The organism is Vannielia litorea, assembly GCF_900142295.1.
GTDB lineage: Bacteria > Pseudomonadota > Alphaproteobacteria > Rhodobacterales > Rhodobacteraceae > Vannielia > Vannielia litorea.
Window position 1 is genome coordinate 2718902 of sequence record NZ_FSRL01000001.1, and the last position, 54190, is coordinate 2773091.

The 54190-nt window shown below is 68.3% G+C and carries 55 protein-coding genes, 1 tRNA gene and 2 riboswitches (2 of these 58 cut by a window edge); of the genes, 28 read left to right on the forward strand and 28 right to left on the reverse strand.

Annotation, left to right across the window (positions count from 1 at the left end):
• From BUR94_RS13260 to BUR94_RS13280, 5 genes are all read left to right on the forward strand, one after another.
• A protein-coding gene (locus BUR94_RS13260) for a F0F1 ATP synthase subunit gamma (RefSeq protein WP_074256680.1) crosses the window boundary here: on the forward strand, positions 1–536 show its 3' portion. Its footprint begins 346 nt before the window's first position; 536 of the gene's 882 nt are visible here — the last part of the coding sequence; its start codon lies beyond the left edge, outside the window; it ends in the stop codon at positions 534–536.
• Positions 537–555: 19 nt separating this feature from the next.
• The gene (atpD, locus tag BUR94_RS13265; protein ID WP_074256681.1) at positions 556–1980 is read left to right on the forward strand and encodes a F0F1 ATP synthase subunit beta; all 1425 of its coding nucleotides are present in this window, start codon (positions 556–558) and stop codon (positions 1978–1980) included.
• Positions 1981–2079: 99 nt separating this feature from the next.
• A complete protein-coding gene (locus tag BUR94_RS13270; RefSeq protein ID WP_074256682.1) occupies positions 2080–2496 on the forward strand; it encodes a F0F1 ATP synthase subunit epsilon in 417 nt (138 codons plus the stop codon).
• Positions 2497–2628: 132 nt separating this feature from the next.
• Positions 2629–2979, forward strand: coding sequence for an H-type lectin domain-containing protein (locus BUR94_RS13275; protein WP_074256683.1), 351 nt, complete (start codon positions 2629–2631; stop codon positions 2977–2979).
• A 93-nt stretch (positions 2980–3072) separates the two neighbouring features.
• Positions 3073–4269 carry an MFS transporter gene (locus tag BUR94_RS13280; protein ID WP_074256684.1) on the forward strand — a complete coding sequence of 399 codons (1197 nt, stop codon included), beginning with the start codon at positions 3073–3075 and terminating at the stop codon, positions 4267–4269.
• Between the two features lie 12 nt (positions 4270–4281).
• On the opposite strand, the gene BUR94_RS13285 is transcribed toward BUR94_RS13280, so the two are convergent.
• Positions 4282–4629: a hypothetical protein gene (locus BUR94_RS13285; RefSeq protein ID WP_074256685.1), complete on the reverse strand. Its 348-nt coding sequence runs from the start codon at positions 4627–4629 to the stop codon at positions 4282–4284.
• Between the two features lie 226 nt (positions 4630–4855).
• A complete protein-coding gene (locus BUR94_RS13290) occupies positions 4856–5878 on the reverse strand; it encodes a ribose-phosphate pyrophosphokinase (RefSeq protein ID WP_074256686.1) in 1023 nt (340 codons plus the stop codon).
• A gap of 95 nt (positions 5879–5973) precedes the next feature.
• Here BUR94_RS13290 and BUR94_RS13295 point away from each other — a divergent pair, with 95 nt between their 5' ends.
• Together BUR94_RS13295 and BUR94_RS13300 are read left to right on the forward strand one after the other, a co-directional pair.
• Complete coding sequence (locus BUR94_RS13295) at positions 5974–6567, forward strand: 2-hydroxychromene-2-carboxylate isomerase (RefSeq protein ID WP_074256687.1); 594 nt, start codon at positions 5974–5976, stop codon at positions 6565–6567.
• 89 nt (positions 6568–6656) lie between these two features.
• On the forward strand, positions 6657–7919 hold the full coding sequence (locus BUR94_RS13300) for a SulP family inorganic anion transporter (protein WP_074256688.1): 1263 nt from the start codon (positions 6657–6659) through the stop codon (positions 7917–7919).
• A gap of 60 nt (positions 7920–7979) precedes the next feature.
• On the opposite strand, the gene BUR94_RS13305 is transcribed toward BUR94_RS13300, so the two are convergent.
• From BUR94_RS13305 to BUR94_RS13315, 3 genes are all read right to left on the reverse strand, one after another.
• On the reverse strand, positions 7980–9443 hold the full coding sequence (locus BUR94_RS13305; RefSeq protein ID WP_074256689.1) for an ABC transporter substrate-binding protein: 1464 nt from the start codon (positions 9441–9443) through the stop codon (positions 7980–7982).
• 66 nt (positions 9444–9509) lie between these two features.
• Positions 9510–10796: an acetylornithine deacetylase/succinyl-diaminopimelate desuccinylase family protein gene (locus BUR94_RS13310; RefSeq protein WP_074256690.1), complete on the reverse strand. Its 1287-nt coding sequence runs from the start codon at positions 10794–10796 to the stop codon at positions 9510–9512.
• A gap of 46 nt (positions 10797–10842) precedes the next feature.
• Entirely contained in the window at positions 10843–12528 is a 1686-nt protein-coding gene (locus tag BUR94_RS13315) for a BCCT family transporter (protein ID WP_084193031.1), read from the reverse strand.
• A gap of 189 nt (positions 12529–12717) precedes the next feature.
• Here BUR94_RS13315 and BUR94_RS13320 point away from each other — a divergent pair, with 189 nt between their 5' ends.
• The 8 genes from BUR94_RS13320 (at position 12718) to BUR94_RS13355 (ending at position 21101) form a co-directional block, all read left to right on the forward strand.
• Positions 12718–13794, forward strand: a complete 1077-nt coding sequence (locus tag BUR94_RS13320) for a coiled-coil domain-containing protein (protein ID WP_074256691.1) — start codon at positions 12718–12720, stop codon at positions 13792–13794.
• Positions 13795–13851: 57 nt separating this feature from the next.
• Positions 13852–14982, forward strand: a complete 1131-nt coding sequence (locus BUR94_RS13325; RefSeq protein WP_074256692.1) for a hypothetical protein — start codon at positions 13852–13854, stop codon at positions 14980–14982.
• Positions 14983–15049: 67 nt separating this feature from the next.
• Entirely contained in the window at positions 15050–16993 is a 1944-nt protein-coding gene (locus BUR94_RS13330; protein WP_074256693.1) for an ATP-binding protein, read from the forward strand.
• Positions 16994–17773 (forward strand): HNH endonuclease, encoded by a 780-nt coding sequence (locus BUR94_RS13335; protein ID WP_074256694.1) that lies wholly within the window; start codon positions 16994–16996, stop codon positions 17771–17773.
• Positions 17770–19134, forward strand: a complete 1365-nt coding sequence (locus BUR94_RS13340) for a DUF6638 family protein (protein ID WP_074256695.1) — start codon at positions 17770–17772, stop codon at positions 19132–19134. Before BUR94_RS13335 ends, BUR94_RS13340 begins: the two co-directional genes overlap by 4 nt.
• Before the next feature lie 3 nt (positions 19135–19137).
• Positions 19138–19413 (forward strand): hypothetical protein, encoded by a 276-nt coding sequence (locus tag BUR94_RS13345; RefSeq protein ID WP_074256696.1) that lies wholly within the window; start codon positions 19138–19140, stop codon positions 19411–19413.
• 8 nt (positions 19414–19421) lie between these two features.
• On the forward strand, positions 19422–20111 hold the full coding sequence (locus BUR94_RS13350; protein WP_074256697.1) for a DUF1523 family protein: 690 nt from the start codon (positions 19422–19424) through the stop codon (positions 20109–20111).
• A gap of 114 nt (positions 20112–20225) precedes the next feature.
• Positions 20226–21101 carry an SHOCT domain-containing protein gene (locus BUR94_RS13355; RefSeq protein WP_074256698.1) on the forward strand — a complete coding sequence of 292 codons (876 nt, stop codon included), beginning with the start codon at positions 20226–20228 and terminating at the stop codon, positions 21099–21101.
• 73 nt (positions 21102–21174) lie between these two features.
• Here BUR94_RS13355 and BUR94_RS13360 read toward each other — a convergent pair whose 3' ends face one another.
• The 6 genes from BUR94_RS13360 to BUR94_RS13385 all read right to left on the reverse strand — a co-directional run bounded on the left by BUR94_RS13360 (position 21175) and on the right by BUR94_RS13385 (position 27547).
• Positions 21175–21642, reverse strand: coding sequence for an Hsp20 family protein (locus tag BUR94_RS13360; RefSeq protein ID WP_074256699.1), 468 nt, complete (start codon positions 21640–21642; stop codon positions 21175–21177).
• A 186-nt stretch (positions 21643–21828) separates the two neighbouring features.
• Positions 21829–22662 (reverse strand): trypsin-like serine peptidase, encoded by an 834-nt coding sequence (locus BUR94_RS13365; RefSeq protein WP_074256700.1) that lies wholly within the window; start codon positions 22660–22662, stop codon positions 21829–21831.
• Positions 22659–23483, reverse strand: a complete 825-nt coding sequence (locus BUR94_RS13370) for a trypsin-like serine peptidase (RefSeq protein ID WP_084193032.1) — start codon at positions 23481–23483, stop codon at positions 22659–22661. The genes BUR94_RS13365 and BUR94_RS13370 overlap by 4 nt, the downstream gene beginning before the upstream one ends.
• A gap of 100 nt (positions 23484–23583) precedes the next feature.
• On the reverse strand, positions 23584–24945 hold the full coding sequence (gene glcF / locus BUR94_RS13375; RefSeq protein ID WP_074256701.1) for a glycolate oxidase subunit GlcF: 1362 nt from the start codon (positions 24943–24945) through the stop codon (positions 23584–23586).
• Positions 24942–26045: an FAD-binding protein gene (locus tag BUR94_RS13380; RefSeq protein WP_074257728.1), complete on the reverse strand. Its 1104-nt coding sequence runs from the start codon at positions 26043–26045 to the stop codon at positions 24942–24944. Before BUR94_RS13380 ends, glcF begins: the two co-directional genes overlap by 4 nt.
• Positions 26046–26101: 56 nt before the next feature.
• Positions 26102–27547, reverse strand: a complete 1446-nt coding sequence (locus BUR94_RS13385) for an FAD-linked oxidase C-terminal domain-containing protein (RefSeq protein ID WP_074256702.1) — start codon at positions 27545–27547, stop codon at positions 26102–26104.
• A gap of 90 nt (positions 27548–27637) precedes the next feature.
• Between BUR94_RS13385 and BUR94_RS13390 the strand changes: the two genes are divergently transcribed.
• Complete coding sequence (locus tag BUR94_RS13390) at positions 27638–28336, forward strand: DUF599 domain-containing protein (protein WP_074256703.1); 699 nt, start codon at positions 27638–27640, stop codon at positions 28334–28336.
• A 45-nt stretch (positions 28337–28381) separates the two neighbouring features.
• Complete coding sequence (locus BUR94_RS13395; RefSeq protein ID WP_074256704.1) at positions 28382–28726, forward strand: hypothetical protein; 345 nt, start codon at positions 28382–28384, stop codon at positions 28724–28726.
• 26 nt (positions 28727–28752) lie between these two features.
• Here BUR94_RS13395 and BUR94_RS13400 read toward each other — a convergent pair whose 3' ends face one another.
• Positions 28753–29094 carry a cupin domain-containing protein gene (locus tag BUR94_RS13400; protein ID WP_074256705.1) on the reverse strand — a complete coding sequence of 114 codons (342 nt, stop codon included), beginning with the start codon at positions 29092–29094 and terminating at the stop codon, positions 28753–28755.
• A 221-nt stretch (positions 29095–29315) separates the two neighbouring features.
• Here BUR94_RS13400 and BUR94_RS13405 point away from each other — a divergent pair, with 221 nt between their 5' ends.
• The gene (locus BUR94_RS13405) at positions 29316–29522 is read left to right on the forward strand and encodes a cold-shock protein (protein ID WP_074256706.1); all 207 of its coding nucleotides are present in this window, start codon (positions 29316–29318) and stop codon (positions 29520–29522) included.
• A gap of 58 nt (positions 29523–29580) precedes the next feature.
• Here the strand turns inward: BUR94_RS13405 and BUR94_RS13410 are convergent, their stop codons facing one another.
• The gene (locus tag BUR94_RS13410; protein WP_074256707.1) at positions 29581–30192 is read right to left on the reverse strand and encodes an SOS response-associated peptidase; all 612 of its coding nucleotides are present in this window, start codon (positions 30190–30192) and stop codon (positions 29581–29583) included.
• Positions 30193–30195: 3 nt separating this feature from the next.
• Complete coding sequence (locus tag BUR94_RS13415) at positions 30196–32025, reverse strand: ABC transporter ATP-binding protein (protein ID WP_074256708.1); 1830 nt, start codon at positions 32023–32025, stop codon at positions 30196–30198.
• A 158-nt stretch (positions 32026–32183) separates the two neighbouring features.
• Between BUR94_RS13415 and puuE the strand changes: the two genes are divergently transcribed.
• Positions 32184–33605 carry an allantoinase PuuE gene (gene puuE / locus BUR94_RS13420; RefSeq protein WP_074256709.1) on the forward strand — a complete coding sequence of 474 codons (1422 nt, stop codon included), beginning with the start codon at positions 32184–32186 and terminating at the stop codon, positions 33603–33605.
• Positions 33606–33698: 93 nt separating this feature from the next.
• Here the strand turns inward: puuE and BUR94_RS13425 are convergent, their stop codons facing one another.
• The 6 genes from BUR94_RS13425 to gcvT form a co-directional block, all read right to left on the reverse strand.
• The gene (locus BUR94_RS13425; protein ID WP_074256710.1) at positions 33699–33956 is read right to left on the reverse strand and encodes a hypothetical protein; all 258 of its coding nucleotides are present in this window, start codon (positions 33954–33956) and stop codon (positions 33699–33701) included.
• Positions 33957–34081: 125 nt separating this feature from the next.
• Positions 34082–34157: transfer RNA gene (locus BUR94_RS13430), tRNA-Ala, on the reverse strand.
• A gap of 35 nt (positions 34158–34192) precedes the next feature.
• Positions 34193–34633 (reverse strand): thioredoxin TrxC, encoded by a 441-nt coding sequence (trxC, locus tag BUR94_RS13435; protein ID WP_074256711.1) that lies wholly within the window; start codon positions 34631–34633, stop codon positions 34193–34195.
• Between the two features lie 310 nt (positions 34634–34943).
• Positions 34944–37778, reverse strand: a complete 2835-nt coding sequence (gcvP, locus tag BUR94_RS13440) for an aminomethyl-transferring glycine dehydrogenase (RefSeq protein ID WP_074256712.1) — start codon at positions 37776–37778, stop codon at positions 34944–34946.
• Positions 37779–37877: 99 nt separating this feature from the next.
• The gene (gcvH, locus tag BUR94_RS13445; protein ID WP_074256713.1) at positions 37878–38237 is read right to left on the reverse strand and encodes a glycine cleavage system protein GcvH; all 360 of its coding nucleotides are present in this window, start codon (positions 38235–38237) and stop codon (positions 37878–37880) included.
• Between the two features lie 17 nt (positions 38238–38254).
• Positions 38255–39358 (reverse strand): glycine cleavage system aminomethyltransferase GcvT, encoded by a 1104-nt coding sequence (gene gcvT, locus BUR94_RS13450; RefSeq protein WP_074256714.1) that lies wholly within the window; start codon positions 39356–39358, stop codon positions 38255–38257.
• A gap of 57 nt (positions 39359–39415) precedes the next feature.
• Positions 39416–39475: riboswitch (glycine riboswitch) on the reverse strand.
• Positions 39476–39479: 4 nt separating this feature from the next.
• A riboswitch (glycine riboswitch) is annotated at positions 39480–39570 on the reverse strand.
• A 62-nt stretch (positions 39571–39632) separates the two neighbouring features.
• Here gcvT and BUR94_RS13455 point away from each other — a divergent pair.
• Positions 39633–40208 (forward strand): gamma-glutamylcyclotransferase family protein, encoded by a 576-nt coding sequence (locus tag BUR94_RS13455; protein WP_074256715.1) that lies wholly within the window; start codon positions 39633–39635, stop codon positions 40206–40208.
• Here BUR94_RS13455 and BUR94_RS13460 read toward each other — a convergent pair.
• The 4 genes from BUR94_RS13460 to BUR94_RS13475 all read right to left on the reverse strand — a co-directional run bounded on the left by BUR94_RS13460 (position 40198) and on the right by BUR94_RS13475 (position 44385).
• The gene (locus tag BUR94_RS13460) at positions 40198–40641 is read right to left on the reverse strand and encodes a pyridoxamine 5'-phosphate oxidase family protein (RefSeq protein WP_074256716.1); all 444 of its coding nucleotides are present in this window, start codon (positions 40639–40641) and stop codon (positions 40198–40200) included. The two genes, BUR94_RS13455 and BUR94_RS13460, sit on opposite strands and share 11 nt — an antisense overlap.
• A 262-nt stretch (positions 40642–40903) precedes the next feature.
• On the reverse strand, positions 40904–42223 hold the full coding sequence (gene gltX, locus BUR94_RS13465) for a glutamate--tRNA ligase (RefSeq protein WP_074256717.1): 1320 nt from the start codon (positions 42221–42223) through the stop codon (positions 40904–40906).
• 58 nt (positions 42224–42281) lie between these two features.
• A complete protein-coding gene (locus BUR94_RS13470; RefSeq protein ID WP_074256718.1) occupies positions 42282–42707 on the reverse strand; it encodes a DUF1801 domain-containing protein in 426 nt (141 codons plus the stop codon).
• Between the two features lie 1297 nt (positions 42708–44004).
• Positions 44005–44385 carry a VOC family protein gene (locus BUR94_RS13475; RefSeq protein ID WP_074256719.1) on the reverse strand — a complete coding sequence of 127 codons (381 nt, stop codon included), beginning with the start codon at positions 44383–44385 and terminating at the stop codon, positions 44005–44007.
• Positions 44386–44458: 73 nt separating this feature from the next.
• Here BUR94_RS13475 and soxR point away from each other — a divergent pair, with 73 nt between their 5' ends.
• The 3 genes from soxR (at position 44459) to BUR94_RS13490 (ending at position 46216) form a co-directional block, all read left to right on the forward strand.
• Positions 44459–44953, forward strand: a complete 495-nt coding sequence (gene soxR, locus BUR94_RS13480; protein WP_074256720.1) for a redox-sensitive transcriptional activator SoxR — start codon at positions 44459–44461, stop codon at positions 44951–44953.
• A 129-nt stretch (positions 44954–45082) separates the two neighbouring features.
• Complete coding sequence (locus tag BUR94_RS13485; protein WP_074257729.1) at positions 45083–45526, forward strand: MaoC family dehydratase; 444 nt, start codon at positions 45083–45085, stop codon at positions 45524–45526.
• A 183-nt stretch (positions 45527–45709) separates the two neighbouring features.
• Positions 45710–46216, forward strand: a complete 507-nt coding sequence (locus BUR94_RS13490; protein ID WP_074256721.1) for a hypothetical protein — start codon at positions 45710–45712, stop codon at positions 46214–46216.
• Here the strand turns inward: BUR94_RS13490 and BUR94_RS20740 are convergent.
• Positions 46209–46367: a hypothetical protein gene (locus BUR94_RS20740; protein WP_175570476.1), complete on the reverse strand. Its 159-nt coding sequence runs from the start codon at positions 46365–46367 to the stop codon at positions 46209–46211. The genes BUR94_RS13490 and BUR94_RS20740 overlap by 8 nt on opposite strands.
• On the opposite strand from BUR94_RS20740, the gene BUR94_RS13495 reads away from it, so the two are divergent.
• The 3 genes from BUR94_RS13495 to BUR94_RS13505 are packed head-to-tail and all read left to right on the forward strand — an operon-like array spanning position 46366 to position 48788.
• The gene (locus BUR94_RS13495; RefSeq protein ID WP_074256722.1) at positions 46366–47301 is read left to right on the forward strand and encodes a bifunctional riboflavin kinase/FAD synthetase; all 936 of its coding nucleotides are present in this window, start codon (positions 46366–46368) and stop codon (positions 47299–47301) included. The two genes, BUR94_RS20740 and BUR94_RS13495, sit on opposite strands and share 2 nt — an antisense overlap.
• The gene (locus tag BUR94_RS13500) at positions 47298–47741 is read left to right on the forward strand and encodes a YcgN family cysteine cluster protein (RefSeq protein WP_074256723.1); all 444 of its coding nucleotides are present in this window, start codon (positions 47298–47300) and stop codon (positions 47739–47741) included. Before BUR94_RS13495 ends, BUR94_RS13500 begins: the two co-directional genes overlap by 4 nt.
• Entirely contained in the window at positions 47742–48788 is a 1047-nt protein-coding gene (locus BUR94_RS13505) for a threonine aldolase family protein (RefSeq protein ID WP_074256724.1), read from the forward strand.
• Positions 48789–48902: 114 nt separating this feature from the next.
• On the opposite strand, the gene BUR94_RS13510 is transcribed toward BUR94_RS13505, so the two are convergent.
• Positions 48903–50336, reverse strand: a complete 1434-nt coding sequence (locus BUR94_RS13510) for an MORN repeat-containing protein (protein ID WP_074256725.1) — start codon at positions 50334–50336, stop codon at positions 48903–48905.
• Positions 50337–50501: 165 nt separating this feature from the next.
• Here BUR94_RS13510 and BUR94_RS13515 point away from each other — a divergent pair, with 165 nt between their 5' ends.
• Together BUR94_RS13515 and BUR94_RS13520 are read left to right on the forward strand one after the other, a co-directional pair.
• Positions 50502–52160 (forward strand): NAD+ synthase, encoded by a 1659-nt coding sequence (locus BUR94_RS13515; protein ID WP_074256726.1) that lies wholly within the window; start codon positions 50502–50504, stop codon positions 52158–52160.
• A 16-nt stretch (positions 52161–52176) separates the two neighbouring features.
• Positions 52177–53115, forward strand: a complete 939-nt coding sequence (locus tag BUR94_RS13520; RefSeq protein WP_074256727.1) for a 1-phosphofructokinase family hexose kinase — start codon at positions 52177–52179, stop codon at positions 53113–53115.
• Positions 53116–53222: 107 nt separating this feature from the next.
• Here BUR94_RS13520 and BUR94_RS13525 read toward each other — a convergent pair whose 3' ends face one another.
• Both BUR94_RS13525 and BUR94_RS13530 read right to left on the reverse strand, forming a co-directional pair.
• Positions 53223–53993, reverse strand: coding sequence for an SseB family protein (locus BUR94_RS13525; protein WP_074256728.1), 771 nt, complete (start codon positions 53991–53993; stop codon positions 53223–53225).
• Positions 53990–54190, reverse strand: the end of a protein-coding gene (locus tag BUR94_RS13530; protein ID WP_074256729.1) for a uracil-DNA glycosylase family protein. Its footprint extends 387 nt past the window's final position; only the last 201 of its 588 coding nucleotides appear in the window; its start codon lies beyond the right edge, outside the window — the gene reads right to left on this strand; the stop codon is at positions 53990–53992. The genes BUR94_RS13525 and BUR94_RS13530 overlap by 4 nt, the downstream gene beginning before the upstream one ends.

Sequence of the window (54190 nt, forward strand, 5' to 3'; positions counted from 1 at the left end):
TGAAGATCCTCACCGTCGGCAAGAAGGGCCGCGAGCAGCTGAAGCGCGACCTCGCCAAGCACTTCGTCGGCCATATCGACATGAGTGGCGTGAAGAACCTCGGCTATGCCGACGCGCAGGGCGTCGCCCGTGACGTGCTCTCGCGCTTCGATGCCGGCGAGTTCGACGTGGCGACGATTTTCTTTGCCGAGTTCCAGAGCGTGATCAGCCAGATCCCCACGGCCAAGCAGATCATCCCCGCCGATTTCGAGGCGACGGAAGAGGCTGCCGCCGAGGCGAGCACGGTCTATGACTACGAGCCGGAAGAGGAGGCGATCCTCGCCGACCTGCTGCCGCGCGCCGTGGCCACGCAGATCTTTTCGGCTCTGCTGGAAAACGGCGCCTCGGAACAGGGCGCCCGGATGAGCGCCATGGACAACGCAACGCGCAACGCGGGCGACATGATCGACAAGCTGACGATCCAGTACAACCGCAGCCGTCAGGCCGTGATCACCAACGAGCTGATCGAGATTATTTCGGGCGCCGAGGCGCTCTGACGAGAGGGAAACGACGACAATGGCAAATGCAAAAGGCAAAGTGACCCAGGTCATCGGCGCCGTCGTGGACGTGCAGTTCGACGACGCCCTGCCGGCAATTCTGAACGCGCTGACCACCGAGAACAACGGCAAGAAGCTGGTGCTCGAAGTGGCGCAGCACCTCGGCGAGAACACCGTGCGCACCATCGCCATGGACGCGACCGAAGGTCTGGTTCGTGGCCAGGCGGTGGAAGACACCGGCGACGCGATCCAGGTGCCGGTGGGCAACGCCACCCTGGGCCGGATCCTCAACGTGATCGGCGAGCCGGTCGACGAGAAGGGCCCGGTGAACGCCACCGAGACCCGCGCCATCCACCAGCCCGCGCCCGAGTTCGACGAGCAGTCGACCGAGTCCGAAGTGCTCGTGACCGGCATCAAGGTGATCGACCTGCTGGCCCCCTACGCCAAGGGCGGCAAGATCGGCCTCTTCGGCGGCGCCGGCGTGGGCAAGACCGTGCTCATCATGGAGCTGATCAACAACATCGCCAAGGTGCACTCGGGCTACTCCGTGTTCGCCGGCGTGGGCGAGCGGACCCGTGAGGGCAACGACCTCTACCACGAGATGATCGAATCCAACGTCATCAAGCCCGACAACCTCGAAGAGTCCCAGGTGGCTCTGGTTTACGGCCAGATGAACGAGCCTCCGGGAGCCCGTGCCCGCGTGGCCCTGACCGGCCTGACCCTGGCCGAGCAGTTCCGCGACCAGTCGGGCACCGACGTGCTCTTCTTCGTCGACAACATCTTCCGCTTCACCCAGGCGGGTTCCGAGGTGTCGGCGCTTCTGGGCCGTATCCCCTCCGCCGTGGGCTACCAGCCGACGCTCGCGACCGACATGGGCGCGATGCAGGAGCGGATCACCTCGACCAAGCAGGGCTCGATCACCTCGATCCAGGCCGTCTACGTGCCTGCGGACGACCTGACCGACCCGGCCCCGGCCACGACCTTCGCCCACCTCGACGCCACCACCGTGCTGAGCCGCGCGATCTCCGAGCTGGGCATCTACCCGGCCGTGGACCCGCTCGACTCCTCCTCGCGCCTGATGGACCCGGCGGTTCTGGGCGAGGAGCACTACAAGGTGGCCCGCGACGTGCAGGGGATCCTGCAGCGCTACAAGTCGCTCCAGGACATCATCGCCATTCTCGGCATGGACGAACTCTCCGAAGAGGACAAGCTGACCGTGGCCCGCGCCCGGAAGATCCAGCGTTTCCTCTCCCAGCCGTTCGACGTGGCCAAGGTGTTCACCGGTTCCGACGGCGTTCAGGTGCCGCTGGAAGACACCATCTCCTCCTTCAAGGCGGTTGTGGCCGGCGAGTACGACCACCTGCCCGAGGGCGCCTTCTACATGGTGGGCGGCATCGAAGAGGTGAAGGCCAAGGCCCAGAAGATGGCTGCCGAAGCCGCTTGATCTTGACCGCCTCCCACCCCGCCTCCCCTCCCCTCACCACGACTGGTGAACCGGACGGAAGGCGGGGCGGGAGGTTGGCGCTAAAATAGGGAGCCTGAAATGGCCGATACCATGCAATTCGATCTGGTTTCGCCCGAGCGTCGGCTCGCGTCGCTGGCCGTGCGCGAAGTTCAGATCCCCGGTGCCGAAGGCGACCTGACTGCCATGCCGCAGCACAGCCCGATGATCACCACCCTGCGCCCCGGTCTGCTGACCGTGAAGGCGGAGGACGGCTCGGAGCAGAAATACGCCGTGATCGGCGGTTTTGCCGAGATCACCGCCGAGGGCACCACCGTTCTGGCCGAACACGCCGTGCCGGCCGAGGAAATGACCGCCGAGGCGCTCGAGGAGTTTCTCACCGACGCGGCTGCCGCGCGGGACAACGCCACGCCGGAAGACCTGGACGCGCTGGCCAAGACCGCGGCCGACATCGCCGCGCTCGGCAACGAGCTTGGCCTCTCGGTGCGCAGCGCCTGACCTGACCGGGCGAAACACCGGAATTCAGAAGGCCCTGTCGAGAAATCGACGGGGCCTATTAGGTTTCGGTTCCAATTTTCGCCCAAATCTTTTTTTATCGACGGACCAGGGAAACGGGTTTTGACGAACTGAATGAAGAGATTGCGCAATCACCTGGTCGGGGTCGATGAGGGCTCCGTCGTCCTGTTCTCGGATTTCGAGGACGGCGGCGAGATGTGGACCGGCACCGGCCCGCGCCAGTCGCGCCGGGCGATCAGCTTCAGCGAAGGCTTTCGCACGGCTCCCACGGTGGTGGTCAATCTCAGCATGTGGGACATGGACCAGAAGACCAACCAGCGCGCCGACATCTCCGCCGAGGAGATCACCGAGGAGGGGTTCGAGATTGTCTTCCGGACCTGGGGCGACACGCGGGTGGCCCGCGTGCGGGCGAGCTGGATGGCGATCGGCGAATTGCGCCACGAGGACGACTGGGACTTGTATTGAGGCGGCGGGGGGCGGTGCAAGGGCACGCCCTTCCGCGAGGCTCTCGCAGAAATTTCTCTTGCCCGAGCCGCGCGGCACGCGCCAAAAGCCCGCATGTTCCGCAACAACGGCCCCCTCTTCTTCATCCTCGCCACCCTGATGCTCGACGCGATCGGGATCGGGATCGTGTTTCCGATCATGCCCGACCTGATGGCGCGGGTAGGCGCGGGCAACGTGGGCGAGGGCTCGCTCTGGGCCGGCGTGCTGATGGCGGCCTATGCCGGGGCGCAGTTTGTCTGCGGGCCGGTGGTTGGCTCGGTCTCCGACGCCTGGGGGCGCCGGCCGGTGCTGCTGGTGGCCCTGGCCTGCCTCGTGCTCGACTACGTGCTGATGGCGCTGGCCGATACCTTCTGGCTGCTGCTGATCGGGCGTACGCTGGCGGGCGTGGCGGGGGCGACCTACATCACCGCGACCGCCTATATCTCCGACATCACGCCGAGGGAGCAACGCGCGGCCCGGTTCGGGCTGATCGGCGCGGCCTTCGGCGTGGGCTTCGTTCTGGGGCCGGCGCTGGGAGGCGTGGTGGCGGGCTGGCACGTGACGGCCCCGTTCTGGGTGGCGGCGGCGCTGGCGGCGGCCAACCTCGCGCTCGGGCTCTTCGTGCTGCCGGAATCGCTGGCCCCCGAGAACCGCAGGCCCTTCGGCGCACGCGATATCAACCCCTTCGCCAGCTTCCGGCGGGCCTTTGCCCTGCCCGGCCTGGCTCTGCCGCTGATCTGCCTCGCGCTCTTCGAGTTCGCCAACATGGTCTACCCGGTGCTCTGGGCCTTCTGGGGCAAGGCGGCGCTGGGGTGGAGCACGCTGGCCATCGGGCTCTCGCTCTCGGCCTACGGGGTGATGATGGCGCTGGCCCAGGCGGTGGTGATGCCGCAGCTCGTCGCACGGCTCGGGGAGCGGCGCGTGGTGATCATGGGCCTCGCCGTCTCGGCCTTTTCGATGGTGGTGTTCGGCTTTGCCACGACGACCTGGGTGGTGATGCTGGTGATGCCGTTCTCGGCGCTCTCCGACATCGTGCCCCCGACCCTCACCGCGCTGGTCGCCAACAGTGCGGGAGAGGACGAGCAGGGCATGGTGCAGGGGGTGATCGCGGCGCTGGCCTCGCTGGCCGCCGTGCTCGCGCCGCTGATGTTCACGCCGCTGTTCCGGGCCTTCGCGGCGCAGGGCGCCCCGGTCTACTGGCCGGGCGCGCCCTTCGTGCTGGGCGCGCTGCTGGTGGCGGCGATCCTGCCAATGGTGGTACGGCGGGCGTGAGCGACCCGGGCGTCAGGGCGCAACGAGGGCGCCGAGGCCGATGATCGTGGTCATGATGGCGATGAACACGACCCAGTGGAGCAGCGTCGACCTGCCCTGACGGGCGGGAGCCGCTGTTTTTCGGGCGCAGAGCGGGCAGATCGACTCTGAAGCCGGGATCGGGGCGGCGCAGAGGCGGCAGGCGGCGTCGGGGAGGAGCGGTTCACTGCGGGCGGGCGGGCGCGGCGGCGCTGGCACATCCCTGGGCTGCGGTGGTGTATAGGGCTCGCGCGCCCGCTTTGCGCGGAGCCGGGCGATACCCTTGAAGATCACCAGCAGGGCGCCGACGAGCGGCAACAGGCTGGCAACTTGTCCTGGCATGTCAATGTCCTGTCCGGAGGCCGAGGCCTTGCGGGGGGCTCACAGACACGGCGCAGCGGCACGAGACCATGCGCGCCGGGATCTGCGATTGCCTGACCTGCAGGACCAGCGGGCCTCTCTCACTTGCCGCGGGAGGCTTTTCCTCCCGCGCAGGAGAGAGATCGGGTGGGTCAGGCCGGCGTTCAAGGGCGCGGGGTGCGCGGGGCGAAGATTTGTTCGGCACCGCTCAGACGTCGGTGCCGTAGAAGCCTTCGTAGATTGGAACCAGCGTGTTGTGGTCGAAGAGCGAGGACACGCTGGTGCCCGACCAGATGTTGAGGATCGCCTGGGCGAACATCGGCGCGGTCGGCACGATGCGGATGTTCTTGCAGGCCTTCACGGCGGCGGTGGGCTCGATGGAGTCGGTGATCACCAGGCTCTTCATCACCGAATTGGTGATCCGTTCCACGGCCGGGCCGGAGAGCACGCCGTGGGAAATGTAGCTGTGGACCTCGGTCGCGCCGTTCTCCACCAGCACCTCGGCGGCCTTGCACAGCGTTCCCGCCGTATCGCAGATGTCGTCGACGATGATGCAGACCTTGCCCTTCACATCGCCGATCACGGTCATCTCGGCCACTTCGCCGGGTTTCTCGCGGCGCTTGTCGACGATGGCGAGGGGCGCGCCGATCCGCTGGGCGAGCTCGCGGGCGCGGGCCACGCCGCCGACGTCGGGCGAGACCACCATCAGGTCTGAGAGCTTGTCCTTCATGTGGTGCTGGATATCGAGCGCGAAGATCGGGGAGGCATAGAGGTTGTCGACCGGAATGTCGAAAAAGCCCTGGATCTGGGCGGCGTGGAGATCCATCGTCAGCACCCGCTCGATGCCGGCTTCGGCGACCAGGTTGGCGACCAGCTTGGCGCTGATCGGCGTGCGGGCCTTGGTCCGGCGATCCTGCCGGGCATAGCCGAAGTAGGGGATCACGGCGGTGGTGCGGGCGGCCGAGGAGCGCTTGAGCGCGTCGGCCATGATGAGCAGCTCCATCAGGTTGTCGTTCGCCGGATTGGAGGTGGGCTGGATGATGAACATGTCCTCGCCGCGGACGTTCTCGTAGACTTCGACGAAGATTTCCTGGTCGTTGAACCGCTCGACCCGGGCATCGACCAGCCCCACGGTCATGCCGCGGTGCATCGACATGCGCCGGCAGATCGCCTTGGCCAGCGGCAGGTTGGCATTGCCGGACATCAGTTTCGGTTCGGTCGGATTGGGCATCGCGTGTCCCCTCGCGCGTGGCAGAATCGTAACGTTGACACCCCATAGCACCGGCCTACCGTCAGGGCCAGAAAGCCGCGCGCAGGGAGGTGCAAATGCCGCATATCGACTACTTTTTCTCCACCATATCGCCGTTCACCTACCTCGCGGGCACGCGGCTGGAGTACATTGCCAACCGCGCGGGAGCGACGATCGCCTACAAGCCGGTGGATATCATGGCGCTCTTCGCCCGCACCGGCGGCACGCCGCCCGGCGAGCGGCACGAGAACCGCAAGGCCTACCGGATGCAGGAGCTGAAGCGGGCGGCGGCGAAGACCGGGCTGAAGATGAACTTCCAGCCTGCGCATTTTCCGACCAACGCGGCGCCATCGAGCTACGCGCTGATCGCCGCGCAGGCCGAGGGCGGCGGCAACCTGGGGGACCTGGCGCATGGGCTGCTGCGTGCGGTCTGGGCCGAGGAGAAGGACATCGCGCAGGACGAGGTGATCAAGGCATGCCTCGAGGCGGCCGGCTTTGACCCCGGCATCGCCGACAGGGGGCTGCTCGCGGGCGCGGAGACCTATGGCCGCAACCTCGACGAGGCGGTGGAGCGGGGGGCCTTCGGCGCGCCGTTCTACATCACCGACGACGACGAGCGGTTCTGGGGGCATGACCGGCTGAACGACCTGGCCGACCATCTGGGGGTTTGAGGCGCGACCACGGCCGCGCTTGACCCTCACGTCACCGCAGGGCAACTGTGGGGGTGACCGCAGCGCGGCGGGAGAGTTCGGCGCCGGGCATGAAACCCAAGATACTGACAACGCTCAAGACCTATGACCGCGAGACCCTGCTGGCCGACGTGCTGGCGGGGATCACGGTGGCCATGGTGGCCTTGCCGCTCAGCCTGGCCATTGCGATTGCCTCCGGGGCCGATCCGGCCAGCGGGCTGGTGACGGCGATCGTTGGCGGCTTCCTGATCTCGGCGCTGGGCGGCAGCCGGGTGCAGATCGGCGGGCCGACCGGCGCCTTCATCGTGGTGGTCTTCGGGGTGATCGCGGAGCACGGCTACGGCGGGCTGGTGCTGGCCACGCTGATGGCGGGTTTCATCCTCGTGGCGGCGGCGCTCCTGAAGGCCGGGCGGCTGATCCGGCTGGTGCCGGAGCCTGTCATCAACGGCTTCACCATCGGGATCGCGGTGATCATCGCCACCAGCCAGCTGGCCGATCTGGCGGGGCTGGGCGCTAAGGCGATGCCCGCCGAGTTCATCGGCAAGCTGGAGGCGCTCTGGGCGGCGCGTGGCAGCGTGAACGGCGCGGCGCTGGCCATCGGGCTCGGGACGGCGGTGCTGATCGTGGCGCTGCGCCGGGCCTTTCCGCGCTTTCCGGGGCTGATCGTGGCGGTGGCGCTCACCTCGGCCGTGGTGGCGCTGGGCGGGCTGGAGGTGGACACCATCGCCAGCCGCTTCGGTGCCCTGCCCCGCACCCTGCCCCTGCCCGCCCTGCCCGAGATCAGCCTCGCCCGGATGGCCGAGCTCTTGCCCTCGGCGCTGGTGATCGCCTTTCTTGCCGGGGTCGAGTCGCTGCTCTCGGCGATGGTCGCCGACCGGATGATCGAAGGGCAGCACCGCCCCAATGCCGAGTTGATGGCGCAGGGCGCGGCCAATATCGGCGCGGCCTTCTTTGCCGGGCTGCCGGCCACCGGCGCCATTGCCCGCACCGCCACCAACATTCGCGCCGGGGGCAAGACGCCCGTCGCGGGGATCGTCCATGCGCTGACGATTCTCGTGGTGATGCTGGTCGCCGCGCCGCTGGCGGGCTACCTCGCCATGCCCGCCCTCGCCGCGCTGCTGGTTCTCACCGCCTGGAACATGAGCGAGCCGCATCGTTGGGCGCTCTACCTGCGTCAGCGGCGATCGGATCTGTTTCTGCTCGGGCTCACCCTGGCGCTGACAGTGCTGACCGACCTGACCGTGGCCATCGCCGTGGGGGTCGGGGTTGGCCTTGCGCTGCGGCTCAAGCGGCGCGACGTGCCGCCCGCCGACTGGCAGCCGCCGGAGCGTTGAGCCCGCAAAAAAGGACGCGGAGGCCGGCCCCCGCGCCCTGTTCGTTGCGCCTGAGGCGGATCACTGGGTCCAGCGCACGCCGGTCAGGTCGTTGGCCTGGGTCGGCGCGTTCTCCCACAGGCCCTCGATCTTTGCGTTGGCCACGCCGGTCTTGGGCAGCTGGAAGAGGTAGCCGTTGACGAAATCGCCCGCGATCTTTTCCTGCGCGGATTTCAGGATCTCGGAGCGCGCATCGGGGCCGGTGGTGCCTTCGAGCAGGGTCATCATGCTTTTGAAGTCCGGGTCGGCATACTGGAAGTAGTAGTCGTCGCGGGCATAGATGTTGATGTCGAGCGGCTCGGTGTGGCTGACGATGGTGAGGTCGAAATCGCGGCCCTTGAACACCTGTTCGAGCCACTGGGCCCATTCCATGTTGGTGATCTCGGTCTCGATGCCCACGTCGCGCAGCTGGGCGGCGATGATCTCGCCGCCGCGGCGGGCGTAGGCGGGCGGCGGCAGGGCGAGGCGGAGCGTGAGGTCTGACACGCCGGCTTCGGCCAGAAGGGCCCTGGACCGCTCCGGGTCGAACTCCGACAGGCCGGTGAGGTCGACGTAATCGGGGTTGTGCGGGGCGAAGTGGGTGCCGATGGGCGTGCCATAGCCGTTCATCGCGCCGTCGATCAGGTCTTGCCGGTTGATCGCATGGGCGATGGCCTCGCGGACCTTGACGTTGTCGAGCGGCGGCTCGGCGTTGTTCATGGCCAGGATCGTCTCGCCCTCGGTGGAGCCGATGATGACCTTGAACTGCGGGTTGCCCTCGAACTGCGGCAGGGTCTCCTGCGCGGGGAAGTTGGGGAAGGCATCGACATCGCCGGCCATCATCGCGGCGAAGGCGGCGTTGGGATCGGTGATGAACTTGAAGGTCGCCGTGGCCAGTGCCGGGGCCTCGCCCCAATAGGCCTCGTTGCGGGTGAGGGTCACGCGGTCGCCCTGCACCCATTCGGTGAAGGTGAAGGGGCCGGTGCCCACGGGCTTGGTGGCAAGATCGGCCACGCTCTCCTCGCCCACCATCACCGCATCGCCCCAGGCCATCTTGAACGGGAAGGCGCCATCGGCCTGGCCGAGCGTGACCTTGACGGTGGTCGGGTTCACCGCCTCGACGCTCTCGATGCCGGCGAAGAGGGCCTTCTGGGCGTTGGTGCTGTCTTCCGCGCGGGCACGGTTGAGCGAGAACACCACGTCATCGGCGTTGAAATCGGTGCCGTCGTGAAACGTGACGCCCTCGCGCAGGGTGAAGGTGTAGCTGGTGCCATCCTCCGAGACCTCCCAGGAGGCAGCCAGAGCGGGCAGGATCGAGCCGTCGGCGGCAAAGCGGGTGAGGCCCTCGAAGACGTTGGCATAGACCACCTCGTCGATGGCTGCCGCCGCGCCGCCGGTCGGGTCGAGGTTTGGCGGCTCGAGCACCATCCCGAGGGTGATGCTGTCTTGCGCCAGCGCGGGGCCTGCAAGGAGCGTGGCGGCGAGAAGGGTTGCGCGAAGGGTCATGGGGCTGGGACCTCCCTGAGTGGTTTGGCTCAGGTTAACGGCACCCCGCGCGGCTGCATAGGCGTTTCAGCGGGCGAGCAGCTCGGCGAGCACCAGAGCCATGACGGTGGCGCTGTCGACCATGTCCTGCACGCCGACCCATTCGTCGGGCTGGTGCGCGAGGTCGAGGATGCCGGGGCCGTAGGCGATGCAGTTGGAGAGCTTGCCGATGCGGTCGATGTGCTTCTGGTCGTAGGTGCCGGGGCTGACGACGTAATCGGGCTGGCGGGCCAGCACCTTTTCGATCGCGGCGGCCGTGGTGCGGACGATGGGGGCATCCTGGGGCGCCATGGTAGGCTGCACCTCGAAGAGGTCGCGCACCTCGTAGGTGAAGGAGGGCCGCAGCGCCTTGACCTTTTCCAGCAGCGCGGTGACCTCGCCCTTCACCTCGGCCAGTTCCTCCTCGATGAGGAAGCGCCGGTCGATCACGATGCGGCAGCTGTCGGGCACGCAGGGCGCGGGCAGGCCGGTGTAGTCGTCGGGGTGGTCGGCCTCGCCGCCGTGGATGGAGTTGATGTTGAGGGTCGATTGCTTGGCCCCCTCGGGCACCACCGGCATCCCGGTGCGCTTGGTGGCCAGCAGCGGGAAGAGCGTGGCCTCCATCTCGGCCAGCACGGCGCCCATATGCCGCACGGCGCTGTCGCCCAAAAAGGGCATGGAGCCATGGGCGATGCGGCCGTAGGTCTCGATCTCGGCCCACCAGACCCCGCGGTGGCCAAGGCAGATGCGATCCTTGTTCAGTGGCTCGGGGATGATGACGTGCTGCACGCGCTCGGGCGAGAACCAGCCGCGTTCGGCCAGGTAGGCGACGCCGCCGTAGCCGCCGGACTCCTCGTCGGCGGTGGCGGAGATCTCGACCGCGCCGGAGAAGTCGGGGCAGATCTCGAGAAAGGCCTCGGTGGCGATGATGGAAGCGGCCAGCCCGCCCTTCATGTCGCAGGCGCCGCGGCCATAGAGCCTGCCGTCCTTCACCTCGCCGCCGAAGGGATCGACTGTCCAGCCGCGGCCCACCTCGACCACGTCGTGATGGGAGTTGAAATGCACGCATTCCCCGGCCCGTGCGCCCTCGCGGCGGGCGATGACGTTCCAGCGGGGATACTCGGTGCTGTCGGCGGGCGCACCCTCGGCACGGATCATCTCGACCGCAAAGCCCTGCTTGCCCAAGCGCTCGGCGAGGTAGGCGCAGATCGCCCGGTAGTGCTGGCCCGGCGGGTTGAGCGTGGGGATCTGCACGAGGTCGCGGCAGAGCGCCACCAGCTCGCCCTCGCGGGCGCGGATGGCATCGGTGAGGCGGGCGTCGAGATCGGGCGGCATGGCGGCAGGTTAGGCAGATCGGCCTGCCGCCACAACGCCTGATCGGTCACTCTGCCGGTGCGGAGCGGTCCGGCGTGCGCCCGGCGGTACTGCGGGCGTCGAGCTGCACGTCATCGTCGGAATGAAACGCCTCCAGCTCGGGCCGTTTGCCGATGGTGATATGGTCGATGTCCTCCTCGGCGAAGCCCCGGATTAGCGAGGGGATCATCATGCAGACCAGCACGAAGATCGGCAGGCCGACCACGGTGATGACCTGTTGCAGCGCGGTGAGACCCGCCTCTCCGGCGAGGATGATCAGCATGGCGGCCACCAGCCCCTCGGCGGCGCCCCAGAACACCCGCTGGCCAACCGGGCCAGGAGTGGGCTTGCCGGTGCAGAGCATGTCGACCACCAGCGAGGCGCTATCCGACGAGGTGGCGAAGAAGATCGCCACGATCACCACGGCAAAGCCCTGGATGAACTCGGTGAAGGGGAAGTGCTCGAAGAAGGCGAACATGGCCAGCGGCACGCTCTCGGCCACCGCCGCGCTGATCTGGCCGGCTGCCTCGCCCATCGAGGCGCGGGCGGCGAGACCCAGCCCGTCGAACTCCATCGCCTGCCAGCCGAAAATGGAAAACCAGACGAGGGTGAAGAGCGACGGTGCGAGCAGCACGCCGAAGACGAACTCGCGGATGGTGCGGCCGCGCGAGATGCGCGCCACGAAGAGCCCGATGAAGGGCGACCATGTGACCGTCCAGGCCCAGTAGAACACCGTCCAGCTGCCCTGCCAGCCCCAGGGCGGGTTGTCGGGGTTCTCGTTGGCGAGCATGTCGTTCCAGAACATCAGGTGCGGCAGGTTCTCGAGGTAGAGGCCGAAGGTCTCGACCACGCCGCGCAGCAGGAAGAGGGTGGAGCCGAAGACCAGCACGAAGATCATCAGCGCCACGGCCATGCCGATGTTGATGTTCGACAGCACCTTCACCCCCTTGTCGAGGCCGACGACGATGGAGCCGATGGCGACGAGGGTGAGCACGGCCAGGATCATCACCTGCACGCCCGGTCCGGTGCCCGAGCCGGTGAGCGCATCGAGCCCTGCGGCGATCTGGCTGGAGCCGAGGCCCAGCGAGACGGCGACGCCGAAGAGCGTGCCGAGGATCGAGGCGATGTCGATCGCCTTGCCGACGGGGCCGTGGATGCCCTCGCGCAGCAGCGGGTAGAACACGGAGCTCACCCGCACCGGCAGCTCGTAGCGGTTGATGAAATAGGCAAACGCCAGGCCCGGCAGCGCGAAGATCGCCCAGGTGTGCAGGCCGAGGTGATAGATCGCGATGGAGATCGCATCCTGCGCGGCCTCCTCGCTGTGCGGTGCGACGCCGGGCAGCGGCGGGTTGGCGAAATGGGAGATCGGCTCGGCCACGCCCCAGAACATCAGCACCGTGCCGATGCCCCCGGCAAAGAGCATCGTGAACCAGCTGAGGTTGGTGTATTCGGGCCGCGAGCCCTTTGGCCCGAGGCGGATGTGCCCGTGCCGCGAGCAGGCGGCCCAGATCAGGAAGCCCAGCCAGACGTTGACGCCGAGGATGAAGAACCAGCCCAGGTTGGTAACGATCCAGGCGCGCCCGGCGGCGAAGGCATCGCCGATGGATTCGGGCGCGATGACCAGCGCGAGGACGAAGAGCAGGGTCAGCCCCGCGGAGATGAAGAAGATGGTCGGGTCGGTGCGCAGGCCAAGGCGGCTGGCGAGCTGGTGCAAGGAATTGTCCCCCGTTCGTGTTCACATGTCATGCAACCAACGGAAGAGCGGCGGTCAGGTTCCGATCCCGGCCCTCGGCGGGCCTTGGCAAAGGCCTCGGAATGAACGCATTTGACAGGTGACGTTCCTTAACAAAACGCGCTAAAACCCCCACATAAGCTCCAGCATCAGATGATTTGAGGACGCGAGATGGCCGATTTTGACGCGATGATAGAGAAATCCCAGGCCCAGGTGGCCGAGACCCAGGGCAAGATCCGGGAGCTTTCGAGCCGGATCGAGAATGCCCGCCAGAAAATGGCCGAGGGGCAGGACATCCAGATCGACATCGAGAACGCCACGCTGGAGGACGTTCACCAGCACACCGAGTTGATGAATGCCAACATCGCCGAGCTGATCATGGGCCTCGACGACGTGACCGCCGGATTCTCGGAAGACTTCAGCGAGATGCGCGACAAGACCGGCTGGGAGAGCTTTGTGGGCATCTTCTCGAAGGGCAAATCCGAGAGCCTTCGTCAGGAGCGCATCCGCACCGCCAACATCGACGACAAGCTGCAGGACCTGATCGGCAAGTCCGACATCATCGTGAAGCTGCTGGAGAACCAGCTGAACATCCTCAACGGCGAGAAGGTGAAGGTGGAGGCCAACCTCTCGTCGACGCTCGACGAGCGCGAGGCCACGGTGGGTGAGCTGGAGGCGCTGCGCGCCGAGATCACCGCGATGGACCCCAGGATCATCGAGCTGGAGAACAAGATCAGCGTCGAGCAGGACGCCGCCGCCCGCACCAAGCTGGAGACCGAGCTGGCCGAGCTGAACGCCCGCTACAACGAGAAGGTGCAGGAGGAGCAGGTGAAGCTGGCCAAGAGCCAGACCCTCGAGCGCTACATCGAGAAGGGCAAGACCTGGGTGGACAGCCTGCAGAACCAGGCCGCGACCCAGATGGTGCTGATCAACAAGCTGCAGACCGACACCAAGCAGCGGGTGGTGCTCTACGATGCGCTGACCAAGTCGCTGAAGACCGCCCAGCAGCAGGACGTGGCCCACCGGATCAACGAGATCGGGGTGAAGACCGACCAGGAGGCCCAGGCCGCCATGGCGGGCATCGGCGCGGCCACCAACCAGCGGATGGCCGACATGATGGAGGCCCACGAGGATCACATGGTCTTTGCCCGCAAGGTGCTGGAGCAGAAGGCCAAGGCCGACGAACGCTTCGCCCGCCGCTTCGAGAAGATCGTCGAGAAGCACGACAAGAACATCTACGGGGCGTAAGCCCTTGCCACCCTCCCCAGGGGGGGTGGTGGGTTTCACCCACCCTGCGGGGATGGCATGACCGACACCAAGAAGGCTCTCACCGCCGACCACGCGCAGCTGACCGACGAATATGCGGCGCGGCGGTACTTCTCGAAATTCGAGGCGATCACCGGGCATCTGGCCAAGGTGGCGGCGGCGATGGAGGTGGAGGGCAGCCTCAGCCGCACCGAGGTCACTATCCTCGGGCGCTACATCGGCGCGCTGGCCAATGCCTTTGCGGCCCTCGGCAACAAGTACCTGCTCACTGGCCGCGACGGCACGCCGGTGGGCAAGCTCGACTTCGACCGGCACGAGAGCGGCTTTCCGGTGTTCCAGGAAATGCTGACGATGGCGGTGGACGCCCAGCAGGCCGAGCGTCACCTGCGCAACATGCCGGACGCCGCCACGCTCAAGGACGACATGATCCGCCAGATCGTCGGCGAGCTGACGATCCCGACCAAGCTGCAATACGCCATGGCCCAGCGGCTCTACTACGAGGCGCTGGCGGGGGGCGATATCTTTTGGGCGCGCAACGACCCCGAGGCGCTGTGGCAGCGCAGCGAAGGCGAACGGCGGGTGTTTCTGATCCACTGGGCGATCTTCGACAGCCAGACCAACCTGCCGGTGATCTACCTGATGGACTGCGAGGACTCGGGCCGGGTGAGCCTGCCCAAGGACGAGCGCCGCTGGCCCGCCGCGCAGTCGCATCTGATGGCGCAGAGCTTTTCGGGGCTGAAGCTGCTGACCATCGCGCAGGGCTTCGACGAGGATTTTGCCGACCTCCACCCCAAGCGCATCCGGCGGTTTCACGTGGGGCCGATGTATTCGTCTGCCTACACGGTGCAATCGGGGCCGATCTGCGAGGTGCTGCGCGAGGCGAAGGCGCCGCAGGGGCAGGACTGGGCGCTGGCCTGGACCGAGGAGGAGCTGGTGAGCGAGCGGGTGCGCAGTGAGAAGGCGGGGTGGTTCTCGAGCGTGGAGCGCGAGGTCTTCACGCTGGACCCGTTCTCGGGGCGGGGTGTGGACACCGGGGCGACCCGGCAGGAGCGCGCCATCATCATGCCCGAGCGCCCCTACCAGGTGCTGGCCGAGAAAAACCCGCCGGGGTTTACCGGCGTGCGCAAGTTCGTGGTCAGCCCCGGCGGGCGGGTGTTTGGCTACAGATAGTTTTTGGGCCTCCGGCGGGAGAATTTCCTGCAAGAAGATGGGGCGGGTTTCGGGAAGGATTTGAGCGATGAGCCTTTCAGCCAACGAGATGGAGCTTCGGGAAGAGGCGATCCGGGCGCATTACGAGGCCGCGGCGGGGATGCTGCAGGGGATCGACCACACGCCACGGATCGCGAAGCCCAAGGAGGGCGCGGCGGCACCGGCGGCGGAGCGCTCGCCCGGGATCGGCACGCGGCGGCGGTTTCGCTCCACGACGCCGGGGCTGGTGACCGCCAGCACGGCGCGGCCCGAGGGGGTGCGGCTGGCCGACCGCATCGAGACGGCGGACGATGGCGACCCGCTGGTGTCGCCCACCCAGGCCACGGTGCTGCACGGGCTGCGGCGGGCGATTGCCATCGCGCTGGCGACCGGCGAGGCGTTCTCGGAGGCGACCGGGCTGGTGGAGCTGAAGAAGGAGAACCTGGAGGGCCGGCTGCCCGAGGCGCGCAAGGCGGAGTTCGGCGAGCTGCTGGCAGCCGAGGCGCTGGCGGTGATGTACTCCTTCGGGAACGCGACGAGCTTTCTGCTGGCCCCCTCGGCGACGGAGGCCAGCGTGGAGATCGGGGCGGTGGAGGAGGTGCTGACCGACAACGCGCCGCTGGCGCTGCACGGGTGCCTCTGGGAGCTGGACCAGGAGCTTGCGGTCTTTGCCACCGAGGAGGGCAAGCTGGTGGCCACGGTGATGGCCTATGCCGAGCAGCTGATGGAGAAGGTCGCCCTGCGCGGCCAGACCGCCCCGCGCGTGGGGGCCTTTACCGGCGCGAGATACCGCGTGGAGGCCGACGACCTGACGATCGCGGGCTTCACCCCGGCGCGCAAGGCCAAGGGCAGCACGCTGGTGATGCAGTTCAAGAAGCCCAACGAGGTGGTCGGCAACCATATCGCCAAGTACCAGTCGATGCGGCTGGCGAAGATGATCATGGCCTATGACTTCGACCGCAAGCTGAACCCGTTTGTCGAGCTGGGCGGTTTCATCTTCACCTTCATGGGCGACGGCGCGCCGGGCACCGGCAAGACGACCCTGATCCAGATGATGGCCGGGCTGGTGAGCGAGTATTGCGGCAACGCGGGCTACCCCTTCCGCTACCAGAACTTCGGCATCGACAATATCGACAGCTACCAGGGCAAGTCCGGGCAGAACGCGAAGGCCTTCATCAACAACGTGCTGGACCCCTCGGTGATCGGGTTCGGCACGGTGGACGATATCGACCAGATCGCGGGCAAGCGCGGCGACCGGCAGAGTAGCGCGGGCCAGCAGGAGGTGACGGCGGTGCTGATGGAGGCTTTCGCCGGGGCCAACACGGTTGTGCGCGGCAATTGCACCTTCGGCATGTTCTCGAACTACCCCGAGAACGTGGACGATGCCTTGCGGCAGCGGGCCGGGGCGCGGTTTCTGGTGGACGGGCCGCAGACGCGGGATGACTACATTGATATCCTGTATCTGCTGATGGGCAAGAACCACGACTTGCCGCTGGGCGAGCACGAGGCCTATGCCGCGCAGGAGATCAAGAAGGCGGTGGCGGCGAGTTTCGAGGGGCATTCCAAGCCCCATGAGGAGGGTCTGCTGGTGGTTTACGAGAAGGTGCGCGGGCAGATCGGCGAGCTGGACACCATCGCCAAGGTGGGGACCTACCTGAAGGCGATCCAGGAGGCGGACGAGCGCTTCACCGGCCGGGCGATCAAGAACATCACCGACGCGGTGAAGGTCCGCGCGATGGACTTCGAGCTGCCCGACGAGTGGATGGAGGAGCCGGAGCTGTTCCTGTTCAAGCCCTATGACGAGAAGCTGGGGATGGTCCGCGAGCTGCGCCAGCCGATCACCATGGAGATGGTGATCCAGGAGGTGAATAGATACGCGGATTCCGAGTTCCGGTATGCCGACAAGAGTGACGAGGTGGCCATCGAGGGGATGGTGCGCGACTTCGGGCGGCAGGAGGAGGCGAAGCGGCGGTATTTGGAGGGGAAGGGATAGATGGCAAAGCAGAACCGCAAGCAGTTCATTCTAGAGAATAATGCGACCTGCAAGAACTGGAATTGGAGTTGGAGCTTCGTTAATCACGACGCCAAGATTGTCATTTTCGGCGCATGGGATGTGGCCACACGCGGAACATCGAAAATTATTCTAAACGAAGATTGGGTAGTCAACAAAGCGACCCAGCGAAAAAACAATGGATACCCGGAGGCGCTTGAATACATCCGACTAGTCGAACAAGCGGGCTACCGACTTCAGACTTTTCCGATGACTCATTCCCTCGTCGACCCCAAGGTGCCGGACGGGCACGCAAAGATAAGAGATTTTGAACCCGTTCTAAGCGATGCGCAACTTACAAAGGACGGAAAATACTGGCTCGCACTACCGCTCGATGGCAACATTGTTTTCTCTGATGAGATTGGTGAGGCGGAGACGGACGCGCAGATTTTCAGCGAGGGAAAGCAAGTTCTGATAACGGTCAGTGCTACTGAGAGATCAGCCAAAGCCAGGGCAGAGTGCTTGAAGCTGAAGGGTTACGACTGTTCGGTTTGCGAGATTAATTTTGGCAGGCACTTCGGGGAAATAGGAGTTGGATTTATCCATGTCCACCACCTGAATCAAATCTCCGAAAAAAAGGGCGAGTATCAGATCAAGCCCCTAGATGACCTTGTGCCCGTATGCCCCAACTGCCACGCCATGCTGCACAGGAAGACGCCCCCTTACTCCGTTGAACAGATGAAGGCCATTATTTCTGCCGCGCGAAAAGAGAATAAGCAATGAAACGCCTCATCTCCCGCGGCCTGATGTTCGGCAACCTGATCGAGGTTGCCTCGCCTGCGCTGATCGACCGCTACAACCGCGCGCTCCACAAGCTCACCGGCAAGCGCACCGAATTGCCGGACTTCCACGTCGATATCTCCGGCTTCTCCCCCGAGATCGCCTTCGAGTTCGATGACCTGCTCTATCTCAACCCCAACGGGGTGAACCGGCAGTTCATCCTGCTGACCACGGCGCAGAAGACCGCGCCGCTGCTGAACGCCAAGTTTTCCATGAGCCGCGGCATCCTGCGGCAATTCATCGAGGAGAACGAGGCGCAGCTTTTTGCGCTGACCTCCCGCGATGCCGTGCTGGGCGAGCTCGACAACACCGTCTTCGAGCTGAGCGAGCCGTCGCGGCTCTATGACATCCGCAAGATCACCGTGCGGGCCGATACGACCTCGGGCCATATCGAGCAGGCGCAGGACCTGGCCGAGAAGATCGCCACCTTCAAGAGCAAGCCCGACGCCTGGTGGGATGACGTGCTGATCGCCGAGATGATCAGCCTCGCCAAGGAAACCGGCGATGTGACCCGCAACCCGGTGACCTTCAAGGCGCCGTCGTTCACCCAGGGCAACTTCTGGACGGCGCATTTTGGGGGCTTGTACATCTTTCGAGATGTCGAGCACCCGGCGAGCATTGCCTGCGGGCCGAAGGGGCCGCTGGGCAAGCTGCCCACGCCCTACCTCTTCGATCTGGACGACCGGGCCGGGATTGCCAAGTTCCTGGAGCTGAACAATCTCGTCGAGCCGATCGTGAAGGCCAAAGGCACCGATGCGACGGCGATCCTGAAGCAGAAGATGGATTTCATCCTGGTCGACGTGGCCGCCACCCTGGGGCGCGACGTGCCCTCGCGCTCGCGGGGCGACCTGCGCAAGCTGGCGCAGACCCTGGGCAGCGCCCTGCCCCCGGAGTTTCACGCGCTCAACGAGCTGGTGCGCTGGGCCGAGCAGGGCGGCGCCTGGCCGAAGATCACCTCGAGCCACCCGGCCTATTTTTACACCCTGCGCGCCACCAACCACCCCGACCGCGACCTGATCAACCAGCTGCTCGCCGAGCTCTCCACGCTCGACGTGCGGCAGCTCTTCATCTGCCACAAGGAGCTGTTCTACGCCCTTTACCGGGGCTGGCCGGACGGCAAGAAGGAGTTCGTGGCCGATTTTCTGGCCCGCGAATACGCGGTGGACAAGGAGGGGGCACGGGCGGCACTCTTCGGAACCGGGGAAGAGGCGATGGAAGAACCGGCCGCCCCGCCCGACCCGAAGCCGCGCGTTTCCGACGAACGCATCCGGGTCGTCGGGCCCTGGGGCGCGGTCAGGAGGTAAGGCATGGGTTTGATACGGCTGGTCGTGGTGGGGTTCATCGTTCTGACGGTGATCTACCTCTGCATCTCGATCTACTCGCGCTCGGTCCGGCGGGAGAAGCTGGAGAACCGCTGGGCCGAGGATCACCCCGACGGGGGTGACCCCGCCGCCCGGACTGCCTATATCGAGCAGGGGATGACCCAGTATCACAGCGGGCTGCGCAAGAAGCTGATCCTGCTGGTCTATGTCATCCCGGTGATCGCCGTCGGCGTGATCCTCTACCTGACCAACGCCAACTGAGGGGCGACATGCGGATTTTGTGGCGAGCGATCAAATGGGCCTTCATCACCATGGTCGCGCTGATCTTCTTTTATGTGCTGCCCCAGCATGACGTGGTGCGGATCACCGGGACGGAGGTGATCCGGCAGGATTTTTCGAGCTTCAACCGGCTGTTCTACGCGCAGGCGGACTCGGGGGCCAATGAGTTGCCGACGCGCGACGTGCGGTTCATCCAGACGGTGAAGCAGAAGTCGTTCTTGCTGGGGTTCGTCCCGCGCGACAGCTACGGTGTGATGGTGTACCGCAACGAGGACTCGGGCTGGATCTGGCCGCCCTACTTCAAGTTCGACAGCTCGGACCTGCAGGCCGATGCGGCGGAGTACATCTCGACCACGGCGGCGCCCCAGTGGGTGCTGATCACCCATTACGGCTGGCGCAACCGGTTTTTCTCGATCTATCCGAACGCGATCGCGATCCGCCCGATCGACGGGCCGGAGCATTACTCGATCCCCTGGTTCAACATCTCCTTCTTCGTGCTGCTGGGGATCGGGCTGCTCTTCATCCGCGCCATGTGGCGGCAGTTCCGCGAGCGGGCGCTGGACCCGACTTTGGACGCGGCAGAGGACCGGTGGGACCGGGTGGAGGCCGCGGCCAACGAGAAGAAGGCCGGATGGCGGCGGTGGCTGGGCACCTGGAAAAGCAAGCCGCCGCGGTATTGAGGGCCTGAGCCGGCCCGACCGCGGCGCTGCCCGCCCTATGCGGTGGCGAGCCACGGCCGGACGTGGTAAGCCGCTGGCAAGACCCCACGCATCCCAGACAGATGGAGCCCCGCCATGGCCCGCCTCACGCCCGAGGGCAAAGAGCTTGTTGCCGAGATTGCCCAGCGCCATGGCGTTACGACCGGGGCGGTCGAGCATCTGTTGATGGCGCTGGCGGCCGGGCATGGCACGCAGGCGCAGTTCAACCATCCCGACCTTGGCGGGATGGGGCAATGGTCGATGGGCGGGATGACCATGGTGGGGGACATGTTCAACAACGCGCTGAAGGCGCGGGTGGATGCGCTCTGCTCGGAGCTGTCGCAGGCCATGGCGGAGCGGCAGGTGCTGGCGCACGAGCCGCGTCCGGCCAGCCATCAGAGCCAGTCGCAGGGCAGCGGCACGAGCCTCTTCGTGGCCGGCTCGGGGTTTGACGGCAGCTGGTGGCCGGAAGACCTGGGCGCGCCCTCCTCGACCGGGGCGCAGAACGACATGCGCTATGCGGTGTTTCCCGCCACGCGGCGGCTGGCGATCAGCGTGGCCGGGCGGGTGGAGGTGTTTGATACCGCAGACCACCACATCGGCGGCGTCTCGCAACAGCAGAGCGGCGACCAGTCGCTGACCTTCACCAGCCAGCACGGGCTGGTCAAGATCGCCGATCTGAAGAGGGTTGCGACGGAAGAGCCGGGGGAGGCCCCGGTGGCCGAGGACGCCGGAACGACCGAAGATGCCAAGGGGGACGCGCCTGAGCCCCCCGCCATGGCAGCGCCCCCCATGCCAAGCGCCACCAGCACGCCTGCAGCTGCGCCCGCCCCCGCCGCGGCCGGGGCCGCCAGCCCTTCGGCGGATGAGATCATCTCGCTGATCCGCAAGCTGGCGGAGTTGAGAGAGGGCGGCATCCTGACCGATGCCGAGTTCGAGGCAAAGAAGGCGGAGCTGCTCGGGCGGCTCTAGGCAGGGGCTTCGGCACGGCAAAGGGCGCGCAGGTCTCCCCGCGCGCCCCTCTCTTCTCACTGAAACCGGAGGCTTACGCCTCGACGGTCTCTTTCTTCGCCTCGATGGACTTGGTCTTGCCACCGGCGATCTCGATCCGGCGGGGCTTCAGGGCCTCGGGGATCTCGCGCACCAGGTCGATGTGCAGCATTCCATCGGCATGGGTGGCACCCGTCACCTTGACGTGGTCAGCCAGGGTGAAGCGGCGCTCGAAGGCACGGGTGGCGATGCCACGGTGCAGGTAGGTCTTGCCCTCGTCGCTCTCGTTCTTGCTGGCGGAAACGATCAGCGCGCCCTCTTTCACCTCGACCGAAAGCTCGGAATCGGTGAAGCCCGCCACGGCGATCGAGATGCGGTAGTCGTTCTCGTCCACCTTCTCGATGTTGTAGGGCGGGTAGGTCGGCTGGGCGACATCATTGGTGAAGACGCGGTCCATCAGGTCGGCGAAACGATCGAAGCCGACGGTGGCGCGGTAGAGGGGGGAAAGGTCGTAGTTACGCATGGGTATCCTCCATTGAGCGATATATCTAGCGTTGTCAGTCACATGCGCCTTCCCGAGGGGACAGGCGCGGGGTCTTGCGCGGGCCCGTTTGGCGCCCGTGCAGAGATAATGTGGGGGTGGGTCCGGCGGGTTTCAAGAGCGTCGTGAGGCTGTGGTGGCGCCTCGAAGGGAAGGCGCGCGGCGCGTTCAGGGCTGCACGAATTTCGGCCCGTTGCCCGGCTTCACGAAGCGTGCGCCGGTGGAGGAGGACGCCCCCACGACCAGCCGCTTGGCCGCGCCGTTCACCTGCGGAAACACCCCGCGCCCGGCCCGCAGGTCGGCCCGGAGCTGGCGCACAGCGGGCTCCACCCGCATGCCGAGGGAGAGCACCTTGCCATCTTCCCGCGCGCCCTTGGATATGATCGAGACGATCTCGGGCCGCCCCGCCGACAGGTCGAAGACCGGCGCACCGGAGGAGCCGAAGGTCACGTCGCAGGAGAAGGCCAGCGCGCCAAGGCGTTCGCCCAGAACGCCGCAGGCGCGTTGCAGCGAGAGCGCCTCTTCGCGGCCCTGCCCGTAGGAGGCGACGGCCACGCTCTCGCCGGCCCTGACCCGGCCGGAGATCCCGTAGGGCTCGGCATTGGCGGCGGCGATCGGCCGGTCGAGCTGGATCAGCGCCACATCGGCCATGAGCTGGCCGATCACGTCGTCGCTGACCGGGTCGTAGCCGGGCATCACCACGGCGCGGACGCCCTGGCGGGAGGCGATGTCGAGCCCGTCCCGGTAGCCGGCGCGGAAGGTGATGGCGCGGGGGTCGAGCCGGTTGCCGGCGCGGTCGAAGAGGCAATGGGCGGCGGTCAGCACGAGATCGGTGGAGATGAGCGCACCGGAGCAGAAGGAGCCGCGGCCAAGGTCGAGCCGCCCCACGGCCTCCCAGCCCAGCCCCTCGGAGCGGAGCGTCAGCCGGCGCAGGGCGCTGTCGGCCAGCGCGGGGGTGGCGAGGGCCAGCGCGAGGGCGGCAAGAAGGGCGCGGCGGATCATGGCTTCACGAAGCGCGCGCCGATCTCGCGCCGCTCCTCGCCCTGGGTGCCGCCCAGAAAGCGGACCGAACCACCCCGGTTGAGCACGTCGCTGCCGCTCGCGATCTGCTCCATGAGCACGGGCAGCACGGGGGCCAGCTCGGTGCCCAGCGCCACCGGGCGGCCCTCCATCGTGGCCTTGGCGGAGATCACCGAGGTCACCTGCGGCCCCTTGGCCCCGATGAGGAAGACCGGTGCCCCGGAGGAGCCAAAATCCACCGAGCAGGTGAACATCACCACGCCGCCGCGCCGGTTCATCACCTCGCAGCCGCTCTCGTAGGAGGGCGCCTCGGCGCGGTCCTGGGCGTAGCTGACCACGCCCACGCGGTCGCCCTGGCGGGGGGCATCGGCGGTTTCGAAGGGGGTGACGCGGATGGTGCGGATCGGGCGGTCGAGCTGGAGCAGGGCCACGTCGAAGGCGACCCGGTCGAGCTGGTCGCGCCCGCGATAGACGTAGTCGGGGTGGGAGACGGCCCGGCGGACGCCGCGGTAGGCCTCGGCCCGGCCTTCGCGCCAGCCGGCGCGAAACTCGACCTCGCCGATCTCGATCGGCTCGCCGCTCTGGGTGTGGTAGAGGCAATGGGCCGCCGTCAGCACGAGGTCGGGCGCGATCAGTGCCCCGGTGCAGAAGCTCTTGCGCCCCATCTCGAGCCGCCCCACGGCCTCCCATCCGCGCCCCTGGTCACTGGTGGAGAGCCGGGTGAGCCCGGTGTCCTGCGCCTGAAGCGGCAAGGCGACGAGGGCGAGCGCCCCGGCGAGAACGGAAAGGATGGATTGGCGCATGACGGTCCCGTACTGATCTTGCAGAGCGGAATAACCGCGCGGTGGGGCGATTTTGTGGCAAGCCCCGCGCCGCGCCCGCAAGCGTTGCAGGAAAGCACCGTCAGATGACATGCCCTGCCAGCGCGGGCGGCTTCGGCCCGCCGGTGGCCCAGTCGAGCAGCTCGACGATATGGACGATGGGCGTGGCCGTGCCCGAGCCGATCTGCATCATGCAGCCGATGTTGCCGGCGGCGATGATGTCTGGGGCCTTTGCCTCGAGCGTGCGCACCTTGCGGGCCTTCAGCTGGCCCGAGATCTCGGGCTGCATCAGGTTGTAGGTGCCCGCCGAGCCGCAGCAGAGGTGGCTGTCGGCCGGCTCCACAACCTCGAAGCCCGCCGCCTTCAGCAGCGCCTTGGGATGGTCCTTGATCTTCTGGCCGTGCTGGAGCGAGCAGGCGGCGTGATAGGCCACGCGGATCGGGCCGGTGCCCTCGGGGGCGGCGGCTGCGGCGTCGGTGCCGGCGATCTCGGACTTGGCGAGGTTGCGGGCCTCCACCGGTGCCTCCTTCATCAGATCGGCCAGCACCTCGCTCACATCCCTGGCGATCCCGGCCACCCGCGCGGCCTGATCGGCCAGATCGGTCTGGCGGAACATGTGGCCGTAGTCCTTGACCGTGGTGCCGCAGCCGGAGGTGTTGATGACGATGGCATCGAGCCCCGCGCCCTCCATCTCCGCCACCCAGGCGCGGATGTTGCGGGCCGCCGTGCCATGGGCCTCGGCCTCGCGGCCCATGTGGTGGGTGAGCGCGCCGCAGCAGCCCGCGCCTTCGGCCACCACCACCTCGCAGCCGAGCCGGGTGAGCAGGCGGATGGTGGCATCGTTGATGTCGGTGTTCAGCGCCTTCTGGGCGCAGCCTGTCATCAGCGCGACCCGCTTGCGACGGGGGACCGTGGGCGCAAAGCTCTGCGGGTCGTCGTTGCGGCTGACCGGGGGGATGTGACGGGGCGCCATCTCGAGCATGGCGCGGAGGCGGGCCGAGGGGATCAGCCCGCGGACCGGACGGCCGATCTTGGCGCCGAGCAGCGCCAGGCGGAACCGCCCCGGATAGGGCAGGATGCGGGCGAGGATCCAGCGCAGGGCGCGGTCCGGCAGGGGGCGTTTGTAATTCTGCTCGATGTAGGTGCGGGCGTGGTCGACGAGGTGCATGTAATGCACGCCCGAGGGGCAGGTCGTCATGCAGGCGAGGCAACTCAGGCAGCGGTCGATGTGCTTGACGGTGCGGGCATCCGGCACCCGCTCGTTCTCGAGCATGTCCTTGATCAGGTAGATCCGGCCGCGCGGGCTGTCGAGCTCGTCGCCCAGCACCTGGTAGGTGGGGCAGGTCGCCGTGCAGAAGCCGCAGTGGACGCAGGCCCGCAGGATCTCGTTGGCCCGCGCCGTGCCCGGATCGGCCAGTTGCGCGTCGGTGAATTCGGTTTTCATACCATCAGCCCCGGATTGAGGATGCCCTTCGGGTCGAACCTGGCCCGCAGGCCGGCGGTGAGCGCGGCCAGCGCGGGCGGCTCGGGGTGAAACCGGGGGATGCCGCCGCCCTGCCCCCGCACCCGCGTGGCGTGGCCGTCGAAGGCGCCCAGTTCCGCACGCAGGTCGGTGCCGGGCGCCACGGCGGCCCAGACCAGCGCGCCGCCCCAGTCGAGCAGCACCTTGGCCCTTTCGGGCAGGCGCGCGACGAGGCCGGGCGCGTCGGAGGGCTTGCAGTGCAGCCGCCACACGTCCTCCGCCCCGCCGGCAAAGCGCGCGACATCGCGGAACCAGGGCCAGTCGTGGCACTCGCTCACCGCGGTTTCCACCGCGCCGAAACGGCCCAGCGCCTCCTTGAGCCGCCCGAGGCGGTAGTCCACCGACCCCGCCATGCCCTCGATGCGGAGCTGGGTGGAGGGCTGGTCATTGGCCGAGAGGTCGGTGTGGCAGGCGGCGGTGATCTCCCAGGGCGTTCCCAGGGCGGCGCTCATCGCCGCCACCGCAGAGGCCACCGGGAGCCCCTCGATCGAGAGCACCCCGGCCACCTCGGGCTTCGGCAGTACCTTGAGCGAGACCTCGGTGAGCACCCCCAGGGTGCCGTGGCTGCCCGCCATCAGCTTGACCAGGTCGTAGCCCGTGACGTTTTTCATCACCCGCCCACCGTTCTGCACCACGCGGCCCGCGCCATCGACGAAGCGCACGCCAAGGAGGAAATCCCGCGCCGCGCCCACCGACACCCGGCGCGGCCCGCTGGCATTGCTGGCCACCACGCCGCCGATCGTGCTCTCTCCCTCGGTGCCCAGCAGTTCGCGCATGTCGGGCACCTCGAAGGCCAGCCGCTGGCCCTCTGCCGCAAGCGCCGCCTCGATCTCGGCCAGGGGTGTGCCGGCCTGGGCCACCAGGGTCAGCGCGCCCGGCTCGTAGAGCGTGATGCCCCGGCCCGCGTAGCGCAGCGGCTCGCCCTCGGCCACCACGCCGCGGGTGCCGCCGCCGCGCACCGAAACCGGCTCCGCCGCCGCTGCCAGCGCCTCGGCCAGTTCCGTCTCGCCGGAAGGCTCCATGATGCTCACCCTGTTCATTGTCTTGCTCTAGATGCTCAATTCCAACCGCGACACGCTCACGCCGCCCGATCCGGCGCGCGCCGCCGCCCGGCGGAAACCGCGAGCGGAAAGACCTTGGCCGGGTTCAGGATCCAGCCCGGGTCGAACACGTCCTTCACGTCCATCTGGGCGGCGAGGTCGGGGGCGCGGTATTGCACCTCCATCAGGTCGCGCTTTTCGATGCCCACCCCGTGCTCGCCGGTCAGGCATCCGCCGACCTCGACGCAGAGCTTGAGGATCTCGGCGCCCAGCGCCTCGCAGAGCTCCAGGTCGCCGGGCTTGTTGGCATCGAAGAGGATCAGCGGGTGCATGTTGCCGTCACCGGCATGGAAGACATTGGCGACCTCCAGCCCGTATTCGGCACTCATCTCGCCGATGCGGCGCAGCACGCGGGGCAGCTCGCTCACCGGGATCGTGCCGTCGAGGCACATGTAATCGTTGATCTGGCCCATCGCGCCGAAGGCCGACTTGCGGCCAAGCCAGATGCGGGCGCTCTCCTCGGCGGAGCCGCTCTGGCGCACCTCCACCGGGTTCAGCTCATCTGCGATGCCGCAGATCAGGCCGAGCTGGTGGTCGATTTCGGGCTCGGAGCCCTCCACCTCGACGATCAGCAGCGCCTCGCAGTCGGGGTAGCCCGCCCCGGCAAAGGCCTCGGTGGCGCGGATGCAGGGCCTGTCCATGAACTCGATGGCCACGGGCAGCACGCCGGCCTTGATGATGTTGGTCACGCATTGGCCGGCGACCTCGGAGCTGTCGAAGCCGATCAGCACCGGCCGGGCGCCCTCGGGCTTGGGCAGGATGCGCAGCCAGGCCTCGGTGACCACGCCGAGCTGACCCTCGGAGCCGCAGATGAGGCCGAGCAGATCGAGGCCGGGGGCGTCCATCCAGGGGCCGCCGACGCGGGTGATGGTGCCATCGGCCAGAACCATCGTGACGCCCAGCAGGTTGTTTGTGGTCACGCCATACTTGAGGCAATGCGCGCCGCCGGAGTTCATGGCGATGTTGCCGGCGATGGCGCAGGCGAGCTGCGACGAGGGGTCGGGGGCGTAGAAAAAGCCGTCGGCCTCCACCGCGCCGGTGACGGAGAGGTTGGTGCGCCCGGTCTGCACGTGCACGTAGCGGTCGGGGTAGTTGCTCTCGAGCACCTCGGCCATGCGGGCCACGCCGAGGATCACGCAATCGGCCGTGGGCAGCGCCCCGCCCGCGAGCGAGGTGCCCGCGCCGCGCGGCACCACCGGCACGCCCTGCTCGTGGCAGACCTTCAGCGCGGCGGCGACCTCCTCGGTCGAGGAGGGCAGCACCACGGCGAGCGGCGGGCATTTGTAGGCGGTCAGCGCGTCGCACTCGTAGGCGCGGACCTCCTCGGGCGCGTCGATCACCCCGCCGGGCAGCACGGCGCGGAGCCGCTCCACGATCCGGGCCTTGCGGGCGAGGATCTGCGGGTCTGGCTTGGGCATTTCCATGGCGGCGGCACCTCCCGTGCTGAATTGGTCAGAAAATATAACCAATTTTGCCATCTGGCAACCGCCGTGGGCGCGACATAGGGTCCGGCCATGGATCTGATGCCGCTTCTCGTCTCCTTCACCGCCGCCGACGCGGTTGCCGTGGCGCTCGTCATCGTGCTCTGGGCCCTGATCGGCTGGGTCGTCGAGCACCCGCCTGCGGGCAAGCCCTCGGTCTCGGTGCTGATGGCCGACTACCGCCGCGACTGGCTACGCGAGCATGTCACCCGGCAGCCGCGCATCTTTGACGCCACGATTCTCGGCAACCTGCGGCAGGGCACCACCTTCTTTGCCTCGGCCTGCATGCTCTCGATCGGCGGCGGGCTGGCCGTGATCGGCAACCCCGAGCAGCTGACGATGCTCGCCGAGGACCTCCAGCTCGGCACCACGACAACGCTGGCCTTCGAGGTGAAGATCGTGCTGATCCTGTTCTTCGTCGCCAATGCCTTCCTCAAGTTTGTCTGGGCGCACCGGCTCTTCGGCTATTCCTCTGTTGTCATGGGCGCGATTCCCAACGACGTGGCCGACCCCACCACCTACCCGCGCGCCGCCAAGGCCGCCGAGATCAACATCACCGCTGCCAAGAGCTTCAACCGGGGGATGCGGTCGATCTACTTCGCGCTGGGCGCGATCGGCTGGCTGGTGGGGGCCTGGGGGCTGATGCTGGGCGCGGTGGTGAGTGCCGCGGTGATCTGGCGGCGGGAGTTCTGGAGCCACTCGCGCGCGGTTCTGATGCAGCCCGATGTCTGACGGGCTTGTGACCCGGCGCAACGCGATTTCGTGCAACTGTGCGCCATGCGCCGGATGATCCTCTGCCTCTTCGCCCTGCCTGCCGCCGCCGACCCGGCGGTGGTCGACTCCGTCGACGCACAGGCTTCGGGCGGGGCATGGCGGTTTGACGTGACGCTGAGCCATGCCGACACGGGCTGGCAGGATTACGCCGACGGCTGGCGGGTGGTGGATGCCGACGGTCATGTGCTCGGCACACGGGAGTTGCTGCACCCGCATGTGAACGAGCAGCCCTTTACCCGGAGCCTGACTGGCGTGGAGATCCCCGAGGGCACCGAGCGGGTCTGGATCGAGACCAGCACCCGGCCCGAAGGCTGGGATGACGGGCGTTTCGAGGTAGAGCTGCCCTGAGGCGGGCGGCGCAGCCCGCCCTGTCATCACAGGCGGATGACGTAATCCTTGCGGGTGGTTTCGAGCACCTCCCAGGTGCCGGTAAACCCCGGCCGCAGAACGAAACTGTCGCCCGGCCTCACCTCGACCGCCGCCCCGCCCTCCTCGGTGATGACCGATCGGCCCGAGAGGATGCGGCAGTATTCCCATTCCTCATAGGAGATGCGCCACTTGCCGGGCGTGGCCTCCCAGATGCCCGCATAAAGACCGTCGCGCTCCTCGATGTTCCAGCTGCGGAATCGAGGCGCGCCGGCCAGCAGCTTGCCGGGGTCGGGCGCGCCCTCCTCCGGCTCGATCCCCTCGGTGCCGATGCGAACCAGCAGATCCATCTCGCTCTCCCTCCATGTTCCGTCGCAGCCTAGCCCCGAATTCTGCGGCGGCACAGCGCTGCGTTCACAGGGATTTTTCTTGTTTTTGTCCGCGCCTGAGGATAAATGCAGCGTGCTACCTTCTACTCGACCCACTGTCTCCTTACGGCCAGTTTCGATCTAGACGCTCTGGCCAGGCCGCCGCATCTCCGCGGGCGGCAGCTAAATTGGAGACTACACAGATGCCCAAAGGCACCGTGAAATGGTTCAACGCCACCAAAGGTTTCGGCTTTATCGCTCCTGATGAGGGCGGCAAGGACGTGTTCGTTCACATCAGCGCCGTCGAGCGCGCAGGCCTCACCGGCCTGAAGGACGACCAGAAGGTCAGCTTCGACCTCGAGTCGGGCCGTGACGGCCGCCAGAGCGCGAGCAACCTCGTTCTGCTCTGAGCCTCAGGCTTTTCGGAAGATACGGAAAGGGCGCCTCTCGGGGCGCCCTTTCTGCATCTCAGGGGCCGGTCCAGTCGACCCCTTCGGCCTTGACCACCTCGAGCCTGCCGTCGGGCCAGGGATGGCAGAGGCTGCGGGCGTCGGCGATGTTGCCACTGCACCATGTCGACCACTCGTACGGGGCGAGAATCACCCCCATGCGGTGATGGATCGGCCCGACATCGCCATTGGGCGCGCAGGTGACGGTGGCGACCTGGGCAAGCTCGGCCCCGCCCGGTGCCTTCCAGACATCCCAGATGGCGGCAAAGCCGAGCAGGCTGCCGTCGCCGGGCGCGATTCGCCAGGGCTGCTTGCGGCGGGCCTGCCCTGTCCACTCATACCATCCGTCGCAGGGCACCACGCCGCGCCGGGTGTTCTCGAAGGCCGACTTGGTGAAGAGGGTCTCGAAGCGGGCGTTGACGATGGTTTCCATCACCGGACGCCCCCGCGCGTTGACCCGCCCCACCGGGATCAGGCCCCAGCGCATCATCCGCAGCGCCGCGCCGTCCCAGACAACGATCTGCTGGCCGGGGGCGATATTGGCGCGAGGCCCCTGCCCCTGCGGCATTGCCGCGCCGAAGGCAGCCGACACGTCGCTCGCCGGGCGGGTGAGAAACAACCGCCCCGGCATCGCTCACTCCAGCGGTTTCAGAACGTAGTGCCCCGGTCCGACTTCATCGTAAACGGAGGGCGCGGGCTGGTGCCCGACGGGAAAGACCGGCGAGGGGATGGGCTTGAAGTTGAGGTCGCGCTCGCTCTTGCGCTGGCGCGGATCGGCCACCGGCACCGCCTTCATCAGGTCGCGGGTGTAGGGATGCCGAGGGTCTTCGAAGATGGCGGCGCGGGGGCCGATCTCGACGATCCGGCCGAGATACATCACGCCCACCTGGTGGCTCACCCGCTCGACCACCGCCATGTCGTGGCTGATGAAGAGCAGCGAGATGCCCAGCTCGGCCTGAAGCTCGATCAGCAGGTTGAGCACCTGCGCCTGGATCGACACGTCGAGCGCCGAAACCGCCTCGTCGGCAATGATGAGCTTGGGGTTGAGCGCCAGGGCGCGGGCGATGGCGACGCGCTGGCGCTGGCCGCCCGACATCTCGTGCGGGAAGCGACGCAGAAAGCTGCGGGGCAGCTCGACCCGGTCGAAGAGCGCGGCAACACGGTCCTGCACCTCGGAGCCCTTGGCCAGTCCGTAATTGTGAATCGGCTCGGCCACCTGATCCATCAGCCGCATCTGCGGATTGAGACTGGCGAAGGGGTCCTGGAATACCATCTGCATGTCGGCCCGCGCCCGGCGCAGCTCGCGCTGGCTCATGGCGATCACGTCCTTGCCACCCAGGCGCACCTCGCCCGATTGCGGCTCGACCAGCCGCAGGATGGAACGCCCGCAGGAGGACTTGCCGCAGCCGGATTCGCCCACAAGCGAAAGGGTTTCGGAGGTCTTCAGATCGAAGGACACATCCTCGACGGCGTGCACCCAGGCCTGGGTGCGGCGCAACAGCCCGCCCTTGACCGGGAAGCGGGTGGTGAGGTGTTTCACCTCCAGCAGCAGCTTGCGGTCGGCGGCGGGCACCACCGGGTGGGCCTCGATCTCGCGGCCGAGGATCTTGAGCGGCTCGGGCTCGCTCTTGCCCTGCATCTCGCCCAGCTTGGGCACTGCGGAAAGAAGCGCCTGGGTGTAGGGGTGCTGGGGGGCCTCGAAGATCTGCTCGACCGGCCCTTCCTCCACCTTGTTGCCCTTCAGCATGACCACCACGCGGTCGGCCACCTGGGCGACCACGGCCATGTCATGGGTGATGAAGAGCACCGCCGCGCCGGTCTCGCGCTTGAGCCGGTCGATGAGGGCGAGGATCTCGGCCTGGATGGTCACGTCGAGCGCGGTGGTGGGCTCGTCGGCGATCAGCAGGCGCGGCTCGCAGGCCAGCGCCATGGCGATCACCACCCGCTGCCGCATGCCGCCCGAGAGCTCGTGCGGGTACTGCTTGAGCCGCCGCTCGGGCTCGGGGATGCGCACGCGCTTCAGAAGCTCGAGCGCCTGGGCCGCGGCGGCCTTCCGGCTCATGTTCTTGTGCACGCGCAGCCCCTCGGTGAGCTGGCGTTCGATGGTGAACACCGGGTTCAGCGCACTCATCGGCTCCTGGAAGATCATCGCGATCTCGTTGCCGCGGATGTCGCGCATCAGCTTGTTCTCGGCCTCGGAGACATCGAGCGTGTCGCCCGACTCGCGGCGGAACCTGAGGTCGCCGTTGGCGATGCGGCCGCCGCCGAACTCGACGAGGCGCATGAGGCTGAGCGAGGAGATCGACTTGCCCGAGCCGCTCTCGCCCACCACGCAAAGGGTTTCACCCGGGTTGATGTGGAAGGACACGTCCTCCACCCCCACCACGAGCCCGTCGTTGGTGTCGAATTCCACCCGCAGGTGGCTCACGTCCACCAGCGGCGCCTTGTCGGTTTCGTCGAGCATGCTGTGTCCCCTGTTTGGGGCAAGTCTATGCCATGGTGCGCAATTCTCAATGCCCTGCGCGCGCGCCGTGGCGGCAGACGCTTGCCAATCGCCGGAGGGGGGTAAAAACTTGGGCGGAGCGGCTGCGCGATTGGGCCGGAAACGAATTGGAGAGCCAGATGGACCGTTACGACCGTGACATGCGAGGCTACGGGCCGCGCCCGCCGAATGCCGCATGGCCCAATGGTGCGAAGATCGCGGTGCAGTTCGTGCTGAACTACGAGGAAGGCGGCGAGAACAACATCCTGCATGGCGACAAGGCCTCTGAAGCCTTTCTGAGCGACGTGATCGGCGCCGTGCCCTGGCCCAACCAGCGGCATTGGAACATCGAATCGATGTATGAATACGGCGCCCGTGCGGGGTTCTGGCGGCTGCACCGGCTGTTCACGGCGATGAAGATCCCGCTCACCGTCTATGGCGTGGCCACCGCGCTTGCCCGCTCGCCCGACCAGGTGGCAGCGATGCGCGAGGCGCGCTGGGAAATCGCCAGCCACGGCTACAAGTGGATTGATTACAAGGACTTCTACGAATCCGAAGAGAAGGAGCACCTGGAAAAGGCGATTGCCCTGCACCGCGAGGTGGTGGGCACGCGGCCGCGCGGGCTCTACGTGGGGCGGTGCTCGGAGAACACCGTGCAGATTGCCACGGAGATGGGCGGTTTTGCCTATCTGTCAGACAGTTACGCCGACGATCTGCCCTACTGGATCCATATCAGCGGCAAGGACCAGCTGATCATTCCCTACACGCTGGAGGCCAATGACATGCGATTCACCACCGCTTCGGGCTTTGGCGACGGGCAGGAATTTCTGAACTACCTGAAAGACAGTTTCGACGTGCTCTATGCCGAGGGTGCGGCGGGTGCGCCGAAGATGATGAACATCGGGTTGCACTGCCGTCTCGTTGGCCGTCCGGGACGGCTGATGGCCCTGAAACGCTTCATCGACCACGCGATGGCCAAGGAGGGCGTGTGGTTTGCCCGCCGGATCGACATTGCCCGGCACTGGAGCATGACCCATCCGCCGAAGCGCCTCTCGGCGCGCCCGAGCCAGATGGACCTGACCACCTTCACCAACCGGTTTGGGAAGATTTTTGAACATTCCCAATGGGTTGCCGAGCGCGCCCACAAGCTCGAGCTTGGCCCGGCCCATGACACGCCGGAGGGTATCCACAACGCGATGGCCCGCGTGTTCCGACGCGCGAGCGAGGAAGAGCGGCTTGGCGTGCTGCGCGCGCATCCCGATCTGGGCGACGCGATCACCAAGGCCGAGAGGCTCACCGCCGACTCGATGTCGGAGCAGCAGGGGGCCGGGCTGACCGCGCTGACCGACGAGGAGCGCCGCGAGTTGACCGACCTGAACGCGCGCTACGTGGCGAAGAACGGCTTTCCTTTCATCATCGCGGTGAAGGACCATGACAAGGCCGGGATCATCCGCAAGTTCCATGAACGAATGAATAACTCCAAGGCCGAGGAGATGGCGGAGGCCTGCTACCAGGTCGAGCGGATCGCCCTGCACCGGCTCTACGGCATGGACTGGAGCTGAGCCCGCCCCGCCGCAAGATGCTGCAATACAAGCACAAACGGCCGGGCGCGGTGCTGCCACACCGGCCCGGCCGGACCCGCGCGGGCCTGCGCCTCAGAGTCGCGTGGGGCAGCCCTTCCTGGCGTTCGGCTGGCCGATGTGGTGCGGGTTCAGGATGAGATACCACTTCACCGGCTCGCCCGGGGCCTGGGCCCGGGAGTAGGAGCAGCCGGCGGGCGTGGTGTACCACTGGCCCTGGTAGCCGGCCGGGGGCCGCGGGTTGGACCTGGACTTGCCGAAGGCCGAGGCGCTGCCCGAGAAGGCCAGGGCGGCGGCGAGGGCGATGGCGGAGATTGTGGCGAGTTTCTGCATCAGGCGGCTCCCGAGACTGGTGTTGAACTGCCGTCGGGTATGCAGGCCGCAGGGCGCGGGGACCGGGCGGGAATACGGCCAAACCGGGCCGTTTGCCCATGATTTTAAGAGATTTCAGGAGGTTTTGGTGGAGCCGATCGGGATCGAACCGACGACCTCGTCATTGCGAACGACGCGCTCTCCCAACTGAGCTACGGCCCCACTGGCGGCGTATTTGGAGGAGCCCGCCGGAACTGTCAAGCCGGGGCGTTCTGGCGGGCGAAGGCGATGATATCGGCGGCCGGGCGCGCGCCGGCGAGGCGGCTCACCTCGCGGCCCTTGTCGAAGAGGAGCAGCGCCGGGATGCCGCGGATCGCGTAGGCGGTCGAGGCCTCGGGGAAATCCTGGGTGTTCACCTTGGCCAGCCGGACCGCGCCGGAGAGCGCCTGGGCGGCTTTCTCGAACTCTGGCGCCATCATCCGGCAGGGGCCGCACCAGGGCGCCCAGAAATCGACCAGCAAGGGCAATGTGTCTGTTTTCACGGACTTTTTCAGGGCCGCCGGATCAAGCTCGAAGGGCTTCGGCGGCACCAGCCTGGCACCGCAGGTGCCGCATTTGGGGCCGTCGGAAAGGCGGGCGGCGGGCAGGCGGTTGCCGGCGGTGCAGGAGGGGCAGATCAGGGTATGCGTGCTGGGCATGGCGGGGCCTCTGGTCATATTCGTCAGGATGAATATATGGGCCGCGGCGGACCGTTCAAGGCCTGCGCACGGTCCGGCAAGACTTGGCCGTTAACCCTGAAAATCAGGGATACACAACCAATGCACAACCCATGCACAACCCGTATGCATGTCTTTTGACATGGGCTGCAGTAATCAATGGACCGCGCGCTGCCCACCGGGCGGGCGTCGTCCTCGGGCCTGACCCGAGGACCTCGCGGCGGGAGATCCTCGGGACGGGCCCGAGGATCCCGGTCTGTGATGCGGCCCAGGTGGTGGGCAGATTGCTCCCCTACTCGGCGGCCTCGGCGTAGCTTTCGACCGGCGGGCAGGTGCAGATCAGGTTGCGGTCGCCGGCCACGTTGTCGACCCGGCCCACCGGGGGCCAGTACTTGTCGACCCGGAAGCTGCCCGGCGGGAAGCAGCCCTGCTCGCGCGGATAGGACCGCTCCCACTCGGCGACGAGGTCGTTCACCGTGTGGGGGGCGTGGCGCAGCGGGTTGTCGTCGGCGGGCATCTCGCCCTTCTCCACCGCCGCGATCTCCTCGCGGATGGCCAGCATGGCGGTGATGAAGCGGTCAAGCTCGGCCTTAGTCTCGGACTCGGTGGGCTCAACCATCAGCGTGCCCGCGACCGGCCAGCTCATGGTGGGCGCGTGGAAGCCGTTGTCGATCAGGCGCTTGGCGATGTCTTCCACCGTGACGCCCGCTTCGGCGAAGGGGCGGGTGTCGAGGATGCACTCGTGGGCGACGCGGGCGTTGCGACCCTTGAACAGCACATCGTAGGCGCCCGAGAGCCGGGCGGCGATGTAGTTGGCCGAGAGGATCGCCACCTTGGTGGCCTGGGTCAGCCCTGCCCCGCCCATCAGCAGGCAGTAGGCGTAGCTGATCGGCAAGATCGAGGCGGAGCCGAAGGGCGCGGCGGAGACAGGGCCGGTGGTGCCGCCGGTCTCGGGATGGCCGGGGAGGAAGGGCGCGAGGTGCGCCTTGACCCCGATCGGCCCCATGCCGGGGCCGCCGCCGCCGTGGGGGATGCAGAAGGTCTTGTGCAGGTTCAGGTGCGACACGTCGGAGCCGATCTCGCCGGGCTTCACCAGCCCGACCATTGCGTTGAGGTTGGCCCCGTCGAGATAGACCTGCCCGCCGTGCTTGTGGGTGATGTCGCAGACCTCGCGCACGGTGTCTTCGAAGACGCCGTGGGTGGAGGGATAGGTGATCATCACTGCGGCCAGCTTGTCGCCCGCCGCCTCGGCCTTGGCGGTGAAATCCTCGAGGTCGATGTCGCCGTTCTCGGCGGATTTGACGACCACCACCTTCATCCCCGCCATCTGGGCGGAGGCCGGGTTGGTGCCGTGGGCGGAGGTGGGGATGAGGCAGATGTCGCGGTCCTCGCCATTGGCCTCGTGGTAGGCGGCGATGGTCAGCAGGCCGGCGTATTCGCCCTGGGCGCCGGAGTTGGGCTGGAGCGACATGGCATCGTAGCCGGTGATCTTGCAGAGCCGCTCGGAGAGGGACTCGAGCATCTCGGTGTAGCCCGCCGCCTGCTCCTTGGGGGCGAAGGGGTGCATGGCGGCGAAGGCGGGCCAGCTGATCGGGTCCATTTCCACGGCGGCGTTGAGCTTCATTGTGCAGGAGCCGAGCGGGATCATCGCGCGGTCGAGCGCGAGGTCACGGTCGGCCAGGCGGCGCATGTAGCGCATCATCTCGGCTTCGGCCCGGTTCATCTGGAAGACCGGGTGGGTGAGGTAGTCGGATGTGCGGAGCAGCTCTTCGGGCAGCGCGGGTGTGCCGCCCTTTGCGGTTTCGCTGATGCCGAAGGCGCGCCAGACGCCCTCGATGGTCTCGGGGACCACGGTTTCGTCAGTGCTGATCCCGATGCGGCCCTCGGGCAGCTTGCGCAGGTTGATGCCCTCGGTCTCGGCGGCGCGCAGGATCGCGCCCTGCAGCGGGCCGGCCTCGACGGTGATGGTGTCGAAGGGGTTTTCGGGCGTGACGGTGAAGCCCGCCTCTCGCAGGCCCGAGGCGATTTCGGCGCAGCTCAGGTGCACCCGCTCGGCGATGGCGCGCAGGCCCTTCGGCCCGTGGAACACCGCGTAGAAGCTGGCCATGACGGCGAGCAGGGCCTGGGCGGTGCAGACGTTGGAGGTGGCCTTCTCGCGGCGGATGTGCTGCTCGCGGGTTTGCAGCGACAGGCGGTAGGCCATGTTGCCGCGGGCATCGACCGAGACGCCGACGATGCGGCCGGGCATCTGCCGCTTGAAGGCGTCGCGGCAGGACATGAAGGCGGCATGGGGGCCGCCGTAGCCGAGGGGCACGCCGAAGCGCTGGGCGGAGCCCACGGCGATGTCGGCGCCCATCTCGCCGGGGGATTTGAGCAGGGTCAGGCCGAGCAGGTCGGCGGCGATGACGGAGACGGCCTTGGCCTCGGCCAGGGCGGCGCAGTCGGCGGAGAAGTCGCGCAGCTCGCCGTGGGTGCCCGGATACTGGAAGAGGGCGCCGAAGACCTCCGCGGGCTTCAGGTCGTCGGGGGCGCCGACGATCACCTCGATATCCAGCGGGCGGGCGCGGGTTTGCACCACGGCAATGGTTTGCGGGTGGCAGTTTTCGTCGACGAAGAAGGCCTGCGCCTTGGACTTGGCGACGCGCTGGGCCATCACCATCGCCTCCGCCGCGGCGGTGCCCTCGTCGAGCAGGGAGGCGTTGGCGACCTCGAGACCGGTCAGGTCGGTGACCATGGTCTGGAAATTCAGCAGCGCCTCGAGCCGGCCCTGCGCGATTTCGGGCTGGTAGGGCGTGTAGGCGGTGTACCAGGCGGGGTTTTCGAGGATGTTCCGCTGGATCGCGGGCGGCGTGATGGTGCCGTAGTAGCCCTGGCCGATGAGGTTGGTCATCACCCGGTTCTTGGCCGCGATCCGGCGCATCTTTACCAGCAGGTCGCCCTCGGTCATCGGCGCCCAGGGGAGCGGATCGGACTGGCGCAGGCGCTTGGGCACGGTCTGGCCGATCAGCTCGTCGAGGGAGGAAACCCCCAGCACTTCCAGCATCTCGGCCATCTCCTCGGGCGAAGGCCCGATGTGCCGGCGGTTGGCAAAGTCGTAGGGGTCGTAGGCGGTGGGGGTGAAGGGCATGGGGGCCTCTTGGTCAGGGGGCGGCTCGTCGGGGGCTTCTGCCCCCGCCTCGCTGATGCGGTGAGGACCGTCGGGGCCGGCGCGCGGCCCCTCGGGCGATCAGGAAATCATCTCCTGGTAGGCGTCCTCGTCCATGTAGTCGTCGTATTCGCCCATGTCCTCGGGCTTGATCTTGAAGAACCAGGCGTCGCCCATCGGGTCTTCGTTGACCAGGGCGGGGTTCTTGACCAGCGCCTCGTTGATCTCGACGATCTCGCCGTCGAGCGGCGCGACGATGTCGGAGGCGGCCTTGACGCTCTCGATCACCACCACCTCGTCGCCCTTGGAGACCTGCGCCTCCACTTCGGGGAGTTCGATGAACACCACGTCGCCCAGCTGGGTGGCGGCGTGTTCGGTGATGCCGACAACGATGAGATCGTCTTCGGGGCGGAGCCATTCGTGGTCTTCGGTGTATTTCATCGGGGTCGTCCTGTTGGTCAGCGTTTGTAGGTGGAAGGTTGGAAGGGCATGGGCGCCGTGACAAGAGGCAGCCGCTTGCCGCGCAGTTCGGCGGTGATCCGGGTGCCGGGTTCTGCCAGTTCGGCGGGCACATAGCCCATGGCGACGGGCCGTTGCAGCGAGGGGGCGAAGGCGCCGGAGGTGATGGCGCCGACCGGCTCTGCCGCCTCGTCGGAGGCGAAGAGCGGCACGCCCTCGCGCATCGGCGCGCGGCCCTCGGGCAAGAGGCCCACGCGCAGGCGGGCGGGGCCGTTTGCCAGCTGTTCCTCGATCACCGCGGCACCGGGGTAGCCGCCGGCGCGGAGCCCGCCGGCACGGCGGGCCTTGGACAGGGCGAAGGTGAGGTTGGCCTCCACGGGGGTGGTGGTGGCGTCGATGTCATGGCCGTGGAGCGGCAACCCGGCCTCGAGCCGGAGCGAATCGCGGGCCCCGAGGCCGATCGGTTCGCAATCCGCGTGGGCCAGCGCCCTGCGCGCGAAATCCTCGGCATGGCGGGCGGGCACCGAGACCTCGAAACCGTCTTCGCCGGTGTAGCCGGAGCGGGAGATCCAGAGATCGCCGAAGGTTGATTCGACCTGGGCCACGTCCATGAACCGGGGCGGCACGGCCTCGATCACGCTCGACAGCACCGCCTCGGCGGCGGGGCCCTGCAGGGCGATCAGGGCGCGGTCCTCGACGGGCTCGATGGCAAGGCCCGCGCGCCGCATCAGGGCGATGTCGGCCTCGGCATTGGCGGCGTTGACCACGATCAGCCAGCGGTCGCCGTAGTTGGCCACCATCAGGTCGTCGAGGATGCCGCCCGCATCGTTGGTGAACAGCGCATAGCGCTGACGGCCGGGCTTGAGGCCGACGAGATCGACCGGCACGAGGGCTTCGAGCGCCTCGGCCGCGCCCTCGCCCCGGAGCAGCACCTGCCCCATGTGCGACACGTCGAAGAGGCCGCAGGCGGCGCGGGTGTGGAGGTGCTCCTTCATGACGCCGGGGGCGAATTGCACCGGCATCTCCCAACCGGCGAAGGGCACCATCTTGCCGCCCAGCTCCTTGTTCAGCGCGTAGAGCGGCGTGCGTTTCAGATCGGTCAATGTTGTCCCCTTCAGACACAGTTCTGCCCGACCCGCTGGCCGAACCTTCCGTGCCCCCTCTGTCCTTTCGCCTGAGATCGCTATCCCTTCGGCGGGCCTTTCGGCCTCTCTCCAGAGTCCTTGTCGCCGTCCGGTCCTTGGGCCTGAGAGTTTACCGGGGCGGTTGCTCCTTCGGCACCGGCGCGGGGCCGGATTCTCCTCGGACGGGTCCAGACATGGTTAGCGCGGGTCGCCCGGCTGGACAAGATGGCTTGAGAGCGACAGGTTGCCGGGCATGAACGACGCCTATTTTTTTGGCTATGGAAGCCTCGTGAACCGCCAGACGCATCTTCATGCGCCGAATTTTCCGGCGCGGCTGAAGGGCTGGCGGCGGGTCTGGAAGAGCACGGTGCTGCGCGAGGTGGCCTTTCTGAGCGCCGAGCCCTGGGAGGGCGCGGTGATGGAAGGGCTGGTGGCCCATGTGCCCGGCGGCGACTGGGCGGCGCTGGACCTGCGCGAGCGGGCCTACGGGCGGCACGATGTTTCGGCGCTCTGCGAGCACGAGGCGGGGCCGGTGCGGGTGGAGGTTTATGCCGTGGCGCCCGAGCATGCGGCAGGGCCGGACGTGGCCCATCCGGTGCTGCTCAGCTACGTGGATACCGTGGTGCAGGGCTTTGCCGAGGTCTTCGGCGCGGCGGGGGCGCTGCGGTTCTTCGAGACAACGGCGGGATGGCCGCCGGAGGTGGTGGACGACCGCGCGGCGCCGGCCTACCCGCGGGCAACGCCGGTGAGCGCGGAGGAGCGGGACTTCGTGGATGCCGGGCTGCGCCGGCTGGGGGTGGAGCAGGTCGCCGCCTCCGTCAGGGCGTGACAACGCCGTTCTCTTCGCCATCCCAGTAGTGGATGTGCTCGGCGTCGACACGGATGAGCAGCAGGCCGGGCGTGTCGATGCCCTGTTTGAACCAGTATTCGAGGCCCGGCACCCAGTGTTCTTCGAGCGCGGCGCGATCATTGGTGAGCGTGGCGCGGCCCTGAACGTGGACCATCGCGCCCGGCTTGCCGACCAGCCCGAGCACACCGCCGGTGCCCTGAAAGGCGAGGCCGACGCGCGGATCGGCGCGGATGTGGCGAGTCTTGCGCGTGTCGTCGAGGCTGTAGAACCAGCTCTCGCCGCGATACTCAACGTCACCGTTCGAGCTCATCGGTCGGGCGGCGATGCGGCCGTCTTCGGCGAGGGTTTCCATCATGCAGAAGTCGATCTTCGCCATCAGTTCGGCGATCTCGGGCAGGGTCTTGGTGGCCATTTCGGGGTTCCTCGGGGCGCGGGATGCGCCGGTTGAGGGAGGAACGCGCGACGGGGGCGAAGGGTGCCGCGTGATGGAGAGCCCCTGCACGGAACCAAGCCGTAGGCGCCGTGCAGCGCCGACCCGCCCCCCGGGGCGGCGCTTCGGTGATGGGAGCGCGCACCACGAAGGGCGAGCTACCACGGGACGATAAATTGCCATGTACAACCGTTGTGAGCGCCACCCCGCGGGTCGGCGCTGCACGGCTTGCGTTGTGATTGGCTCAGCCCGGCTTGCGGGCCAGCAGCGGCATCACATCGGCCATTTCCGGGCCACGCTCGCGGCCTGTCACCGCCTTGCGGAGCGGCATGAAGAGGCCCTTGCCCTTGCGGCCGGTGGCCTCCTTCACGGCGGAGGTCCACTCGCCCCAGGTGGCATCGGTGTAGGGCGGCTCGCCCAGCAGGGCGAAGGCCTGGGCGACGAAGTCGGCGTCTTCCTCGGCGACCAGCGGGGTCGCGCCCCGGGAGAAGAGGCTCCACCAGGCGGCGAGGTCGGCGCGGGTGGTGATGTTTTCCTTGGCCACGGCCCAGAACCGCTCGGCCTTCTCCGCCGGAACGCCCAGCGCGGCGAGGTCGTCGGCCACGGCAGACAGCGGCAGGGTGCCGAGGTGGCGGTGGGTCAGCGGAAAGAGATCTTCGACATCGAACTTGGTGGGCGCGGCGCCGAAGCGGGAGAGGTCGAAGCCCTCGATCAGCTCGTCGTGGCTGCCGCGCAGCTCGACCGGGTCGGCGGAGCCGAGACGGGCCATCAGCGAGAGCAGCGCCATCGGCTCCACGCCGCGTTCGCGCAGGTCGCGCAGGGCGAGCGTGCCGAGCCGCTTGGAGAGCGCCTCGCCCTGCGGGCCGGTGAGCAGCGAGTGATGCGCGAAGGACGGCATGCTGCCGCCCAGCGCCGCGATGATCTGGATCTGGGTCGCCGTATTGGTCACGTGGTCGGAGCCGCGCACGACATGGGTGATGCCCATCTCGGTGTCATCGACCACGGAGGCCAGCGTGTAGAGCACCTGCCCGTCGCCGCGGATCAGCACCGGGTCCGACACCGAGGCGGCGTCGATGGAAATGTTGCCCAGGATGCCGTCGGTCCACTCGATGCGCTCCTGGTCGAGCTTGAAGCGCCAGTGGCCAGTGCGGCCCTCGTCGCGCCAGGCCTGCTTTTGCGCCTCGGTCAGCTCCAGCGCGGCGCGGTCGTAGACCGGCGGCTTGCCCATGTTGAGCTGCTTCTTGCGCTTCAGGTCCAGCTCGGTGGGGGTTTCGAAGCACTCGTAGAACCGGCCCATCTCGCGCAGCCTGTCGGCGGCGGCAGCGTAGCGGTCGAGCCGGGAGGACTGGGTTTCGATCCGGTCCCAGGTGAGGCCGAGCCACTCGAGATCCTGCTGGATCGCGTCGGCATATTCGGGCCTGGAGCGCTCCGGGTCGGTATCGTCCAGCCGGAGGATGAAGGTGCCCCCGGATTGCCGGGCGATCAGCCAGTTGAAGAGCGCGGTCCGCAGGTTGCCGACGTGCAGGTAGCCGGTGGGGGACGGGGCGAAGCGGGTGGTGGTCATGGGTGCATCCTCGGGCGTCAGGGCCGCGATTTACGCCATGCGGGCCGGGCGCACAACCTTACGACGGCTCGACGGGCCAATGGGTGGCGAGCTCGTCGAGGCCGGCGCGGATCAGCTCGGCCAGCACCGCCTCTTCGATCTGCGCCAGCCGGCCGAGGTAGAGGCAGGATTTGCCCAGCCTGTGGGGGCCGAGCCGGGCGAGGATTTCGCCGAAGTCGGCATAGCCCGGCATGATGTAGACCACCATGTTGGCGCGGCGCGGCGAGAAGCCGGTGGCCAGCCAGTCGCCGGTGCGGCCTGTGGCATAGGTGTAGCGGTAGCGCCCGAAGCCGACGAGGGAGGGGCCCCACATCCGGGCGGCAAAGCCGGTGGTCTGCGCGAAGAGATCGAGCAGGCGCAGCGCATCGGCGCGGCGGCCCGGATGGGCCACGGCCTCGCAGAAGGCGCGCGGGTCGGCATCGGTGGGCTGGGTGGCATTGGCCATTGCGGAAGCATGGGCGGCGCAGGGGGGCGGGTCAATCGGCCGGGGGCTGCGGGGCCGCGTTGGGGCGTTCGGCCCCGGCCCGACGGCGTGGTGGGGTCGAGGCACGGACAGGCGGCTGCGGGGAGGGGGGCAACGGCCGGGCGTCCGGGGCGTCGTGGCCCGGCGGACGGGCACGGGGGAGCGGGGGGGGGGGAGGTGGTGCCCGGCGGCCCGGCAGGCACGGGGACCGGTGCAGGCGGCGCGGGGGCCGGAGGACTGGTGCCTCGTCGCCAGGCAGGCGGGCACCCCTGGGGGGCGCGGTTGGCACGGGGGCGGGGGCCGAAGAGGTGGGGCTTGGTGGCCCGGCGAGTCGGCACGGAGGAGGTGCTGCGCCTTGGGGCGGAGACCAGGGAAGTGGTGCCTGGTGGCCCGGAGGGCGCGGGGGGCGCGCTGCGCGTGGGGTAGCGGCAGGAGAGGTGGCGCCAGGAGGGTGGGCGCGGGGGAGCCGCTGCGGAGGCGGCGGAGGCCCGGGGCCGGTGGCTGGTGGCCCGGCGGGTGGGCGTGGGGGAGCCGCTGCGGAGGCGGCGGAGGCCCGGAGCCGGTGGCTGGGGGCCCGGCGGGCGGGCGCAGGGGAACTTCTGCGGGGGCGGCGGAGGCCCGGGGCCGGTGGCTGGTGGCCCGGCGGGCGGGCGCAGGGGAACTTCTGCGGGGGCGGCGGAGGCCCGGGGCCGGTAGCTGGTGGCCCGGCGGGCGGGCGCAGGGGAACTTCTGCGGGGGCGGCGGAAGCCCGAGAGGTCGGGCCCGGCGGGCGGGCGCGGGGGAGCCGCTGCGGGGGCGGGGGAGGCCCGGGGCCGGTGGCTGGTGGCCCGGCGGGCCGGCACGGAGGAGGCGCTGCGGTCTGGGGCGGAAGCCCGAGAGGTCGGGCCCGGCGGGCGGGCGCAGGGGAGCTTCTGCGGGGGCGGCGGCGGCCGGGGCGTTGGCGACCCTGTGACCCGGCGGGCAAGGGAGAGCCGCCGCGGGTGGAGCGGAGGCGGCGGGAGGCCCACGTCCTGCGCGGTCTGTAGCGGCAACGCGATTTGGCCCGGGGGGGATGGGCCGCTCGGGCGAAGGGAGGGGTGTAGGGTGGGTTCTGCCAACCGGATGGGGCCCGTGCCTTGGGGGAGCGCGTGATGCGGTGTGGCACGGTGGTGGGTTTCACCCACCCTACATGTGACGCGGACCGAGGGACTGGCCCGCGCCGCTGCGGCTCGAAGTGACACCTCGGGGGAAAGGTGCGAACCGTTGCAGCCTGTCTACGCGCGGTTCGTGAAGATTTGGTTTACGCGTAGGAGATCACTTCGAATTCCACGCCGTCCCAATCCTCGAAGTAGAACCTGCGGCCGGGCTCGTAATCGGCGTGGGAGCGGGGCTCGAGGCCGTGGTCCTTGACCCTCTGCTCCACCGCGTCGAGGTCGGCGACCACCACCCCCACGTGGTTGAGGCCGCCGGTGACATGGTAGGTCGATTGCCGGGCCGCCTCCTGGTCGTGGTGGCGGTAGAGCGCGAGGTAGCTCTCGGGGCCGCCGACGTGGGCGGTTTCGCCGCCATGGATGGAGGCGCCGCGCCAGCGCAGCTTCCAGCCGAAGAGATCGTCGAGCAGCGCTATGGCGCGGTCGAGATCGGAGACGGTGAGGTTGACGTGTTCGAGTTGGGCGGTCATGGGCGTTACTCCTTGTGCGGTGATGGCCTCTCTTGTAATTGCTAAAGTTAACTTTAGCTCAAGGAGTTTTTTCATGGCCGGCAGCAATGCGAGACTCAGGGCGAACGATGTGCTGTCGATCGGGCAATTCGCCGCCCGCGCGGGGTTGGCGGTGAGCGCGCTGCGGTTCTACGAGGCGGAGGGGCTGATCGCGCCGATGCGCGCCCCCTCGGGACAACGGCGGTTTCGCCGGGCCGACATCCGGCGGGTCAGCTTTGTCCGGATCGCCCAGCAGTTCGGCTACACCCTGCCCCAGATCAAGGCGATGCTGGCCGGGCTGCCGGAGGGGCGGACGCCGACGGCGAAGGACTGGCGCAAGATCTCGGAACGCTTCCGCGAGGGCCTGGACCAACGGATCGCGGCGCTCAAGAAGATGCGCGACGACCTCGACGGCTGCATCGGCTGCGGCTGCCTGAGCCTCGAAAAGTGCGCGCTCTACAACCGGGAGGACAAGGCGGCGAGCCGGGGCGCCGGGCCGCGCTACCTGATGGGGGACCGCTCGGACGAGATTGGCGAGGTCGGGGGCTGAGGGCGCACGCAAGAATCGGTCGCGCAAGATGGTTGCGACAAAAGCGCCAGTTGCACAATTAAATTACCCCCGCATATTGCCGCACTGCGGCATCAAGGCTAGGATGGCCGCATGGAGGAGGAGACAGACATGCTGGACAACCTGCCCCGCGGCACGATCTGCATCGAAGACCTGGAGATCGGGATGGTGCGCCACCTGCGCAAGGTGGTGACCGACCGGGACATCGAGATGTTCGCCGAGGTCTCGACCGATCACAACCCGGTGCACCTCGATGACGCCTATGCGCAGGACACCATTTTCGAAGGGCGCATCGCCCACGGGATGCTCACGGCGGGGCTGATCTCGGCGGTCATCGGCGAGCAGCTGCCGGGGCATGGCACGGTCTACCTGGGCCAGACGCTGAAGTTCATGGCCCCGGTCCGGCCCGGCGACACGGTGCTGGCCGAGGTCAAGGTGCTCTCGATCGACCACCACAAGCGCAGGGTGCAGCTCGACACGCGCTGCATGGTCGACGGCAAGGTGGTGCTGAAGGGCGAGGCCACGGTTCTGGCGCCCTCGGCCAAGTTCGACTGAGCGGTGAGGGTCGGACGGCGGGATAAGCGGACCGGTCGGGCGGCACATGCCGGGGGTGGTGGGCAGATTGCCCACTCTACGGGGCCAGGTCTCCGGACCTTAACCGAAAATTAACCCTTTCTTCTGCCAGATGACCGGCAGCGCGGCCCGTATTCGCCGCGTGGTCGGCACAGGGGAGAGAATATGGTCATCATGCTGCGGCGGGCCCTTGCGGCGGCGCTTCTTGCGCTCGCGGGCTGTGGCCCCGCGATCGAGGTCGGACAGTCGTTCGACCCCGGCGAGGTGGCCTACATCAAGCGGCCCGGTGCGGCGAGCGTCACGGGACAGGCGTTCTTTCGGCAGCGTGGCGGCGGGGTGGTGACCTGCGCGGGCTACGACGTGGTGCTGGCGCCGGCGGGCGGCTACGCGAAGGAGTTCGTGACCCGCGCCTTCGGCAGCGTGCAGGGCGGGGCGATTCCGGTCGTCATGATGCCAAAGGTCCAGCATCCGGCCGCCTTCTCCGAATTCCAGCGCAAGGCGACCTGCGACGCGGAGGGCGACTTCGAGTTCAGGGCGGTGCCGGATGGTGATTATTACATCTTCTCGGGCATTCTGTGGGAGGTACCGAACCAGATCATCCCCGAAGGCGGGGCACTGGCGGAGTTCTTCCGGGTGAGCGGGGGCCGGTCGGTGCGGGTCATCGTCAACTGAGGCGGGCGGAGGCCCGAAGCGGGAGCCGTCCCGCCTGCCGGGCCGAGGAGGCGCAGCCGAGGAGGCCCTGCCCTGCCGAGCGCAGCGAGGCCACCGAAAGCCCCCTGCCCGCCTTGCGCTCCACCGCGCCCGGCGCTACCTCAGACGCCATGCGGATCGTCCAGAGCTTCTCCGATTTCCCCCCCGACCTGCGCGGCGCCAGCCTTGCGATCGGCAATTTCGACGGGGTGCACCTGGGCCACCAGGCGGTGCTGCGGCAGGCGCGGGCCGCCGCGCCCGATGCGCCGCTCGGCGTGGTCACCTTCGAGCCGCACCCGCGCGAGGTGTTCCAGCCCGCCGCCCCGCCGTTTCGGCTGATGAACGCGGAGGCCCGCGCGCACCGGCTTGAAAAGCTGGGCGTGGACCTGCTGGTGCAGCTTCCCTTCGACGAGGCCTTCCGCAGCCTCACCGATCAGGCCTTCTGCCGCGAGGTGCTGGCGGGCGGCATCGGCGCGGCCCATGTGACCGTGGGCGCGGATTTTCGCTACGGCAAGGGCCGCACCGGCGACGTGGAGACGCTGGCCCGCGACGGCGCCGCGCTCGGCTTCGGCGTGACCGTGGCCGAGATCGAGAGCCTGCCCGGCGTGGGCGAGATCTCCTCGACCGCGATCCGGGAGGCGCTGACCGAGGGCCGCCCGCGCGAGGCGGCCGCCATGCTGGGGCATTGGCATCGGATCGAGGGGCCGGTGATTCACGGTGCCAAGCGGGGCCGGGAGATGGGCTACCCGACCGCCAACATGGGGCTGCCGCGCCTGCACCGCCCGGCCTTCGGGGTCTATGCCGTGCTGGTCGAGGTGCTGGACGGGGCCCACAGGGGGCAGCATAGCGGCGTGGCGAGCCTCGGCATAAGGCCGATGTTCGAAGGCGACGCGCCCAATCTCGAGACCCATCTCTTCGACTTCACGGGCGATCTCTATGACGCCCATCTCTCCATCGGGCTGGTCGAGTTTCTGCGGCCGGAAGCCAAGTTCGACGGGCTGCCGGCGCTGATCGCGCAGATGGCGCGCGACGAGGCCAAGGCCCGCGCCATCCTGGCGGCGCCATGAGGCCGCGCTTCTGGGAGCGTCCGCTCGACGACCTGACCCCGCAGGAGTGGGAGGCGCTCTGCGACGGCTGCGGCAAGTGCTGCCTGAACAAGCTGGAGGACGAGGACACCGGGCAGGTCGAGTTCACCCGCATCGCCTGCCGGCTCTTCGATGACAGCACCTGCCGCTGCTCCAATTATGCCATCCGGCTGAAGATCGTGCCCGAATGCGTGGTGCTGAAGCCCGAGACCATGGACAAGACCGCCTATTTCATGCCCCTCAGCTGCGCCTACCGGCTGCGGCACGAGGGCAAGCCCCTGCCCGACTGGCACCCGCTGGTCACCGGCGACCCCGAGAGCACGGCCAAGGCGGGGCGGGCGGTGCGCGGGCCGACCTGGCCGGAGTTCTCGGTGCCCGAGGACGACTGGGAAGATTACATCGCCGCAGAAGAGGACCTTTGAATGCGCTTCGCCTCCGACAACACCGGACCCGTCCACCCTGCCGTGATGGAGGCGCTCACCGCCGCCAATGACGGCTACGCGATGCCCTACGGCAACGACCCGCTCTCGCAGGCCGTGGTGGAGCAGGTGCGGGAGGTGTTCGAGGCGCCCGAGGCGGCGGTGTTCCTTGCCGCCACCGGCACGGCGGCGAACGTGCTGCTGCTGGCGACCCTGGCCGAGCCCTTCGAGACGATCTTCTGCTCGCACTGCGCCCATGTGCACGAGGACGAATGCAACGCGCCGGAGCTCTTTACCGGCGGGGCCAAGCTGACGCTGGTGCCGCATGTGGCGGGGCGGATGACGCCGGGCGACCTGCGGGCGGCGATCGCGGCGGAGGGCACGCGGGGCGTGCACGGGCCGCGGCGCGGGCCGGTGTCGATCACCCAGGCGACCGAGAAGGGCGCGGTCTACACGCTGGACGAGGTGCGCGCGCTGACGGGCGTGGCGAAGGACTTCGGCCTTGCGGTGCACATGGACGGCGCGCGGTTTGCCAATGCGGTGGCGCATCTGGGCTGCACCGCCGCCGAGGCGAGCTGGAAGGCGGGCGTGGACGCGCTGAGCTTCGGCGGCACCAAGAACGGGCTGATGGGGGTGGAGGCGATGGTGCTCTTCGACCCGGCGAAGGCGGAGGAGCTGGAGTATCGCCGCAAGCGCGGGGCGCAGCTCTTCTCCAAGCACCGCTATCTCGCGGCCCAGATGAGCGCCTATCTGACCAACGGCCTCTGGCTCGAGAGCGCCCGCACCGCCAATGCGGCGGCCGCGGCGCTGGCCCGCGGCGTCGAGGCGGCGGGCGGGCGGCTGCATGCGCCGCAGGAGAGCAACCTGCTCTTCGCCGACCTGCCCCGCGCCGCGCATCGGCGGCTGAAGGCGGCGGGGGCGCAGTATTACCTGATGGCCGGAGAGCTGGAGGGGGACGACCCCGAGGAGATGCTCACCGCGCGGCTGGTCTGCGACTGGAGCCTGCGAGAGGAAGACATCGCCCGGTTCTGCGAGCTTGCGGCGGGCTGAAAGGCCGGAGTGGGGGCGCTGCCCCCACACCCCCGAGGTATTTGGACCAAGAAGATCCCGCGGGGCGGGTGCGCGCAACTTCAGGCAGATTTGAGCGAGCCCGGCCGGAGGGCTTCAGCCGTCGCTGGGCGCGGGCTCGGGGGTTTCGGCGGCGGGCCGGGTGTCGGCGCGGGTGAGGATGCCGTCCTTCCATTCGCCGCTTTCGACCTCGCCAGTGGCATAGGTCATGGTGCCCTGGCCCTGGCGTTTGCCCTCGGCGAAGAGGCCCTCGTAGATGTCGCCGTTGGCATAGGTGGCCGTGCCCTCGCCGTCGATCTTGCCGGCCTTCCAGCCGCCCTCGTAGGAAAAGCCGTCGGCCATGGTGATCTTGCCCTGGCCCTCGCGCTGGCCGGCCTTGAAACCGCCCTCGTAGGTGGTGCCGTCGGCATAGGTCGCGGTGCCCTGCCCGTCGCGGAGGCCGTCCTTCCATGCGCCGACATACTTGTAGCCGTCGGGCGAGGTCATGGTGCCCTGGCCGTGGTTCCTGGCGTCCTTGAAGCCGCCCTCGTAGACCATGCCGCCCGTGTAGCGCGCCACGCCCTGGCCCTCGATCACCCCCTCGACCCAGCCGCCGGTATAGGTGGAGCCGTCGGGGTAGGTGATGGTGCCCTCACCGTGGGCCATGTCGCCCGCGAAGTCGCCCTCGTAGACCGAGCCGTCGGGGTAGGTCACGGTGCCCTTGCCGTGGATCCGGCCTTCCTTCCAGGCGCCCACATACTTGTAGCCGTCGGCCCCGGTGAAGGTGCCCTGGCCGTCGCGCTGGTCGGCCTTGAAGTCGCCGTCGTAGATCTCGCCGTTGGCGTAGGTGACCTTGCCCTTGCCGTGGCGCTGGCCGTTCACCAGCAGGCCGGTGTAGACGTCGCCGTTGGGCTGGGTCAGCGTGCCGAGGCCGTTGATCTGGCCGGCCTTCCAGGCGCCGTTGTAGGTGAGCCCGTCGGGCATGGTGAGCACGCCCTGGCCAGCGCGCTGGTTTCGGGAGAAGCTGCCCTCGTAGACCGAGCCGTCGGCGTAGCTCATCCGGCCCTTGCCCTCCTTGACGCCCGCGACCCAGGCGCCCTCGTAGACCGAGCCGCCCGGCGCGGTGAGCTTGCCCTGCCCCTCGTGCAGGCCGCCCGCGAAGCCGCCTTCGTAGACCCGCCCGTCGGCATAGACGGCGGTGCCCTGCCCAGTCATCGCGCCGTTCTTCCAGTCGCCGTCATAGGTGCCGCCATCGGGAAAGGTGATCTTGCCCTTGCCCTCGGGTTTGCCCTTGGCGAAGGCGCCCTGGTAGATCGACCCGTTGGGATAGCGCGCCACGCCCTGGCCGAGGATCTCGCCCTCGACCCAGTCGCCCGCGTATTCGTAGCCGTTGGGCAGGGTGTAGGTGCCCTTGCCGTGCTGGAGGCCGTTCTTGAAGGTGCCCTGGTAGACGCCGCCGTTGTCGTACTGCTTGGTCTGCCGGTCCTGCGCCGCGAGGGGCGCGGCCAGCGCCAACGCGGTGATCAGCGCGATATGTCCTGCCCGGATCATGGCTCTCGTTCCTCTCGGCTGCCCCTGCCCGCCCCGCCGGGGTCTGCCCCCCGCGGGCCCAGAAGGTAAGGCGGGGGGCGCAGGGTCGCAACGCTTTTTGGCGGGGCCGCCTTTCACTTCAGCGTCAATCTGCTAAGTCGGATCGCATCAAGGAGAGGCGCAGGCATGGCCGACAGGTTCAGGATCACGCTGGCACAGTTGAACCCGGTGCTGGGCGACATGGCAGGCAATGCGGCGAAGGCCCGCGCGGCCTGGGAAGAGGGCAAGGCGGCCGGGGCCGACCTGGTGGCCTTCACCGAGATGTTCATCTGCGGCTACAACGCGCAGGACCTGGTGGACCGCCCCGCCTTTGCCGCCGATGCCGTGGCCCATATCGAGGCGCTGGCCGAGATCTGCGCCGACGGGCCGGCGATTGCCATCGGCGGGCCCTGGCCCGAGGACGGCAAGCTCTTCAACGCCTATTTCATCCTCAAGGGCGGCAAGGTCATGACCCGGGTGCTCAAGCACCACCTGCCCAACGAGACGGTCTTCGACGAGGTGCGGATCTACGATGCCGGGCCTCTGGGTGGGCCCTATGCGGTGGGCAACGTGCGGGTGGGCTCGCCGATCTGCGAGGATGCCTGGCACGAGGACGTGGCGGAGACCCTGGCCGAGACCGGCGCGGAATTTCTGCTCGTGCCCAACGGCTCGCCCTACTACCGGCACAAGATGGACGTGCGGGTGAACCTGATGGTGCAGCGCGTCGTCGAGACCGGGCTGCCGCTGATCTACCTCAACATGGTGGGCGGCCAGGACGACCAGGTGTTTGACGGCGGCTCCTTCGTGCTGAACCCGGGCGGAGCGCTGGCGGTGCAGATGCCGGTTTTCGACGAGGCGGTGGTGCAGCTCGACCTCGAGCGCGGGCCGGAAGGCTGGCGCGCGGTGGAGGGCGAGAAGGCGAAGATGCCGGACGCCTGGGAGCAGGATTATCGCTGCATGGTGCAGTCGGTGCGCGACTACTTCGGCAAGACCGGCTTCAGCAAGGCGCTGCTGGGCCTCTCGGGCGGGGTCGACTCGGCGCTGGTGGCCGCCATTGCCGCCGATGCGCTGGGGCCGGACAATGTGCGCTGCGTGATGCTGCCCTCGGAATACACCTCCGAGCACTCGCTGGAGGATGCGAGGGCGGCGGCCGAGCGGCTGGGCTGCCGCTACGACTTCGTGCCGATCGGCGGGCCGCGGGCCGCCGTGACCGAGGCGCTGGCGCCGCTCTTCGAGGGCACCGAGCCGGGGCTGACGGAGGAGAACATCCAGAGCCGGTTGCGGGGGCTGCTGCTGATGGCGCTCTCCAACAAGTTCGGCGAGATGCTGCTGACCACGGGCAACAAGAGCGAGGTCGCGGTGGGCTATGCCACGATCTACGGCGACATGGCGGGCGGCTACAATCCGTTGAAGGATCTCTACAAGACCCGCGTCTTCGAGACCTGCCGCTGGCGCAATGCCAACCATCGGCCCTGGATGAAGGGGCCCGCAGGCGAGGTGATTCCGCCGCGCGTGATCGACAAGCCGCCCAGCGCCGAGCTGCGCGAGGATCAGAAGGACGAGGACAGCCTGCCGCCCTACGAGGCGCTCGACCGCATCCTGGAGATGCTGGTCGACGAGGAGGCCGCCGTGTCCGAGGTGGTGGCGGAGGGCTTTGACCGGGACACGGTGAAGAAGGTGGAGCGGCTGATCTATCTCAGCGAGTACAAGCGCTTCCAGTCCGCGCCCGGCACGCGGCTGACCAAGGCGGCGTTCTGGCTCGACCGGCGCTACCCGGTGGTCAACCGCTGGCGCGACCCGTCGTAGGGCCCCCGAGCAGATCATGCGGCCGATTCTGACCCTCACCCCCAGCCCGGCGCTCGACCTCTCGGCACAGGCCCCTGCGGTGCGCCCGAACGTGAAGCTGCGCTGCGGCGTGGCCGTAGTGGAGCCGGGCGGCGGCGGGGTGAACGTGAGCCGCGCGGTGGCGCAGCTCGGCGGGGCCTCTCGCTGCCTGGTGGCGCTGGGCGGCGCGACCGGGGCGGCGCTGGAGGCGGGGCTGGCGGCGCGGGGGCTGGAGGTGATGCGTTTCGAGGCGCCGGGCGACACCCGGCAGAGCCTTGCGGTGACCAGCGCGGAGACGGGCGAGCAGTATCGGTTTTCGCTGGCCGGGCCGGAGTGGGGCGAGGCCGACTGCCAAGGCTTCGTGGAGGCGGTGGCGCAGGCGGTGACGCCGGGGGCGCTGGTGGTGCTGTCGGGCTCGCTGCCGCCGGGCATGGGGCCGGAGTGGCTGGCGCCGCTGGGCGCGGCGGTGCGCGGCGCCGGGGCGGAGCTGGTGGTGGACACCTCGGGCGATGCCCTGAAGCGGCTGGCGGCGGAGGGCGGCGCGGATGTGCTGCGCATGGATCACGCGGAGGCGCGGTTCCTGTCGGGCACGCTGCTCGCGGATGTGGCGGAGGTGCGGGCCTTTGCCGCCACGCTCACGGGGGCCGCGCCGCGTGTGATCGTGGCGATGGGCGCGGCGGGATCGGTGATGGCCTGCGCCGACGGCAGCGCCTGGCACGCGGCGGGGGCCGATGTGCCGGTGGTGAGCAAGGTGGGCGCGGGCGACAGTTTTGTCGGCGGCTTCGTGCTGGCACTGGCGCGGGGCGCGACCCCGGAGGCGGCCTTGCAGGCGGGGATGGCGGCGGCCTCGGCGGCGGTCATGACGCCGGGCACGGAGCTCTGCCGGCTTGAGGACTACGAGCGGGCGCTGCCGGACTGCGTGCTCACGCGGCTCTGAGGAGCGGCGACGTAGATTGCGGGGTTTGGCCCGCGGATCGCTCGCAAAACGGGAGGTCCTCGGGTCGAGCCCGAGGATGACGGCACCGGAGGCGCGAGGTGGCTGCGTCAGCGCAGCTTGGGCGGCTTGTTGGGGTCGGAGCCGGGGGCGGCGGGTTTCCAGGGTTCGGGGGTTTCGGGCTCGGGCAGGTCGAAGCGCATGCCGTGGCGGGCCATGGCCAGTGCCAGCGGGCTGCCCTCGTCGAGAAAGGCCACGTCGAGCGCCTCGGCCTCGAGCCCGGAGAACTTGAGGGCCTCGTTGGCCGCGCCTGCCAGCGCGTGCTCGGCGCCCTCCACTGCATCGACGAAGGCCAGCAGGTGGCCGCGCGCGCCGGAGCGGTAGGTGGCCTGGGCCAGCAGCGCGGCCTTGGCGAGGCCCGCGGCGGAGGCGAGCTTGCCGTCGAGCGCGCGGAGCAGCAGGGCGGACATCTGCGGCACGGAGATCTCGACCGGGATCTCCTCGGCGGCCTCGGGCCCGTGGCCGAGGGTTTCGGCCAGCCAGTCGATCGCCTCGGGCGGCAGGACCGTGGCCGATGGCGCCTCGAGGTTGAGCCCCAGCCCGAGGCCCTGCCCTGCCATCATCGCCACCAGGCCGCGCCCCGACATGGCGGCAAAGGCGGCCTCGCCCTGGGTGAAGGTCACCAGCCGGTCTTCGCTGTCGAAGGCGAGCAGGATCTCGCCCTCGCCGGCATCCACGGCGCGGGGGGTGATGACCTCGCCCTCGGGCTCTTCCTCGAGCAGCAGGAACAGCTGGCTGTCGGCCAGGGCGGCGTAGAAGGCGAGGCGTTCGGCCTCGCCGCCGTGTCCCATCGCCGCGTGGGCGGCATCGAGCGCACTCATAGCACCTCCTTCACCCGGTCGCGGAGCGCGGGCAGCAACTCGGCGGCGAACCAGGGGTTTTTCTTCAGCCACCCCGTATTGCGCCAGGACGGATGGGGCAAGGGGAACACCTCGGGCGCATGGTCGCGCCAGGCGGTGACGGTGCGGGTGACGCCGGCACGCCGGGCCGGGGCGCCGAGGTGCCAGGCCTGGGCGTA

What these genes read in the sequence shown, in the direction of transcription:
- BUR94_RS13310 (WP_074256690.1), bottom strand. Translation starts at nt 10,796, where the DNA reads ATGCCGCCCGATCTCGACGCCCGCCTCACCGATGCCATCCGCGCCCGC.
- BUR94_RS13320 (WP_074256691.1), top strand. Translation starts at nt 12,718, where the DNA reads ATGGCCGATTTTGACGCGATGATAGAGAAATCCCAGGCCCAGGTGGCC.
- BUR94_RS13490 (WP_074256721.1), top strand. Translation starts at nt 45,710, where the DNA reads ATGGTCATCATGCTGCGGCGGGCCCTTGCGGCGGCGCTTCTTGCGCTC.
- BUR94_RS13515 (WP_074256726.1), top strand. Translation starts at nt 50,502, where the DNA reads ATGGCCGACAGGTTCAGGATCACGCTGGCACAGTTGAACCCGGTGCTG.
- BUR94_RS13510 (WP_074256725.1), bottom strand. Translation starts at nt 50,336, where the DNA reads ATGATCCGGGCAGGACATATCGCGCTGATCACCGCGTTGGCGCTGGCC.
- BUR94_RS13415 (WP_074256708.1), bottom strand. Translation starts at nt 32,025, where the DNA reads ATGCTCGACGAAACCGACAAGGCGCCGCTGGTGGACGTGAGCCACCTG.
- BUR94_RS13290 (WP_074256686.1), bottom strand. Translation starts at nt 5,878, where the DNA reads ATGCCCAATCCGACCGAACCGAAACTGATGTCCGGCAATGCCAACCTG.
- puuE (WP_074256709.1), top strand. Translation starts at nt 32,184, where the DNA reads ATGGACCGTTACGACCGTGACATGCGAGGCTACGGGCCGCGCCCGCCG.
- BUR94_RS13390 (WP_074256703.1), top strand. Translation starts at nt 27,638, where the DNA reads ATGGATCTGATGCCGCTTCTCGTCTCCTTCACCGCCGCCGACGCGGTT.
- BUR94_RS13525 (WP_074256728.1), bottom strand. Translation starts at nt 53,993, where the DNA reads ATGAGTGCGCTCGATGCCGCCCACGCGGCGATGGGACACGGCGGCGAG.
- soxR (WP_074256720.1), top strand. Translation starts at nt 44,459, where the DNA reads ATGGCCGGCAGCAATGCGAGACTCAGGGCGAACGATGTGCTGTCGATC.
- BUR94_RS13355 (WP_074256698.1), top strand. Translation starts at nt 20,226, where the DNA reads ATGGCCCGCCTCACGCCCGAGGGCAAAGAGCTTGTTGCCGAGATTGCC.
- BUR94_RS13295 (WP_074256687.1), top strand. Translation starts at nt 5,974, where the DNA reads ATGCCGCATATCGACTACTTTTTCTCCACCATATCGCCGTTCACCTAC.
- BUR94_RS13500 (WP_074256723.1), top strand. Translation starts at nt 47,298, where the DNA reads ATGAGGCCGCGCTTCTGGGAGCGTCCGCTCGACGACCTGACCCCGCAG.
- BUR94_RS13395 (WP_074256704.1), top strand. Translation starts at nt 28,382, where the DNA reads ATGCGCCGGATGATCCTCTGCCTCTTCGCCCTGCCTGCCGCCGCCGAC.
- BUR94_RS13460 (WP_074256716.1), bottom strand. Translation starts at nt 40,641, where the DNA reads ATGGCCACCAAGACCCTGCCCGAGATCGCCGAACTGATGGCGAAGATC.
- BUR94_RS13400 (WP_074256705.1), bottom strand. Translation starts at nt 29,094, where the DNA reads ATGGATCTGCTGGTTCGCATCGGCACCGAGGGGATCGAGCCGGAGGAG.
- BUR94_RS13280 (WP_074256684.1), top strand. Translation starts at nt 3,073, where the DNA reads ATGTTCCGCAACAACGGCCCCCTCTTCTTCATCCTCGCCACCCTGATG.
- BUR94_RS13485 (WP_074257729.1), top strand. Translation starts at nt 45,083, where the DNA reads ATGCTGGACAACCTGCCCCGCGGCACGATCTGCATCGAAGACCTGGAG.
- BUR94_RS13300 (WP_074256688.1), top strand. Translation starts at nt 6,657, where the DNA reads ATGAAACCCAAGATACTGACAACGCTCAAGACCTATGACCGCGAGACC.
- BUR94_RS13425 (WP_074256710.1), bottom strand. Translation starts at nt 33,956, where the DNA reads ATGCAGAAACTCGCCACAATCTCCGCCATCGCCCTCGCCGCCGCCCTG.
- gltX (WP_074256717.1), bottom strand. Translation starts at nt 42,223, where the DNA reads ATGACCACCACCCGCTTCGCCCCGTCCCCCACCGGCTACCTGCACGTC.
- BUR94_RS13270 (WP_074256682.1), top strand. Translation starts at nt 2,080, where the DNA reads ATGGCCGATACCATGCAATTCGATCTGGTTTCGCCCGAGCGTCGGCTC.
- BUR94_RS13455 (WP_074256715.1), top strand. Translation starts at nt 39,633, where the DNA reads ATGAACGACGCCTATTTTTTTGGCTATGGAAGCCTCGTGAACCGCCAG.
- BUR94_RS13340 (WP_074256695.1), top strand. Translation starts at nt 17,770, where the DNA reads ATGAAACGCCTCATCTCCCGCGGCCTGATGTTCGGCAACCTGATCGAG.
- BUR94_RS13370 (WP_084193032.1), bottom strand. Translation starts at nt 23,483, where the DNA reads ATGCGCCAATCCATCCTTTCCGTTCTCGCCGGGGCGCTCGCCCTCGTC.
- BUR94_RS13520 (WP_074256727.1), top strand. Translation starts at nt 52,177, where the DNA reads ATGCGGCCGATTCTGACCCTCACCCCCAGCCCGGCGCTCGACCTCTCG.
- BUR94_RS20740 (WP_175570476.1), bottom strand. Translation starts at nt 46,367, where the DNA reads ATGGCGTCTGAGGTAGCGCCGGGCGCGGTGGAGCGCAAGGCGGGCAGG.
- BUR94_RS13275 (WP_074256683.1), top strand. Translation starts at nt 2,629, where the DNA reads ATGAAGAGATTGCGCAATCACCTGGTCGGGGTCGATGAGGGCTCCGTC.
- BUR94_RS13385 (WP_074256702.1), bottom strand. Translation starts at nt 27,547, where the DNA reads ATGGAAATGCCCAAGCCAGACCCGCAGATCCTCGCCCGCAAGGCCCGG.
- BUR94_RS13305 (WP_074256689.1), bottom strand. Translation starts at nt 9,443, where the DNA reads ATGACCCTTCGCGCAACCCTTCTCGCCGCCACGCTCCTTGCAGGCCCC.
- BUR94_RS13330 (WP_074256693.1), top strand. Translation starts at nt 15,050, where the DNA reads ATGAGCCTTTCAGCCAACGAGATGGAGCTTCGGGAAGAGGCGATCCGG.
- BUR94_RS13470 (WP_074256718.1), bottom strand. Translation starts at nt 42,707, where the DNA reads ATGGCCAATGCCACCCAGCCCACCGATGCCGACCCGCGCGCCTTCTGC.
- BUR94_RS13365 (WP_074256700.1), bottom strand. Translation starts at nt 22,662, where the DNA reads ATGATCCGCCGCGCCCTTCTTGCCGCCCTCGCGCTGGCCCTCGCCACC.
- atpD (WP_074256681.1), top strand. Translation starts at nt 556, where the DNA reads ATGGCAAATGCAAAAGGCAAAGTGACCCAGGTCATCGGCGCCGTCGTG.
- BUR94_RS13350 (WP_074256697.1), top strand. Translation starts at nt 19,422, where the DNA reads ATGCGGATTTTGTGGCGAGCGATCAAATGGGCCTTCATCACCATGGTC.
- BUR94_RS13410 (WP_074256707.1), bottom strand. Translation starts at nt 30,192, where the DNA reads ATGCCGGGGCGGTTGTTTCTCACCCGCCCGGCGAGCGACGTGTCGGCT.
- gcvH (WP_074256713.1), bottom strand. Translation starts at nt 38,237, where the DNA reads ATGAAATACACCGAAGACCACGAATGGCTCCGCCCCGAAGACGATCTC.
- glcF (WP_074256701.1), bottom strand. Translation starts at nt 24,945, where the DNA reads ATGAAAACCGAATTCACCGACGCGCAACTGGCCGATCCGGGCACGGCG.
- BUR94_RS13325 (WP_074256692.1), top strand. Translation starts at nt 13,852, where the DNA reads ATGACCGACACCAAGAAGGCTCTCACCGCCGACCACGCGCAGCTGACC.
- BUR94_RS13285 (WP_074256685.1), bottom strand. Translation starts at nt 4,629, where the DNA reads ATGCCAGGACAAGTTGCCAGCCTGTTGCCGCTCGTCGGCGCCCTGCTG.
- BUR94_RS13475 (WP_074256719.1), bottom strand. Translation starts at nt 44,385, where the DNA reads ATGACCGCCCAACTCGAACACGTCAACCTCACCGTCTCCGATCTCGAC.
- BUR94_RS13495 (WP_074256722.1), top strand. Translation starts at nt 46,366, where the DNA reads ATGCGGATCGTCCAGAGCTTCTCCGATTTCCCCCCCGACCTGCGCGGC.
- BUR94_RS13335 (WP_074256694.1), top strand. Translation starts at nt 16,994, where the DNA reads ATGGCAAAGCAGAACCGCAAGCAGTTCATTCTAGAGAATAATGCGACC.
- trxC (WP_074256711.1), bottom strand. Translation starts at nt 34,633, where the DNA reads ATGCCCAGCACGCATACCCTGATCTGCCCCTCCTGCACCGCCGGCAAC.
- BUR94_RS13405 (WP_074256706.1), top strand. Translation starts at nt 29,316, where the DNA reads ATGCCCAAAGGCACCGTGAAATGGTTCAACGCCACCAAAGGTTTCGGC.
- BUR94_RS13360 (WP_074256699.1), bottom strand. Translation starts at nt 21,642, where the DNA reads ATGCGTAACTACGACCTTTCCCCCCTCTACCGCGCCACCGTCGGCTTC.
- BUR94_RS13380 (WP_074257728.1), bottom strand. Translation starts at nt 26,045, where the DNA reads ATGGAGCCTTCCGGCGAGACGGAACTGGCCGAGGCGCTGGCAGCGGCG.
- BUR94_RS13345 (WP_074256696.1), top strand. Translation starts at nt 19,138, where the DNA reads ATGGGTTTGATACGGCTGGTCGTGGTGGGGTTCATCGTTCTGACGGTG.
- BUR94_RS13505 (WP_074256724.1), top strand. Translation starts at nt 47,742, where the DNA reads ATGCGCTTCGCCTCCGACAACACCGGACCCGTCCACCCTGCCGTGATG.
- gcvP (WP_074256712.1), bottom strand. Translation starts at nt 37,778, where the DNA reads ATGCCCTTCACCCCCACCGCCTACGACCCCTACGACTTTGCCAACCGC.